Origin of the sequence: Citrobacter sp. Awk 2 (genome assembly GCF_028069815.1) — a bacterium.
GTDB lineage: Bacteria > Pseudomonadota > Gammaproteobacteria > Enterobacterales > Enterobacteriaceae > Citrobacter.
Map to the genome: position 1 here is coordinate 1 of NZ_JANEWL010000028.1, position 47,551 is coordinate 47,551.

Consider the following 47,551-nt stretch of genomic DNA (forward strand, 5'->3'; position numbering starts at 1 on the left):
ATAAAAAATTTATAAATCAACCACTTGAACAAAACACAACCATAGCACTGAATGATAAAAAAAAATCTTCACTCGCAACTAAAATAGACTCGCTATCATCATTAACTTTATTTATTACCGTCATTCATTCATGAATGTCTGTTTACCCCTATTTCAACCGAATGCTCTGCGTTCGGTTTTTTTTTACCCTTCTTTACACAAACATCACTGTTCTGTGCTACCGATGAAAAACTATAACGACTATTAACTATCTCACCTGCTCACCATCGTTTATAAATCAGGCAAATAATTTCTTGTTATTTAATGCTAAATCTGTAGGTTTCATACCTCTATTTGTACTGGTAGTGACCGGCTGTACACGTTTGCATTGCCTGCCTGGCAACGATACACAACAATAAAAAATGCAGCTCACCGGATGTTGCGTAAGTATGGCAATTCATACATTACCCTTTATACTGCCCCTTCATCTTTAGCGTCGTTTTAACAGGTCATAAACACGAATGAGTCAGTCTGACACAACGGCTTCTACCCGATTCTCCCTGCTTCCGGGAAGTATTACCCGTTTCTTCTTATTACTGATCGTGGTGCTGTTGGTGATGATGGGCGTGATGGTCCAGAGCGCGGTCAACACCTGGCTAAAAGATAAGAGCTATCAGATTGTCGATATCACCCACGCAATTCATAAAAGGGTGGATACCTGGCGATACGTGACCTGGCAAATCTATGACAATATTGCAGCGACAGCCAACTCATCGACTGCTGACGGGTTACAGGAAACCCGACTCAAGCAAGATGTCTACTATCTTGAAAAACCCCGTAGAAAGACTGAAGCACTGATTTTCGGCTCGCATGACAGTTCTACGCTGGAAATGACCCAACGTATCTCAACCTATCTGGATACACTGTGGGGCGCAGAGAATGTCCCATGGTCAATGTATTATCTGAATGGTCAGGACAATAGCCTGATTCTTATCTCAACGCTGCCGCTGAAAGATCTCACTTCCGGCTTTAAAGAATCGACAATTGGCAACATTGTCGATTCGCGCCGCGCTGAAATGTTACAACAGGCCAATGCGCTCGATGAGCGTGAAAGCTTCTCGTCCCTCCGCCGGTTGGCCTGGCAAAACGGCCATTACTTCACGTTACGCACAACCTTTAATCAACCAGGACATCTGGCAACCGTGGTCGCGTTTGACCTGCCGATTAATGATTTGATCCCCCCGGGCATGCAGTTGGACAGCTTTCACCTGGAGCCTGATGCCACGTCTACGGCTGAACATCTCAGTGAAAAAGAGTCGCCTGACAGCGTCAGCATCAACTTTAACAATAGCAAGATTGAGATCTCCTCAGCGCTAAATTCAACGGATATGCGACTGGTCTGGCAGGTTCCCTTTGGTTCATTACTGCTTGATACGCTGCAAAGTATTCTGCTGCCGCTGTTACTGAATATCGCTCTGCTGGCGCTGGCGCTGTTTGGCTATACCACTTTCCGCCACCTTCCTGCCCGTTCAAACGAAGTGGCGCCAAACCTTGTCGCAAATAATGAACTCCGGGTACTTCGCGCAATCAATGAAGAAATTGTTTCGCTGCTGCCGCTGGGATTATTGGTACACGACCAGGAATCCAACCGCACGGTTATCAGCAATAAAATTGCCGACCATCTGCTGCCACATTTAAATCTGCAAAATATCACCAGTATGGCGGAGCAGCATCAGGGGGTCATCCAGGCCACAATCAATAATGAATTATATGAGATCAGGCTGTTCCGCAGCCAGATCTCAGCCCGCACGCAGATCTTTATCATTCGCGACCAGGATCGCGAAGTACTGGTCAATAAAAAGCTGAAACAAGCGCAGCGACTGTATGAGAAAAACCAACAGGCTCGCGCCGCCTTTATGCAAAACATTGGTAGCGCACTGAAAGATCCTGCCAAAACGCTGGCCATAAATGCTGCTGCACTCAATACGCCCGACAGCGAGAAACTGGCAAACCAGGCAGACGTGCTGGTACGTATGGTCGATGAGATTCAGTTGGCCAATCTTCTGGAAAGCGATGACTGGAAAAGTGAATCAACGCTGTTTTCCGTGCAGGCGTTAATTGACGACGTCGTGCCTGAAGTACTGCCAGCCATCAAGCGTAAAGGGTTACAGCTGCTGATTAAAAATCACCTGAGCGCCAATGATGAGCGCCGCGGCGACCGCGATGCCCTGCGTCGTATTTTGCTGCTGCTCATCCAATATGCCGTGACCACGACGCAGATTGGCAAAATTACGCTGGATGTCGACCAGGATGAATCGGAGGCAGAGCGTCTGACCTTCCGTATTCTGGATACGGGGGAAGGCGTCGCGCTGAATGAAATTGATAATCTGCACTTCCCGTTCATCAATGACACGCAGAGCGATCGATATGGCAAAGCGAATCCACTCACGTTCTGGTTGTGCGATCAGCTCGCACGCAAATTGGGTGGACATCTGAATATTAAAGCGCGGGAAGAACTTGGAACGCGTTATATCGTCCATGTTAAGATGCCGCTACATGACCAACATGCTGATAATGAAGAACGGTTGTTGGATGATGTCTGCGTGATGGTTGACGTCACCTCGAATGACGTACGCAGCATTGTATTGCGTCAGCTGGAAAACTGGGGAGCAACCTGCATCACCCCCGATGAGCGACTGAATAGTCAAGAATATGATCTCTTTATCACTGATAATCCGTCTAATCTTACTGCCTCAGGCTTGCTTTTAAGCGATGATGAGTCTGGCGTGCGAAAAATTGCCCCCGGTCAGCTGCGCGTCAACTTTAATATGAGCAATGCTATGCAGGAAGCTGTCCTGGAGCTAATAGAAGAACAACTGGCGCAAGAAGAGATCCAGGAACTCCCCCTCGGCGGTGATGAAAACGCCGAACTTCATGCCAGTGGTTACTATGCACTCTTTGTAGACACAGTACCGGATGATGTTAAGAGGTTGTATACTGAGGCAGCAACCAGCGATTTCGCTGCGTTAGCCCAAACGGCCCATCGCCTGAAAGGCGTGTTTGCCATGCTTAATCTGGTACCCGGCAAGCAGTTATGTGAAGCGCTGGAACATCTTATTCAAGAGAAAGATGCTCCAGGTATAGAAAAGTACATCAGCGACATTGACGTTTACGTCAAGAGCTTGCTGTAGCAAGGTAGCCCAATACATGAACACTATGAACGTAATTATTGCCGATGACCATCCGATTGTACTGTTCGGTATTCGTAAATCACTTGAACAAATCGAGTGGGTGAACGTTGTCGGCGAATTTGAAGACTCCACTGCACTGATCAACAATTTGCCTAAATTAGATGCTCATGTGTTGATTACCGATCTCTCAATGCCGGGAGATAAATATGGTGATGGGATCACGTTAATTAAATATATCAAACGCCATTTCCCGAGCCTGTCGATCATCGTTTTGACCATGAACAACAACCCGGCCATCCTGAGCGCGGTGCTGGATCTCGACATTGAAGGGATCGTGCTGAAACAAGGTGCGCCAACTGACCTGCCTAAGGCGCTGGCGGCGCTGCAAAAAGGTAAGAAATTCACCCCGGAAAGTGTCTCTCGCCTGCTGGAAAAAATCAGCGCCAGCGGCTATGGCGACAAACGCCTGTCACCGAAAGAAAGTGAAGTTCTGCGCCTGTTTGCCGAAGGTTTCCTGGTGACTGAAATCGCTAAGAAGCTCAATCGCAGTATTAAAACCATCAGTAGCCAGAAAAAGTCTGCAATGATGAAGCTCGGCGTGGAAAACGATATCGCCCTGCTGAATTACCTGTCATCCGTGACGTTAAGCCCGTCAGACAAAGAGTAATTCATTTTCATATCATCTGCCTGAAGGCACCGCGTTTATCTGGCCTACGAACAATACAGCGTTGTGTATGTTCTGTAGGCCGGATAAGGCAAACACCACTACCCAGCCTCTTTTATCCCCGCGTTTTTCTCACGCGTTCCGCATAGACAGTCAACGTCTGCTTCAGCACGTCTAACGTCACTGGCTTGGACAAACAGCTGTCCATTCCCGACTCCAGACAGCGCTGCTTCTCTTCCGCCAGAGCATTGGCCGTCACACCAATCACCGGCAGCGTTAGCCCCAGTTGGCGAATACGCTGCGTCAAACGATAGCCATCCATATTCGGCATGTTGACGTCGCTCAGCACAATATCAATATGGTTTTTACTCAATACATTGAGCGCGTCCACACCGTCGTTGGCGGTTTTACACTGATACCCCAACGATCCTAGCTGATCGGCCAGTAAACGGCGGTTAATCGGATGATCGTCAACCACCAGAATCATCATGTCATCGTTTGTGGCTCCCACTTTGTCCGGAGCTGGCAGCGCGGTGGAAAGCGCTTCACTACCCAGTTCAACGCTGTAAATATGCGCCAGCAGCGCGGGCAACTCGTGCGGCGATGCCACGCTGTGCACCCACTCTCCAGGCGTTCTTTCCAGTGGAATACCAATGTGGCGACGACAGAAAATCACCGTGGCTCGTCCCTTCCACGTCTGATCCAGCACATCATCAGCAATCAATACATCATTTGCATCAGGTTGCTGCCCCTCATAACGCAGCACCGTCATCCCGGTACGCGTGAGGCTGGATTCGATAAAGTGATAGAGTGACGCGTTTCGCACGGCCAGCCAGCAGCGAGTGCTGGTAAGACCATCCACACTCTTATTCTGTGGGTACTGGGCACCATACAGCGGTATCCGCAGCGTAAACTGGCTCCCCATCCCCGGTTCAGAATCGACGGAAATATCCCCGTCCATCATGCTGATCAGTTTCTCACAGATAGCCAGACCCAACCCGGTCCCCTGGAAATTACGCTGCACGCCCGTCCCCACCTGGAAGAAGGGATCGAACAGACGAACGACTTCTTTGGCCGGGATCCCCACGCCAGTATCACGCACACGAATGCTGAGGTAGTCGCCGCTGCACTGAACATGCAGCACAATACAGCCGGTATCAGTAAATTTAATCGCATTACTCAGCAGGTTAGAAATAACCTGCTGTAAGCGCATCGGATCGCCATTTAATGCCACGGGCACATCCGGTTCGATGAAACAGTACAATCCCAGTTGCTTGCGTACCACCAGCGGCAGGTAGTTGGCCGTAATATGGCTCATCACTTCACGCGGTGAAAATTCGCGCGGTTCAATCTTCAACTGTTCGGATTCAATTTTCGAGAAATCAAGAATATCGCTGATAATCTTCAACAACAGGCTGGAGGAATTATTCATCGCCGTCACCAGGCGATCCACTCCGCTGGGCAGTTCTTTCGTTTGCAGCAGGTCAAGGTTACCGATAATGCCATACAGCGGCGTGCGTAGCTCATGACTCACCGTCGCAAGGAACATTGATTTTGACTGGCTGGCCTGTTCCGCCGCCTGCGCCATCTCCTGCAACGACTCTTCCATTTTCACGCGAGCACTCACATCGACCAGGACGCATATCGCTACGTTCTCATTGCGATAACGTGAATGCACAAAGCTGATTTGCAGATTAGTATTATTGCTGGTCAACACATCGACGAAATTAACCTGCTGGCCGCAGATAATTTGCGTCAACCGTTGCCTGTCTTCATGCGTCAGCATGTTGAGATAGGTATGCGCCAGCTCGTTGCTCAGAATGTTAATGCCATCAATTGTGCGCAGAATACAAATACCGACCGGCGCAGAAGCCACGATTTTACGGTTAAACTGCTCATGCTCTTCCAGGCGTTGGGCATCGCTTTCCGCTGGAATAAAAATACGCCGCTCATACATGCGCGTCAGCATAAACAACGCCGCACCTACCAGCACATTCAGCAGAACCGCATTTAGGATCATCATGCGTATCCGCTCCAGCACCAGATCGACCGGCACGGAGTACACAATACTGAGCGAGGATGGCGGCAGGTTTTTCTTTAACACCAGATTGCGAAAACCCGGCGTGTAGCCAAACCACGAGCGCTCCTGCATCCAGCGCGGTTCAGACTTAATAGTGCCTTCAGGACCGGTGAGTGAAATCAGCGCATGACCATTTTCATCAAGGATGGTCACCCCCATCGGCAAACTGCCCGGCGTGAAGAAGTTCTCCATGCGAATCGGCTGTTCCACACCCAGCAACGCCTGCAGACGATTGGCAAGATAGACCGGCGTCAGCGCATAAAAATACCCCACCCCTGGACGTGGCCCCTGGCTTATCCAGAACAGGTTATTGCCGTTTTCTTCCTGCGGGGCATTGCGATACTTAATGATGCGCTCATGCAGCGCTTTCAGCGCCTCGTCACGTTCGACAGGCATATCCCGCAGACCAAAATTGGCCATACAGAGGTTATCGCTGCCGATCAGGAACACGCGGTTCAAATCATAAGCCGCTGAAAAATTGTCGCGCCAGTAGCGCATAAACCACGCTAATGACTCCAGCGAGCCACGCCAGGCATTACCCATCACCGCACAGTCGGAATCGGCAAACAGCGGTTCAAAATTCGGCACCACGGTTTTATCATCCCGTGCCCGCAATGACATCACGCCGTTTTCTGCCGTTAACCGGTTTTCAGCAATGTATTTCAGCTCTTTTATCACGTCAGAAGTACGCTGAATGTAGCGTTGGGCCTGATCGGAGCTGAGATTAAACTCCTGGCGGATCTCAGACTCTCGCTGGTGCAGCGCATTCACAATGTAGAACACCGAAACAAAAGCAATCAGACACCAGACCAGTAAGGCCAGCGCTCTGAACAGGTAGCGTGAGACTTTTAGAGTTGAATGAACGGAAGCAAGGTATTTCAAAGGGGCGAAGCTCCGCCTCAGGATATCAATAGAGTGTGGTTAAGGTAGCGGTAAATGTCCGGCGTCGCAATGCCCTCTCTTTACGGGAATATGATACACCGCTCTGACACCGTTGTCTTAACCCCTGATAATCGTCGTTTGCCTAAAAAACACTGCACGGATGTGAGAATGCGCAAGCTGAGATGGCTGACGCGTCGTTTATACCCGCGACGTTTACGTAACCAAATGATCATGATGGCCATTCTGATGGTCATTGTGCCGACGATTTCTATTGGTTATATCGTAGAAACCGAAGGTCGGTCAGCAGTCTTATCTGAAAAAGAGAAAAAACTGTCATCGGTGCTCACTCTGCTTAACGGTGCGCTGGGCGATAGCTTTAGCCACTACGCAGATTTACCGCGTGAAGCGCGCATTCGGGCGCTGAATCTTGAGTTGGGCCCCATCACCGAACGGATCACCCAGGCATTTCCTGGCATCGGCGCGGGGTATTACAACAAGGCACTGGATGCAATCATCACCTACGCCCCCTCTGCGTTGTATCAAAGTAATGTCGGTATCACCATCACTGACGATCACCCCGGACGTGAAGTGATGAGCAGCAACGCACCTGTGGTTTTTTCCGGACGACAGGTTCGTGGCGACATCCTCAACTCCATGATCCCCATCGAACGGCAGGGTGAAGTTATTGGCTATATCTGGGCGAATGAACTGACGGAAGATATCCGCCAGCAAGCCTGGAAAATGGACGTCAGGATCATTGCCGTGCTGGCTGCCGGACTCATCAGTAGCCTGCTGTTGATTGTGCTTTTCTCTCGCCGTCTCAGTGCGAATATCGACATTATCACCGACGGGCTCTCCACGCTGGCGCAAAAAACACCAGCCCGACTGCCTGAACTGCCCGGCGAACTGGGACAAATCAGCCGCAGCGTCAATGCGCTGGCACAAACGCTTCGGGAAACCAAAACCCTTAATGACCTGATTATTGAGAACGCAGCAGACGGCGTCATTGCCATCGACAGACAGGGCGATGTCACCACCATGAACCCGGCGGCAGAGCAAATCACTGGCTATCAGCTTCATGAACTGGTCGGGCAGCCCTATGCAACCCTCTTTGCCGATACTCAGTTCTCCAGCCCGGTACTGGATACACTGGAGCACGGCACCGAACATGTCGCCCAGGAGGTAAGTTTTCCTGGTCGCGACCGCACCATTGAAATAAGCGTCACCACCAGCCGGATCCATAACGCGCATGGCGAGCTAATCGGAGCTCTGGTGATCTTCTCTGATTTAACGGCCCGCAAAGAGACACAGCGCCGGCTGGCACAAACGGAAAGGCTCGCGACGCTCGGCGAGTTGATGGCTGGAGTGGCGCATGAGGTACGTAACCCGCTGACGGCAATCCGTGGCTATGTACAGATCATCCGCCAACAAACGTCTTTACCAGAACATCAGGATTATTTATCCGTTGTGCTGAACGAAATTGACTCAATCAATAAAGTCATCCAGCAACTGTTGGATTTCTCTCGCCCGCGACAAAGCCAGTGGCAGCAGGTACGGCTCAATGCGTTGATTGAAGAAACGCTGATCCTCGTGCAAACCGCAGGCCTACAGGCTCGAATCGCATTTACCACAGAATTAGATGCCAGCCTGCCCGCCATCGTCGCCGATCGCGAACTCCTCAAGCAGGTGATCCTTAATATTTTAATCAATGCGGTGCAGGCGATAGCCGCACGGGGCGAAATTCGAATCCGCACCTGGCAATATTCAGCCTCACAGCAGGCGGTGATGATTGAAGATAATGGCAACGGTATCGATATTGCCATTCAGAAGAAAATATTCGACCCCTTCTTTACGACCAAAGCGTCAGGTACGGGTCTTGGACTGGCGCTAAGCCAGCGCATTATCAACGCGCATCAGGGGGATATCCACGTGACAAGTATGCCGGGCTGCGGCGCAACCTTCACCCTGATTTTACCTCTTAACCCGCAGGGAAATCCGTCAGAATGAAAACGACCTACCGTATTCTCATCGTTGATGACGAAGAAAATGTTCGCCGTATGCTTGCCACTGCGTTTTCCCTGCAAGGGCATGAGACGCACTGCGCCAGCGATGGAAAAGCCGCGCTGACTCTGTTTGCTGATACGCATCCTGACGTGGTACTGATGGACATCCGTATGCCAGAGATGGACGGTATTGATGCACTGAAAGCCATGCGCGCCCAGCAGCCGCGGATCCCCGTGATTCTGATGACGGCCTACGCCGAAGTGGAGACCGCAGTAGAAGCTCTCCGTAGCGGCGCGTTTGACTATGTGATTAAACCCTTTGATTTGGATGAGCTCAATCTGGTCATTCAGCGCGCACTACAGCTTCAGGCAATGAAGCAGGAGATCCGCAATCTGCATCAGGCGCTAAGCACCAGTTGGCAATGGGGGCATATCCTGACTACCAGCCCGGTGATGATGGATATTTGTAAAGACACGGCAAAAATCGCCCTCTCACAGGCGAACGTACTGATTAGCGGCGAAAGTGGCACAGGAAAAGAGCTGATTGCCCGCGCCATCCACTACAACAGTAAACGCGCCAACGGCCCCTTTATCAAAATCAACTGTGCGGCCTTACCGGAATCCTTACTGGAAAGCGAACTGTTTGGCCACGAAAAGGGGGCATTTACCGGTGCACAAACCCTACGCCAGGGGCTGTTCGAACGCGCGCATAAGGGAACGCTTCTGCTCGACGAGATTGGTGAAATGCCGCTGGTTCTGCAGGCCAAACTGCTGCGTATTTTGCAGGAAAGAGAATTCGAGCGCATCGGCGGACACCAAATTATCCGCGTCGATATCCGTATTGTTGCCGCCACCAACCGCTGCCTGCAAACAATGGTGAAGGAAGGAACGTTCCGCGAAGACCTGTTTTATCGGCTTAACGTGATTCATCTGACCCTTCCCCCGTTACGCGAACGCCGCGAAGACATCGCCCTGTTAGCGAATCACTTTTTACAAAAATTTAGCTCAGAAAATCAGCGGGATATCATTGAGATCGATCCCACGGCGATGTCCATGCTTACCGCCTGGCCATGGCCAGGGAACATTCGTGAACTGTCTAACGTCATCGAACGTGCGGTGGTCATGAATACCGGCGCGGTGATTTTTGCCGAAGACCTGCCTGCGCAGTTCCGATCGCCTGTCAGTACCGTAACAGAGGTAAAAGCAGTTCAGACCGGAGAACGCAATCTGAAGGAAGAAATTAAGCGTGAGGAAAAACGCATCATCCTTGAGGTGCTCGACAATCAGGATGGCAACCGCACCCGTACCGCGCTAATGCTGGGGATCAGTCGGCGCGCTCTGATGTACAAATTGCAAGAGTATGGTATTGATCCGTCAGGCTCCTGATACCTAAATTTGCTATGCAGAATTTTGCACACTGCGCAAAAATCTGCATAGCAACTCCACATCCCCCTCGCCAGCTAATAAAAATAAATCATAAAATTCAAATAATTAAAAAATAATTTCGCTATTTGTCATTCTGGCACCCGGCTTGCAATTCCCTGAGCGTACCCAAAATGGAGTATGCAAAAGGGAAACATAATGAAAACAAAACTGATTACTTTACAAGACGCAGCGAGCTTCTTTCGTGACGGCATGACCATCATGGTCGGCGGTTTTATGGGGGTTGGCACGCCACCTCGCCTTGTCGAAGCCTTACTTGAATCTGGCGTCAGGGATTTGACGTTAATTGCCAACGATACCGCATTTGTCGATACCGGTATCGGCCCCTTAATCGTCAATGGTCGCGTGAGCAAAGTGATTGCCTCGCACATTGGCACCAACCCTGAAACCGGTCGCCGCATGATTGCCGGTGAAATGGACGTACAACTGGTGCCGCAAGGCACTCTGATTGAGCAAATTCGCTGCGGTGGCGCAGGCCTTGGCGGTTTTCTCACGCCAACCGGTGTCGGCACCGTAGTGGAAGATGGCAAGCAGACCATGACGCTCGATGGCAGAGTCTGGTTGCTCGAACGTCCATTACGTGCCGATCTGGCGCTAATCCGCGCACACCGCGCTGACACGCTTGGCAACCTGACCTATCAACTTAGCGCCCGTAATTTTAACCCACTGATTGCCCTCGCCGCCGACATCACACTGGTTGAACCGGATGAAATGGTCGGGATCGGTGAACTCCAGCCAGACCATATCGTTACCCCCGGTGCCGTTATCGACCATATCGTCATTCCACAGGAGAGCTAATCATGGATGCTAAACAACGTATTGCGCGCCGTGTGGCGCTTGAGCTTCACGATGGGGATGTCGTCAACCTGGGGATTGGTCTGCCGACGATGGTTGCGAACTACCTGCCCGCTGACATTCATATCACATTGCAGTCAGAAAATGGTTTTCTCGGTCTGGGGCCGGTCACAACCGCGCATCCCGACCTGGTAAACGCCGGTGGGCAACCGTGCGGGATTTTACCAGGCGCGGCCATGTTTGATAGCGCCATGTCGTTTGCGTTAATTCGCGGGGGCCATGTCGATGCCTGTGTGCTCGGTGGGTTACAGGTCGATGAGCAGGCCAACCTCGCCAACTGGGTCGTTCCCGGCAAAATGGTTCCCGGCATGGGAGGGGCGATGGATCTGGTGACCGGCGCGCGCAAAGTGATTATCGCGATGGAGCATTGCGCAAAAGACGGCTCAGCGAAGATCCTCCGACATTGCACCATGCCGCTGACGGCACAACATGCGGTGCATATGCTGGTCACCGAACTCGCTGTTTTCCGTTTCATTGACGGAAAAATGTGGCTTACGGAGATCGCGGAAGGATGCGATATCGCCACGCTGCGTGAAAAAACCGAAGCGCAGTTTGATGTCGCCGCCGAGCTGATTATCCTGCGAGGTGATGCATGATCGGCCGCATTGCTCGTTTTATGACGCGCGTGGTCAGCCGCTGGCTGCCTGACCCACTAATTTTCGCCATGCTGCTAACGCTGTTGACCTTCGGCATCGCGCTGTGGCTAACGCCACAAACACCCGTCAGCATGGTGAAATTCTGGGGTGATGGTTTCTGGAATCTGCTGGCTTTCGGCATGCAGATGGCGCTGATCATCGTCACAGGCCATGCGTTAGCCAGTTCAGGACCGGTGAAAAGTCTGCTGCGTACGGCAGCGTCTGCCGCCAAAACCCCCGCTCAGGGGGTCATGCTGGTGACGTTTTTCGGTTCAGTCGCCTGCGTCATCAACTGGGGTTTTGGTCTGGTAGTGGGGGCGATGTTTGCCCGTGAAGTCGCACGCCGGGTACCCGGCTCCGACTACCCCCTGCTGATTGCTTGTGCCTACATCGGTTTTCTCACCTGGGGGGGTGGCTTCTCCGGTTCAATGCCATTGCTGGCGGCAACACCAGGCAACCCGGTTGAACACGTCGCAGGGTTAATTCCGGTCGCAAACACGCTGTTTACCGGTTTCAACATCTTCATCACCGTGGCACTGATCGTCGTGATGCCGTTCATCACACGCATGATGACGCCAAAACCTTCTGATGTGGTAAGTATCGATCCGAAGCTGTTACTGGAAGAAGCTGATTTCCAGAAAAAACTGCCACCCGACGCCCCACCATCGGAAAAACTGGAAGAGAGCCGCATTCTGGCCCTGATCATTGGGGCATTAGGGATTGCTTATCTGGCTATCTATTTCACTGAGAAAGGCTTCAACATCACCATCAACACCGTCAACCTGATGTTTATGATTGCCGGTCTGCTGCTGCATAAAACGCCTATGGCCTATATGCGTGCCGTTAGCGCAGCCGCGCGTAGCACCGCCGGCATCCTGGTGCAGTTCCCCTTCTACGCCGGTATTCAGTTGATGATGGAGCACTCTGGCCTCGGTGGATTGATTACCGAGTTCTTCATCAACGTCGCCAACAAAGACACCTTCCCGCTGATGACCTTCTTCAGTTCAGCACTGATTAACTTTGCCGTGCCGTCTGGCGGTGGCCATTGGGTTATTCAGGGACCGTTCGTCATGCCAGCCGCTCAGGCCCTTGGTGCCGATCTCGGTAAGTCAGTAATGGCTATCGCCTATGGCGAGCAGTGGATGAATATGGCGCAGCCGTTCTGGGCGCTACCTGCATTGGCTATCGCCGGATTGGGGGTGCGCGACATCATGGGGTACTGCATCACCGCCCTGTTCTTCTCCGGCGTCATTTTTGTCATTGGATTGACCTTGTTCTGACAGCCATTACTTACATAAAGGAACAGAAAAATGAAAAACTGTGTCATTGTCAGCGCGGCACGTACCGCAATCGGTAGCTTTAATGGCGCACTGGCGACCACCAGCGCTATCGAGCTGGGATCAACCGTGATAAAAGCGGCAATTGAGCGCGCTCATCTTGATCCACAGCAGGTTGAAGAAGTGATTATGGGTAACGTGCTGCAGGCCGGTCTGGGACAGAATCCGGCGCGTCAGGCATTGTTAAGAAGCGGTCTTTCCGACACCGTTTGCGGATTCACCGTCAACAAAGTGTGTGGCTCCGGTCTCAAAAGTGTGGCGCTTGCGGCTCAGGCGATCGCCGCCGGACAGGCCCAGGCACTGGTCGCTGGTGGAATGGAAAACATGAGTCAGGCCCCCTACCTGTTAGAGGCTAAAGCCCGCTGGGGATATCGCCTCGGTGACGGGCAATTGTCAGACGTCATTCTGCGTGATGGGCTGATCTGTGCTGAACATGGCTACCATATGGGGATTACCGCCGAGAACGTCGCTAAAGAGTACGGCATCAGCCGCGAAATGCAGGATGAACTGGCACTGTTATCACAGCAGAAAGCCGTTGCCGCAATAGAGTCCGGCGCTTTTCAGGCCGAAATTGTCCCCGTCAGCGTACAATCACGTAAGAAAACCCTCATTTTTGAACGCGATGAGTTTCCCAAGGCTGACTCCACGGCGGAAGGGCTCGCCGCATTGCGTCCGGCCTTCGACAAAGCCGGCACTGTTACCGCTGGCAACGCCTCGGGGATTAACGACGGTGCTGCCGCGCTGGTGGTAATGGAAGAGTCGGCAGCGCTGGCTGCTGGGCTAAAGCCGCTGGCGAGAATCAAAGCCTGGGCCAGCGGCGGCGTCGCCCCAGCGATGATGGGCATGGGACCCGTTCCTGCCACGCAAAAAGCGCTACAACTGAGCGGACTGCAGCTGTCGGATATCGATCTTATCGAAGCTAATGAAGCATTTGCCGCGCAGTTTCTTGCCGTGGGTAAAACATTGGGGTTTGATACACAAAAGGTCAACGTTAACGGTGGCGCGATTGCGCTGGGCCACCCTATCGGTGCCAGCGGTGCGCGTATTCTGGTCACATTGCTGCACGCGTTACAGGCACGGGATAAAACGCTCGGTCTGGCAACGTTGTGTATCGGCGGCGGCCAGGGTATAGCAATGATCGTGGAGCGGATGAACTAAAAAAAAGGGCCGGATTTCTCCGGCCCTTCTCATCACAACTTAATTACTCTTCTGCGTCATCTGCCGCATCGTCGTCGCTTTCCGCTTCAGGAGCGATATCATCATCCCCTTCCGCAGCACTACCGTCGATGGAGTCAAGTTCTTCATCATCAACCGGTTCAGCAACACGTTGCAGACCCACTACGTTTTCATCTTCCGCCGTGCGGATGAGGATCACGCCCTGGGTGTTACGCCCAACCACGCTGATTTCCGACACACGAGTACGGACCAGCGTACCGGCATCGGTGATCATCATGATCTGGTCGGTATCTTCAACCTGCACCGCGCCGACAACAGAGCCGTTGCGCTCGGTAACCTTGATGGAGATAACGCCCTGCGTCGCACGAGACTTCGTCGGGTACTCTTCCGCCGCGGTACGCTTACCGTAGCCGTTCTGCGTCACGGTCAGGATGGCACCTTCACCGCGCGGAACAATCAGAGAAACGACTTTGTCTTCGCCTGCCAGCTTGATACCGCGTACGCCGGTCGCGGTACGACCCATCGCACGAACAGCATCTTCTTTGAAGCGCACCACTTTACCGGCAGCAGAGAACAGCATGACTTCATCACTACCGGACGTCAGGTCAACGCCAATCAGCTCGTCGCCTTCGTTCAGGTTAACCGCAATGATACCGGCAGAACGCGGACGACTGAACTCGGTCAGCGCCGTTTTCTTCACCGTACCGCTGGCGGTCGCCATAAAGACGTTCACACCCTCTTCGTACTCGCGTACTGGCAGGATAGCAGTGATACGTTCGTTGGCCTCAAGCGGCAGCAGGTTGACGATTGGACGTCCACGCGCGCCACGGCTCGCTTCCGGTAGCTGATAAACTTTCATCCAGTACAAACGACCACGGCTGGAGAAGCAGAGGATCGTGTCGTGAGTATTGGCCACCAGCAGGCGGTCGATAAAGTCTTCTTCTTTAATACGTGCTGCTGATTTACCTTTCCCGCCACGACGCTGTGCTTCGTAATCGGTTAACGGTTGATATTTAACGTAGCCCTGGTGAGACAAGGTTACGACAACATCTTCCTGGCTAATCAGATCTTCGATGTTGATGTCAGCGCTGTTCGCGGTGATTTCAGTACGACGTGCGTCGCCAAACTGCTCACGAATCAGCTCCATCTCTTCACGGATAACTTCCATCAGACGATCGGCACTGCCCAGAATGTGCAGCAGTTCAGCAATCTGCTCCAGCAGCTCTTTGTATTCGTCGAGCAGTTTTTCATGCTCAAGGCCGGTCAGTTTCTGCAAGCGCAGATCCAGAATCGCCTGGGCCTGCTGTTCAGTCAGGAAGTACTGACCATCACGCACGCCAAACTCAGGTTCCAGCCATTCAGGACGCGCAGCGTCATCACCGGCACGTTCCAGCATGGCGGACACGTTACCCAGTTCCCAGGAACGCGCAACCAGTGCCGCTTTCGCTTCAGCTGGGGTCGGTGCACGACGGATCAGTTCGATGATCGGATCGATGTTGGCGAGAGCAATCGCCAGCGCTTCGAGGATGTGCGCACGGTCACGGGCTTTACGCAGTTCAAAAATAGTACGGCGGGTAACCACTTCACGACGGTGACGAACAAACGCAGCGATAATATCTTTCAGGTTCATGATCTTCGGCTGACCATGGTGCAGCGCAACCATGTTGATACCGAAAGAAACCTGCAATTGGGTCTGGGAGTAGAGGTTATTCAGCACCACTTCCCCAACCGCGTCGCGTTTCACTTCAATCACGATGCGCATACCGTCTTTGTCAGACTCGTCACGCAGTGCGCTGATACCTTCAACGCGTTTGTCTTTTACCAGCTCGGCGATTTTCTCGATCAGGCGTGCTTTGTTCACCTGATACGGAATTTCATGCACGATGATGGTCTCACGGCCAGTTTTCGCGTCAGCTTCGACTTCTGCACGTGCGCGAATGTATACCTTGCCGCGACCGGTACGGTAAGCTTCTTCGATACCACGACGACCATTGATGATCGCGGCGGTCGGGAAGTCCGGACCCGGAATATGTTCCATCAGCCCTTCAATGCTGATGTCTTCATCGTCAATATATGCCAGACAGCCGTTGATCACTTCCGTCAGGTTGTGCGGCGGAATGTTGGTTGCCATACCTACCGCGATACCGGACGAACCGTTCACCAGCAGGTTAGGAATTTTGGTTGGCATGACGTCTGGAATGCGTTCGGTGCCGTCGTAGTTATCGACGAAATCAACCGTTTCTTTTTCCAGGTCAGCCATCAGCTCGTGGGCGATTTTCGACATACGGATTTCCGTATAACGCATCGCAGCTGCGGAGTCGCCATCGACAGAACCAAAGTTACCCTGACCATCCACCAGCATGTAACGCAAGGAGAATGGCTGCGCCATACGAACAATGGTGTCGTAAACGGCGGTATCACCATGAGGGTGGTATTTACCGATTACGTCACCAACGACACGGGCAGATTTTTTATAGGCTTTATTCCAGTCGTTGCCCAATACGTTCATGGCGTAAAGTACGCGACGGTGTACCGGCTTCAGGCCATCTCGGACGTCCGGCAGCGCACGGCCAACAATGACCGACATCGCATAATCCAGATAGGAGCTCTTCAGCTCTTCCTCAATGTTGACCGGTGTAATTTCTCTCGCAAGGTCGCTCATCTAACCGCTATCCCTCTACTGTATCCCGGATTCAAAGGTCGCAAATTATAACACACCCGTGCAGATTCAGGTAAATGGATTCCCCCAGACAGAGGCTTTATTCATCCCGTCAGGCTGATATACTCGTTTGCATTGCTAATTTAGGAGTAGAAGCCCCAATGAATGCCGAAAAACCGCCGGTAACTCACAACGTTGACCATGAAGAAATTGCCAAATTTGAAGCAGTCGCGTCGCGCTGGTGGGATCTTGAGGGTGAATTTAAGCCTCTGCACCGCATAAACCCGCTGCGTCTGGGGTATATCGCCGAACGGTCAGGTAGTCTGTTTGGTAAAAAGGTACTCGACGTCGGCTGCGGCGGCGGGATTCTGGCAGAGAGCATGGCGCGTGAAGGCGCAACGGTCACCGGCCTGGATATGGGGTTTGAACCCTTACAGGTGGCAAAACTGCATGCGCTGGAAAGCGGCATTCATGTTGATTATGTGCAAGAGACAGTCGAAGAACACGCCGAGAAATATGCGCACCAGTATGACGTCGTCACCTGTATGGAAATGCTGGAACACGTACCGGACCCGCAGTCGGTGGTCAGAGCCTGCGCCAAACTGGTCAAACCCGGCGGCGAAGTATTTTTCTCCACGCTCAACCGTAACGGTAAGTCCTGGTTGATGGCCGTGGTCGGCGCGGAATATATTCTGCGCATGGTGCCTAAAGGTACGCACGATGTGAAAAAATTTATTAAGCCAGCTGAATTATTACAGTGGGTTGACCAGACGGTGTTGAAGGAACGTCACATGACCGGTCTGCATTACAACCCCATCACCAACACCTTCAAACTGGGCCCCGGCGTGGATGTGAACTATATGGTGCATACCACGGCAAAATCCGAGTAGCGAGCATCGCCGGCCGGATAAACCGCTATCCGGCCGACATCCCGTGTGAATTCTGACGATTTGCCTGACGGTTTTCCAACTGCGTCTTTGCTGAGGTTATTTATCCCGTTAATTCACTACCGGGCGTCAATTTATAAATTTTCGCTTCATTATTTTCATCTCTTTTATTTCTGACTTTATTCACTGTGACAATTATTCAGCATCAGCAGTAGTAGAAATGGCTTGATCGTACATGGTTAAGCGTCGCCGCTAAAATCATCTCGCTGCTAAAACACCGCTTAAGCCTCTGAGATAGATTTTACTACAAGATATTTCTGGATATTTCTCGCGTTCTGTCACCCCCCATTCCAAAACACGGGCACGGCCACATATCAATAAAAGCAGTAATTATAGTCAGCGCACAAATAAAAAATACATTCATACGGGATATTTATTTAAATTTACTTACGCCCCCATTAAGATAAACTAACTTTCACCATGATACTCAAAAATATAAATTCTTTAAAGAACATATAGTGCCTTTGAAAACACATTCCCCAAGATAACCACCAGAATCGACACAGACTCTGACGCCCTACTGGATATTGAGCAGCGCTATTACAGGTGATACACAATGAAGAGTAAAACTATCTTGCACGTTGTTTTATTAGCGTGTTTCTCTCAGTTAAGCTATGCAAACATGTCTGTCTACCCTATGTCTGTCGACATGAACGAGCAGGGAGAAGGGAGCGTTCGCGTAATATCAAGAACCAACGAGATACAATACATTAAATCGACTGTACTTAGCGTCTCCGGAAGAAATACTCCACAGGAAAAAGAAACTGAAATTAATATTGGTGATCCGCATGCTATTGTCGTGATGCCGCCAAAATTCGCATTGCCGGCAGGTGCCAACAAAATGGTCCGTCTCGTGTCCATGGAACCGGTGCAAACCGAAACAACCTATCGGGTTAAGTTTGAAGCCGTCCCACAGCCTGACGACGAAGCGCTCAAAGACAATAACGTCAAAACTCAGCTGACGCTCAATCTTATCTGGGGCGTATTAGTCAGTATTCCACCAGCGCATCCACAGCTCAAAATGAGTTTGCAAACGGCGGGTCTGATTAAAAATGATGGTAACCAACGTTTTAAAATATTAAAGACCGGGTTGTGTAAGAAAGGACAGAAGGAGAAAGATTGTGTATGGCAGGAAGTTAACATCAATGTTTACCCTGGTTCCAGCTATACGCCTAAGAATATATTGAATTACGATCGCATCGTTGTTCAATATTGGAACTGGATTGATAAGTCAAAAAATGAAAAAGACTTCGCAATCCATTAATTCTTCAATATATGGAAATAAATAGATGAAAGGTATGCTCTCCAAATCGTTAATTGCACTGGCAATGTTCTCCGTCATGGGCTCCGCAATGGCGGTGCAAAAAGATATTACCGTTACCGCGACCGTTGATGCCGCACTGGATATGACCCAATCTGACGGTTCCGCGCTGCCAAAAAACGTTGATATGCAGTACTTCCCTGGTACAGGTCTGGCTCCGGTCTCTCTGCAAACCAAAATTTGGGCAAACGACGTAACCACCGATGTAAAAATGCGCCTGGCAAATGACTTCAGCCTGGTCAATAATCTCGGCGGAGCCACCGTGCCAATGACCATTAAGTGGGGTGCCGACACAATCACCACCACAGATACCACGCTGACCGCGACTGACCTGTTCCCGAACGGCGACGACGCCATCCAGACCGGTTCTGTCGCCAAACCTCTGCTCATCTCTCAGGCAACCCAGGGCGTGCTGGCCACTGGCACCTATCAGGGCGTGCTGAGCATTTATCTGTATCAGTAATCGATGTAAATCATTAAGCATGATGAACCGAAGGGCCTCCTTCGGTTCATTTTTCAATACCAGGGACGGTGAATGAATAATGAAAAAATCAATTCTTGGGCTATTAATCTTTTCCATATTCAACACCACACAAGCCCGTACGAATAAAATCCCACCGGGTTTTGAAGCTATCGTATTAGGTCAACAGGAATATGTTGATGTTTATTTGGGTGGGCGTAACCTCGGGAAATTTTTCGCCACCGTTAACCTTGATACCGTAAAATTCAAAGAGCCACAAAAGCTCATCGCGGCAATGTCGTTAGGCGACGATCAAAACATCATTAAAACCGTCGACAGCAAACTACAGCACCCTCTGGCGCGTCACGGCGAATTGGCCTGCTCCGCTATTAATAACAGCGCGGGCTGCGGCTATCTGACCACCGATGATGTGGCGCTGATTTATAACGATGAGCAAAATACCGTAAACCTCTTTCTGAACAAGCAGTGGTATCCGGATGGCGGGAAACCCTCGCTTTATCTGACCCCCAGCAATGATGACAATGTGACTAACGCCTTCATTCATCAACAAGATCTTAATATCGCCGTTCAGGACGACTTCAAATCGGCCTACCTGCAAGGAACCGGTGCGCTGGGCGTGAGCGAAAAAAGCTACATTGGCGCTTACTGGAGCCTGAACGGTTACGAAAGCGACGGGGAAACCAATACTGACGCCGACATTAGCGAACTCTACTATCGCTATGATCTTTTAAGCCGCTTTTACGTTCAGGGCGGACGCATGGACAACCGCAGCCTGTTTAACCTCGACGGCGGCAACTTTAACTTCTATTTTCTGCCATTAAATACGCTGGATGGCGTGCGCGCAGGCTCCACGCTGAGCTATCTCAACCGCGATCAGGCTAATCAGGGGACACCAGTGAACGTCCTGCTTTCCCGCAGCTCCCGCGTAGATGCTTATCGCGATAATCAGTTACTTGGTTCGTTTTATCTGAATGGAGGCAACCAGTCCCTGGATACCTCCTCTTTCCCCTCGGGAAGCTATACCCTGCAGTTGAAAATTTATGAAAGCAATCAGCTCGCACGCACCGAGATCGTACCGTTTACCAAAACGGGCAACCTGAGCGACGGTCACATCCAGTGGTTTATTCAGGCAGGCAAGCTGGCGGATAGCACCTCCTCAACGGGAGATGAAAACACGAATGCCACTTCCGCGCAGGCCGGTATGCGTCTCCCGGTCACCGCGCAGAGCGAAATAATGCTCGGCGTTGCTTCAGTCGATAACAATTTCTCCAGTGAGATCAATGGCCGCATCACCCCTGCACTGGGCGCCTTCGGCAATCTGGATCTGCAAAGCGGTTTTTTTTATAACGACCAGGGTGGCCGCGGCAACATGCAGTTACTGAACTGGAATGCCGAAAACTGGCCATCTCTTAGCTTCTACCGTAAGGACACCAGCGGTGGACAGTGCTCCGGCGATCGTGACGCGGAAGATGACGATCTCAACTGCTTTGAAAGCATCAGCGCCGGCATCTCGCAGAACGTATATAGCTGGAACCTTGCGCTAAACTGGAACCGCACCCGCAACCATGCGGATTACCATACCCGGTGGGATAACAACAGCGACTTCGCCAGCAATTATCTTAGCCAGACCGACGCAAACACAACGTCCGATAGCGTTCAGCTTACCGCCACGCGCTCGTTTAACTTCACCAACTGGATCGTCAACACCAGTTTGGGCGTATTCACCCGTGACGATGGCGGCAGCAGCGGCAACGACCATGGCGGATATCTGATGTTCACCTTTAGTGAAATGCCGAGGATGGATGCCAACGCGCGCAGCCGCACCACCACGCTGAGCGCGGATTACCGTACCAGCAAAAATGCGGACGACCAGACTTCATGGAACCTTGCCCGGACCTGGTATGACGACAACGTCAACCACAAAGAAGTGGGCATCAGTCTTGGCGGTATCAACACCGACACGCTGGACAGCGGGATTAACGGACGCATTGACGGACTGTACGGCAACATGACCGCTAACCTGACCGACAGCTACGACCGACAGACCCGCGATCACTCAACGGCCTTTACCGGCAGCTACAGCTCCACGCTGGCTATCAGCCGTCATGGGGTACAAATTGGCCGTTCGGGCAACGGCGATCCCGCTGCCGCCGTGCTGGTGGCGGTGAAAAATGCCGACGAAGAGCCGACGGAACAGCTGTCCGTTGACGCGGCGGCAAACGGCAGCCGCGCCAGCCTGACGGGCAATGAATCGGTTCTGTTCCCCTATACCAGTTATGAGCTGGGCTACGTAGAGGTTAGCGACAGCGCGCGTAAGCACCAAAGCGGCACCACCAATTTGCTTACCGGCTCAGGAAAACAAAAGCTGATGTTATTGCCCGGCAAACTACGCTATCGCGAAGTATCCGCCACCTTTAACTACAACTATATCGGTCGTCTGAACCTACCGGAAGCCGCAAAGCATCTCCCGGTTATCGGCCTGAACAGTTCCATGTTGCTGTTAGCGGAAGATGGCGGTTTCACCCTGGAAATGCAGAGCGCATCGCGCGATCTGTATGTATTTGCCGGGCACGATTTCCTGAAATGCCCGCTGAAGGTGTTGAAAAAGCGCGCCAGCATTCGCTATGCCGGTGAGGTGACCTGCTCCGTCGTTCCTTATAACCAGTTGCCGCCGCAGATTCAGGTGCAGGCGCAACTGAAGCAGTCGCTGCGTAAACAGGCCATGGAAACCGCGCAAAGGGAGAGTGTGCAATGAAATTCACAAAATATTTAGGGCTATGCGCTCTTTTGATCGGCGTTTCTGGTTATTCGCAAGCGGCTGCAGTTTCCGGGCCCTTCTTTGCAGTCTCAACCTCGCAAGAGTATGAACTACCGTCGGGCGCCCCTGCCGATGCCTATCTCTGGAATCGCAATTATCCAGGGGAAGCAAGTTACGACGCGGGTTTTGCTGCATATTATTGCACTGATGACGCTATCCAGCAGACCTGTACACATCAGAGCAATGGTTCAACCATTTCAATGGTGTTGACGGAAAAACGCAGCCGGATGAAACACACGCTTAAAGTTAAGGCATACACTGAAGGCGCCCATTATAATCCGTCAACAGATACACTCACTGAGTGCGGTCCCAAAACAGCAATCAACTACTACAGTAGTTGGATGTGCGGGGGCATGAGGTCAAACACAAGGCTGCTCACTGTTTATATCGAAAAAAGCGAAATGAACTCCCTTCCCATTGGCGGCGTTTGGGAAGGACGGCTTAAGCTCGACTATGATGGGGTGAATGACGCGACCTACACCGCCGACATCACCCTGAAAGGCAAAGCCACCGGCAAACAGGATATCTACTTCCCGGAATTTAACGGCGCGAATCCGTTGGTGCAGTTAGACCTGCATCCCACCGGTTCCGTGACCGGCAATAGCTTTGCTGAAGACGTCACCACGCTGGATATGTGCCTGTACGATGGGTTTAACTCCAACAGCGACAGCATGACCTTGTCGTTCAGCGATGAGGGAAAAGGCGGCGCATCAAGGAAAAGCGGCTATTTCTCCATCTATAACACGGCGTCTGGCGGAACGGCCGAGGCTGAGCGCATCGATTACCGCCTGGAGATGTTCGATCCCCATAGCAAGGGCTGGATGTCAGTCAAAAATAGTGCTGCTTTCACCCTATCTTCAGGCGTAAACGGCACGGACCAGATTCGCCCGGTACGCCTTCCGTCGATTACCTATCCGGTACTCTGCGCCCCAGCGCCGCTGCGGTTGATCGTGGATAAATTCAGAGTGACGGATAAAACGGCCGGGTACTATAAAGGTACGTTGCACGTTGAGTTCAGCCCCAGCCTGAACAGTATTTAGCGACAGCCAACAAGCCGGGCGGCGGTGCCTCCCGGCGATGTATTGGGGCCTCGCCTCTGCGGAGGTTATGCCAGCAAACCCTGTGCCAGATCATAAGAACTTTCTTTGCCTTAGATGAAGAAATCAGCACTCGATCAAATTTTCTATTTTTTTTCTCAATTATTGACATCCCCGCCAGGCCTTATAAGACGCGCACTTAGCGATTCTTACCCTTTTGCAACCTCAATTTAACCTCAAAATCAACTCTTGTACTGAAAAGAATCCCTACTAGAATACTCACCATATAGCGTCTATTTTATCAAACAACCCCTACATATAGTATTTATCCACAGACTTAGTCACAACGTGGCACTGTGGATAATATGGGGGATATTTTTTCTTTCACGGACAGGTAAAAAACCACATGAATCAGAGTCTGCTGGTGACAAAGCGTGATGGTAGTACAGAGCGCATCAATCTCGACAAAATCCATCGAGTTCTGGATTGGGCGGCAGAAGGACTGAGTAACGTATCGATTTCACAGGTCGAGTTGCGCTCCCACATTCAGTTTTATGACGGTATCAAGACTTCCGATATCCATGAAACGATCATCAAAGCTGCTGCGGACCTGATCTCCCGCGACGCGCCGGATTATCAGTACCTGGCTGCTCGCCTGGCAATTTTCCACCTGCGTAAAAAAGCCTACGGTGAGTTTGAGCCGCCAAAACTGTTCGACCATGTCGTGAAAATGGTTGGAATGGGTAAATACGACAATCATCTGCTGGAAGACTACACGGAAGAAGAGTTCAAGCAGATGGACTCGTTCATCGTGCACGACCGTGATATGACCTTCTCTTATGCTGCGGTAAAGCAGTTAGAGGGCAAATATCTGGTACAAAACCGTGTGACCGGTGAGATTTATGAAAGCGCGCAGTTCCTCTACATTCTGGTCGCGGCCTGCCTGTTCTCTAACTATCCGCGTGAAACGCGTCTGCAATATGTAAAACGTTTCTACGATGCTGTTTCAACGTTCAAAATTTCGCTGCCGACACCAATTATGTCCGGCGTGCGCACCCCTACCCGTCAGTTCAGTTCCTGTGTACTGATCGAGTGTGGCGACAGCCTGGATTCGATTAACGCCACTTCCAGCGCGATTGTAAAATACGTTTCTCAACGTGCTGGCATTGGTATCAACGCGGGTCGCATTCGTGCGCTGGGTAGCCCGATTCGCGGCGGTGAAGCGTTCCACACCGGCTGTATCCCGTTCTACAAACACTTCCAGACAGCGGTGAAATCCTGCTCGCAGGGCGGTGTTCGTGGCGGTGCCGCTACGCTGTTCTACCCGATGTGGCATCTGGAAGTGGAAAGCCTGCTGGTGCTGAAAAACAATCGTGGCGTAGAAGGTAACCGCGTCCGTCATATGGACTACGGTGTGCAGATCAACAAGCTGATGTATACGCGCCTGCTGAAAGGCGGTGACATCACCCTGTTCAGCCCGTCCGATGTTCCGGGTCTGTACGACGCATTCTTCGCCGATCAGGACGAGTTTGAACGCCTGTACACAAAATATGAAAACGACGACAGCATCCGCAAACAGCGCGTGAAAGCAGTTGAGCTGTTCTCGCTGATGATGCAGGAACGTGCTTCTACTGGTCGTATCTACATTCAGAACGTTGACCACTGCAACACCCACAGCCCGTTTGATCCGGCTGTCGCACCGGTACGCCAGTCCAACCTGTGCCTGGAAATTGCACTGCCGACCAAACCGTTGACCGATGTGAACGACGAGAACGGTGAAATCGCACTGTGTACGTTATCCGCATTCAACCTTGGTGCTATCGACAGCCTGGATGAGCTGGAAGAACTGGCCGTACTGGCTGTGCGTGCTCTCGATGCGCTTCTGGATTACCAGGATTACCCAATTCCGGCCGCTAAACGTGGCGCCATGGGCCGTCGTACGCTGGGTATTGGCGTAATCAACTACGCCTACTGGCTGGCGAAAAACGGTAAGCGTTACTCTGACGGCAGCGCGAATAACCTGACCCACAAAACCTTTGAAGCCATTCAGTATTACCTGCTGAAAGCCTCTAACGAACTGGCAAAAGAGCAAGGCGCATGCCCGTGGTTCAACGAAACCACCTATGCACAGGGTATTTTGCCGATCGATACCTATAAGAAAGATCTGGATGCCATTGCCAGCGAGCCGTTGCACCTGGATTGGGAGCAACTGCGTGAGTCCATTAAGACCCACGGTCTGCGTAACTCCACGCTTTCTGCGCTGATGCCGTCGGAGACCTCTTCGCAGATCTCCAACGCCACTAACGGCATTGAACCGCCGCGCGGCTACGTGAGCATTAAAGCATCCAAAGATGGCATTCTGCGTCAGGTTGTGCCGGACTACGAACACCTGCACGACGCGTACGAACTGCTGTGGGAGATGCCGAACAATGACGGGTATCTGCAACTGGTAGGGATCATGCAGAAATTTATCGATCAGTCGATTTCTGCCAACACCAACTACGATCCGTCACGCTTCCCATCAGGAAAAGTGCCGATGCAGCAGTTACTGAAAGACCTGCTCACCGCCTACAAATTTGGTGTCAAAACGCTGTATTATCAGAACACCCGCGACGGTGCGGAAGATTCTCAGGACGATCTGGTGCCATCCATTCAGGATGATGGCTGCGAAAGCGGCGCATGTAAGATCTGATGAATGATGCCGGGTGGCGCTACGCTTACCCGGCCTACGATTGCACGGTTTGTAGGCCGGAAAGGTGCTTGCACCGCCTCCGGCGCACATCCCACAAAGGATTCACATCAATGGCATACACCACTTTTTCACAGACGAAAAATGACCAGCTTCTGGAACCGATGTTTTTCGGTCAGCCGGTGAACGTCGCCCGCTACGACCAGCAAAAATATGACATCTTTGAAAAACTGATCGAAAAGCAGCTCTCTTTCTTCTGGCGTCCGGAAGAAGTCGACGTTTCACGTGACCGCATTGACTTCCAGGCACTGCCGGAGCATGAAAAACATATTTTTATCAGCAACCTGAAATATCAGACGCTGCTGGACTCTATTCAGGGGCGTAGCCCGAACGTGGCACTTCTGCCGCTGATTTCTATCCCTGAGTTGGAAACCTGGGTGGAAACGTGGGCATTTTCCGAGACTATCCACTCCCGCTCTTATACCCATATCATCCGTAATATCGTTAACGATCCCGCGGTGGTGTTCGACGATATCGTCACCAACGAACAGATCCAGAAACGCGCGGAAGGTATTTCCAGCTACTACGATGAGTTGATCGAGATGACCAGCTACTGGCATCTGCTGGGCGAAGGCTCGCATACGGTCAATGGTAAAACGGTTGTCGTCAATCTGCGTGAACTGAAGAAAAAACTGTATCTGTGCCTGATGAGCGTTAACGCGCTGGAAGCTATTCGCTTCTACGTCAGCTTTGCCTGCTCTTTCGCTTTTGCGGAACGTGAACTGATGGAAGGCAATGCAAAAATCATTCGTCTGATTGCCCGTGATGAAGCCCTGCATCTGACCGGCACCCAGCATATGCTGAACCTGCTGCGCAGCGGTGTCGACGATCCAGAGATGGCCGAAATTGCCGAAGAGTGTAAACAAGAGTGCTATGACCTGTTTGTACAGGCCGCGCTGCAGGAAAAAGAGTGGGCAGATTATCTGTTCCGTGACGGTTCGATGATCGGTCTGAACAAAGATATCCTGTGCCAGTACGTTGAGTACATCACCAACATTCGTATGCAGGCTGTTGGCCTTGATCTGCCATTCCAGACACGCTCTAACCCGATTCCGTGGATCAACACCTGGCTGGTATCCGATAACGTCCAGGTTGCGCCGCAGGAAGTGGAAGTCAGCTCCTATCTGGTCGGCCAGATCGATTCCGAGGTTGATACCGACGATCTGAGTAACTTCCAGCTCTGATGGGCCGCGTTACTCTGCGCATCTCTGGCACACAGCTGCTGTGCCAGGATGAACATCCTTCCCTGCTCGCCGCGCTCGAATCGCACAACGTTGAAGTCGAGTATCAGTGCCGCGAAGGTTACTGCGGTTCCTGTCGTACCCGCCTGGTGGCGGGACAGGTTGACTGGATCGCAGAACCTCTGGCGTTTATTCAGCCGGGTGAGATATTGCCCTGCTGTTGCCGGGCAAACGGGGATATTGAGATTGAAATGTAGTGCTTAATGGACTTCATGCGCGGAGACCAATACCACACCTCCGCGTCTTTTCATCTGCATGATATACAACGCCCCGGCCAGCACCACCAGCAAAGCCCCGACCAGGTAAATCGCCCGATACCCCACGCCTTCAACCATCATCCCCATGATGAACGCACCAATCGCCATTCCCGCGTCCATTGCATTGAAAAACAGCGAATTGGCAACACCGATTTTGTGCGGCTCCACCGAGCTAATAATTTGTGTCTGAAACACAGGCGTCACTGAGCCATAGCCGATACCAATTAATCCACCGGCCAGAATCATCATCATACTCCCGTTGGTGTAACCCAGCGCCACCAACCCAACGGTGAAGGCCAGTAAGCACGGGTAAACCACGTATTTCGGCCCTTTTTTATCACAGATATTGCCGGTAAAAGTTCGGCAGACCATCAGGCAAATAGCGTAGCAAAGCAGGAAATTACTGGCAGCTGCCATCAAATCCAATTCGCGGGCATACAATGCAAGGAAGGCTGAAACACCCGCATAGGAAAAGGTCATAAAGAATGTCACCATCGCGAAAGGCAGCGCAGCGCGGTCAAACATGGCGGCAAAGCCCAGCTTCGGTTTAGATCCATCAGCGTGACGAATCACTGGCGGTACGGCGACAATCAGTGACAGCACAATCCCCAGCGCCGCCACGGCCGTGCACAGCCAGAATGCGGCGGTGTATGCTTCCCAGCGCGCCATGTTCAGCCCGACCCATGGCCCAACCACCATCGCCAATCCCATGGCTAACGAGAAAAAACTGATGCCCTCCCCACGTCGGGAGGCCGGTATCAACCGCGCGGAAATCGTTCCTTTTACCGTGGTTATAACGCCAAACGTTACACCATGAAGCACCCGAATCAGCAGGAGTGATTCAATTGAATGGCAAACCGGATACAGCGCAGTGACCACCAAAAAGGCCAGAGAAGAGAGCACCAGAATCGTTTTATTCGAATATTTTCCCACCCACTGCCCGGCAAAAGGACGAACAAGAATGGCTGCGCCCAAAAAGAACGTGACTAATAAACCGGCCTTATCAGGAGTCGCATGCAGGCGATCCGAAATATAGATCGGAAGCAGGGTCAGCAGGACATAAAAAACAAAAAAGATAATAAAGCTGATAATTGTTATTGCCCAAAAATCCTTCGTCCACAGTTTTTCTTTCATTTTCGACAACCTGTTCAGACGGCGCACGCAGGCAACGCTCAGCTCAACTGAACCACGGACAGGTGCGTCAAAATGTGATTTATACCCGTCATACTTCACGTTGCTTACGTGTTGGCGACGCCAATTATTTTGGGTACTGAATGTAGAAAGCAAGTATAAACAGGCCTATGCTATTAGAGAAATTAATCATTTTAATTATATTAATTAGAGATAACTAATGACGCTAACACAGATCCACGCCCTGCTTGCCGTGCTTGAGTACGGTGGTTTCACCGAAGCCAGCAAGCGGCTCTATATGACCCAATCGGCAGTGAGTCAGGCTATTTCAGCGCTTGAAGAAGAGCTGGGCATCGATATTTTAATCCGTGAGCGTCGAAAAGATATTCAGCTAACGCCAGCAGGTTCCCGGCTTATCCCACACCTTCGTGAGATTATCGTGCAAACGCACGCGGTCAAAGAGATTGCCGAGCAGGAGAAGCAAAACCCAATTCGTACCCTGCATATTGGCTGTTTTCCCAGTGCCTGCGCCTGCATTTTACCCGGCATCATCCGCTACTTTGAGCATCAGCACCCTACTATCAAAATCATACCCTACGAAGAGAACAGCAACGAGATAGTGGATTCACTCCGCAATGGGAGCATTGATGCAGGCTTTGTACACTTCCCGGTCAGCAATATGTATTGCGTACCTGTCATTCGTGACAGATTCACCGTAGTGGTCCCCGAAAGCCACCCGCTGGCAGCCAACACCACCGTTTCGCTGGAAGAACTGATGGGAGAACCGCTGATTATCAGTAAAGGCCGCTATGAATTAAGCATCATGACATTGTTTAAAGAAAAAGGGATTGAGCCAGTTATTAAATACGAATTTAACCATCCGGATACCGCAATGAGTTTTATTCGCCAAGGGCTGGGGATTGCATTATTACCGGAACTCACGCTGAAGGCAGTTGGCGGGGAAATTCGCTCTGTAGCGCTGGAGCCAACGTTTTATCGACAAATATCGTTATTGGCAAAAGAGCCGCCGGTAGACGGCAGCCCTTTATTTCTACTGCAGGCATATATGGAATCGTTGACTGCTGACGGCCTCATCTAGCAATCTACTCACGCTTCACAAATAAGGCCTGCGAGAATACGTTCATCGCAGGCCTTCTGCCGTTACTCTTTATGCAGGAATTTTACCGCTTTGTCGGGGAAGTCGGTGAACAGCCCATCAACGCCCGCCTTGTTGTACAACACGTCATACAGCTGGTTTACATCCGTTGCATAATCCGGCAGCTGATCGGCACGAACAGTATATGGATGCACCACCATCTTGTTCTGGTGCGCGTCCTGTACCATACCCGTTAATGAGATATTGCCCTTACTGGACTTCTCATCAACCAACATATGGTAGTCCGGCCCAATGCCATCCGCATACTCCGCCACCTGCTTCATGGCACCCGGTTTGAACATCCAGTCGTAGTTGTAATTTACCCAACTGCCGTCTGGTTTTTTCTCCTGAGTTTCATTCCAGTCAGTGTACGCAATCAACTGCACCAGATTGAGATCCATCCCCATCTTCGGTTCCAGTTCATTTTTGATGCGTTTTAACTCCGCAACATCAAAGCACTGCAGATAGACATTGTCTTGTTTACCGGTGTACCCGTACTTTTTCAGCACTTCCAGCGTCTTAGCGGCGATGTCCTTCCCTTCCTGGTGATGGAACCACGGCGCTTTCATTTCCGGGTAAATGCCGATGTTTTTGCCAGTTGAATGATTTAATCCCTGAACAAACTCAATTTCTTCTTCGAAAGTGTGCACACGGAAATCAGATTTACCCATCGGGAAACGCCCTGGATATGTCTGTACCTTTTTGCCATTTTCGATATCGAAACCTTCGGTAAATTTCAGCGATTTGATCTCATCCAGCGTAAAGTCGATGGCATAGTAACGCCCATCTTTACGCGCACGATCCGGGAAGCGCTCAGCAACATCGGTTACGCGGTCAAGATAGTGGTCATGCAGGACAACCAGGTGATCATCCTTGGTCATCACCAAATCCTGCTCCAGAAAATCCGCACCCTGAGCATAAGCCATCGCTTTCGCAGGCAGCGTGTGCTCGGGTAAATATCCGCTGGCACCACGGTGTGCAATGACAATTTTATCTGCGGCAACCGCCGCACTGCTAACAACCATACCTGCCAGCATCAGCGCTACGCTGAGACTTTTCAATGTGGTTTTCATCCATTAGCCCCCGTTACGCTTCAGCATCATTTCTGCATGATGGCGTTTTTCACCAATCATGACGACCACCAGCAGAATCACCGCCAGTACGCTACCGCCAATCATCACCATGAAGCCACCATCCCAGCCGAAGAAGTCAACGGTGTAACCTACAATGGCGCTCGCCGCTACAGAGCCGCCCAGGTAGCCGAACAGTCCAGTAAAGCCTGCCGCCGTCCCCGCCGCTTTTTTCGGTGCCAGTTCCAGCGCATGCAGACCGATCAACATGACCGGGCCGTAGATCAGGAAGCCGATGATAATCATACAAGCCATATCCACGTTCGGATTGCCTGCCGGGTTCATCCAGTAAACGACCGTCGCGATGGTGACCAGCGTCATAAAGAACACACCTGTGGCACCACGGTTACCGCGGAAGACTTTATCCGACATCCAGCCGCACAGCAGCGTACCTGGAATACCGGCATACTCGTACAGGAAGTAAGCCCAGGACGATTTATCCAGCGCAAAATGCTTCACTTCTTTCAGATAGGTCGGTGACCAGTCCAGGATACCGTAACGCAGCAGATAGACGAACACGTTGGCGATAGCGATATACCACAACAGTTTGTTCGGCAGTACGTATTGCATGAAGATCTGCTTCGCAGTCAGCTCTTCTTCCGCTTTTTCATTGTAATCATCCGGATAGTCGTTCTTGTACTCTTCGATAGGCGGCAGGCCACAGGACTGCGGCGTATCACGCATCATCGCAAAGGCGAACAGCGCAACGACTATCGCACCAAAGGCAGGCATGTACAGCGCAGCTTTCCAGTCGTTAAACCAGGCCATACCCAACAGGAACAGCAGCGGAGGCAGACCGCCACCGACGTTATGCGCACAGTTCCACACGGAAACGATGCCGCCACGCTCTTTCTGCGACCACCAGTGCACCATGGTACGGCCACACGGCGGCCACCCCATCCCCTGGAACCAACCGCAGAGGAACAGCAGCACAAACATGACTGCAATGCTGGATGTCGCCCACGGCACGAAGCCCATGAACAGCATCACCGCAGCAGCCAGAATCAGGCCCGCTGGCAGGAAAACGCGCGGATTCGAGCGATCCGAGACGGACCCCATGATGAATTTCGAAAATCCGTATGCAATGGAGATACCGGACAACGCAAAGCCCAGATCGCCACGAGAGAAACCCTGTTCAACCAGATACGGCATGGCCAGAGCAAAGTTCTTACGTACCAGATAGTACGCGGCATAACCGAAAAAAATCCCCAGGAAAATCTGCCAGCGCAATCGACGATAAGTCGGATCGATCTCCGCTGCAGCTAAACGCGCTTTGTGTGGCGCAGGTTTAAAAATACTCAACATATATAGTAGCCTCCGTGGCCGTCTTTCATTCGAAGGAAACACTGCAGATTGCCGTAACAACCCTACCGCTCCCAGTGTGGCCGCGATGTTAAGGAAACATTCAGGGCAATAATGTGAATTACAGCACAGATTGTTACACATTTATGACAAATGTTCATAAAAGCGCACGGAATCACGTTTCATTTTCGAATTATGAGCGATTATGCGCGAAATCAAACAATCCATGTTTTTTATGTGGCTAAATGATAAAAAACGAACTGTGAGGAAAAACAATGAAAACTCGCGACTCGCAAACAAGTGACGTGATAATCATTGGTGGAGGAGCAACAGGTGCAGGGATCGCACGCGACTGTGCCCTGCGCGGATTGCGCGTCATCTTAGTAGAACGCCACGATATCGCGACAGGCGCGACGGGCCGTAACCACGGTCTGCTGCACAGCGGAGCACGTTACGCTGTTACTGATGCTGAATCTGCCCGCGAATGCATTAGCGAAAACCAAATTCTGAAACGTATCGCCCGCCATTGTGTTGAGCCGACGGACGGTCTGTTTATTACGCTGCCAGAAGATGAACTCTCTTTCCAGACAACCTTTATTCGTGCCTGCGAAGACGCGGGCATCCGCGCAGAAGCGATTGATCCACAGCAGGCGCGTATTATCGAACCTTCGGTAAACCCGCAACTGATTGGCGCAGTGAAAGTACCAGACGGTACCGTTGATCCTTTCCGCTTAACCGCCGCCAGCATGCTGGATGCACGAGAGCACGGTGCGATTATCTTAACGGCCCATGAAGTGACGGGGCTGATTCGTGAAGGTGCGACCGTGTGCGGGGTGAACGTACGCAACCATCTGACGGGCGAGATGCAGTCTCTGCATGCACCGGTGGTTGTTAATGCCGCCGGGATCTGGGGTCAGCGCATTGCAGAATATGCGGATCTGAGCATCCGTATGTTCCCGGCGAAAGGTTCTCTGTTGATCATGGACCATCGCATAAACCAGCATGTTATCAACCGCTGCCGTAAGCCATCTGACGCCGATATTCTGGTCCCTGGCGATACCATTTCGCTGATCGGTACAACCTCACAGCACATTGATTACGACGATATCGACAGCAACCGCGTCACCGCAGAAGAGGTGGATATTCTGCTGCGTGAAGGTGAGAAGTTGGCGCCAATTATGGCGAAAACTCGCATCCTGCGTGCTTACTCCGGTGTGCGTCCGCTGGTGGCCAGCGACGACGATCCGACCGGCCGTAACGTCAGCCGCGGTATTGTGTTATTCGATCACGCCACGCGCGACGGACTGGACGGATTTATCACCATTACCGGTGGCAAACTGATGACCTACCGCCTGATGGCGGAATGGGCCACCGACGCAGTGTGCCGAAAACTGGGCAATTCTCGCCCTTGTACGACCGCAGAGACAGCACTGCCAGGCTCGCAGGAATCGACCGAACACACGCTTAAACGCGTTATCTCTTTGCCAGCACCACTGCGCGGCTCAGCGGTCTACCGCCATGGCGACCGCACCCCGGCATGGCTTAGCGAAGGCCGTCAACACCGCAGCCTGGTCTGTGAATGTGAAGCCGTCACCGCAGGCGAAGTGCAATATGCCGTTGAAAATTTAACCGTCAACAGTTTGCTCGACTTACGTCGTCGCACCCGCGTCGGGATGGGGACGTGTCAGGGCGAATTGTGTGCCTGCCGCGCCGCAGGTTTGCTACAACGTTTTAATGTCACTACCGCCGCACAATCTATCACCCAGCTTTCTGAATTCCTCAACGAACGCTGGAAAGGCGTGCAGCCTATCGCGTGGGGAGATGCACTGCGCGAAAGCGAATTCACCCGCTGGGTTTATCAGGGGTTATGCGGTCTGGAAAAGGAGCACCAGGATGAAATTTGATACCGTCATTATCGGCGGCGGTCTCGCCGGGCTGATGTGTGGCCTACAACTGCAAAAAAGCGGGTTGCGCTGCACGATTGTTACCCGCGGCCAAAGCGCTCTGCACTTTTCCTCCGGTTCACTGGATTTGCTCAGCAATCTGCCAGATGGTCAACCGGTAACCGACATTGAAGCGGGGCTGAATGCACTGCGTACTCAAGCTCCGGGTCATCCTTATAGCACCATCGGAACGCAGACCGTACTGGCGCTGGCGCAGCAGGCGCAGAATCTGTTGGAAGAGTGCGGAACACATTTGCACGGTAAGGTTCATCAGGCTCATCAACGTGTAACACCGTTGGGAACCCTGCGTTCAACCTGGCTTAGTTCGGCGGAAGTGCCGGTCTGGCCGTTATCAGCACAACGCATCTGTGTGGTGGGAATTAGCGGCTTACTGGATTTCCAGGCGCACCTGGCCGCGGCCTCACTGCGCCAGCGTAACCTCAGCGTCGACACGGCTGAAATCGATTTGCCAGAACTGGATGTCCTGCGTGATAACCCAACCGAGTTTCGTGCCGTCAACATTGCACGTCTGTTAGATAACGAAGATAAATGGTCGCTGCTCTATGACGCCCTGCTGCCAATCGCAAAAACCTGCGACATGATAATTATGCCAGCCTGTTTCGGTCTGGCTGACGATCGGCTCTGGAAGTGGCTCAACGACCGCCTGCCCTGCTCACTGATGTTATTACCCACTTTACCGCCATCAGTGTTGGGCATGCGCCTGCATAACAAATTGCAGCGCCAATTTGTACGCCAGGGTGGGGTGTGGATGCCTGGCGATGAAGTGAAAAAAATCACCTGTCAGGATGGTGTTGTCAGCGAAATCTGGACCCGCAACCATGCCGATATTCCATTGCGTCCACGCTTCGCCGTGCTCGCCAGCGGTAGCTTCTTTAGCAGCGGGCTGGTTGCCACACGTGAGGCCGTTCATGAGCCGATTCTCGGTCTGGATGTACAACAAACCGCCACACGCGCGCAATGGTATCAGCGTGACGTTTTTGATCCGCAGCCGTGGCAACAGTTTGGCGTAACCACCGATGCTGAACTGCGTCCATCGCTTGCAGGAAAAACAGTAGAGAATATGTTTGCCATCGGATCGGTACTTGGCGGTTTTGACCCTATCGCCCAGGGTTGTGGAGGCGGAGTGTGCGCAGTGAGCGCTTTACACGCCGCTCATCATATTGCGAAACGTGCAGGAGGCCAGCAATGAGCGACACACGTTTTGAAAGTTGTATCAAATGCACAGTGTGCACCACAGCCTGCCCGGTAAGCCGTGTCAACCCTGGTTACCCTGGCCCTAAACAAGCCGGCCCTGACGGTGAACGTCTGCGTTTGAAAGATGGCGCGTTATACGACGATGCGCTGAAATATTGCATCAACTGCAAACGCTGTGAAGTGGCCTGCCCTTCGGATGTCAAAATTGGCGATATCATTCAACGCGCTCGTGCCAAATACGACACGACGCGTCCATCGATACGTAACTTTGTCTTAAGCCATACCGATTTGATGGGCAGTGTTTCTACGCCGTTCGCACCCATCGTGAACACCGCTACATCATTGAAACCGGTGCGCCAGCTTCTTGATTATGCACTAAAAATCGATCATCGCCGTACGCTGCCGAAGTACTCATTCGGTACCTTCCGTCGCTGGTATCGCAGCATAGCCGCGCAACAGGCGCAGTATCAGGATCAGGTCGCGTTTTTCCACGGTTGTTTTGTGAACTACAACCATCCGCAACTCGGTAAAGATCTGATAAAAGTGCTGAATGCGATGGGTACCGGCGTACAACTGCTGAGTAAAGAGAAATGCTGTGGTGTACCACTGATCGCCAACGGTTTCACCGATAAAGCACGTAAGCAGGCGGTAAGTAATGTGGCTTCACTGCGAGAAGCGATTGACGGAAAAGGCATCCCGGTTATTGCCACCTCTTCAACCTGTACCTTTGCGCTACGCGATGAATACCCTGAAGTGCTGGATGTCGACAACTCAGGTCTGCGCGAACATATTGAACTGGCTACACGCTGGCTGTGGCGCAAGCTGGACGAAGGGAAAACGTTGCCGCTGAAAACGTTGCCGCTAAAAGTGGTCTATCACACACCCTGTCATATGGAGAAAATGGGCTGGACACTCTATACGCTGGAACTGCTGCGACAAATTCCCGGACTTGAACTGACTGTGCTGGATTCACAGTGCTGCGGGATCGCCGGAACTTACGGATTCAAAAAAGAAAACTATCCGACGTCACAGTCAATCGGCGCACCGTTATTCCGCCAGATTGAAGAAAGCGGCGCGGATATCGTCGTGACCGACTGCGAAACGTGTAAATGGCAGATTGAGATGTCAACAAGTCTTCGCTGCGAACACCCTATCACCCTGCTTGCCAAAGCGTTGGGTTAAACCTGTTGCCCGGTGTCATTTGCTACCGGGCATTTTTTTGCGTAGCCCGTTCCGCTTAATTGAATACGTTGCAGTCGGGCGTATTTATCTCTGATTCACCCACGCAAAGACCCCATTTTCCGCATGCAGCGCATATTAAAAGTGGATACCGTCACGCCATCTTCTCTTTCCGGTGACGGACTACCATGGCTAAATCCACTACATCTACACCGCATGATGCCGTTTTTAAAAAGATAATGTCTTACCCTGAGATGGCTCAGGATTATCTGGATATACATCTTCCCACCGCATTACGTGAGATATGCGATTTAAAAACGCTGAAGCTGGAGTCCACCAGTTTTATCGAACAAGATCTCCGCGCATACTACTCTGACGTAGTGTGGTCGTTAGAAACCCGCGAAGGCCAGGGCTATATCTATTGTGTTATTGAACATCAGAGTACGGCGGTACAGCACATGGCATTTCGCCTGATGCGTTATGCCACTGCTGCGATGCAGTATCATCTTGATGCCGGGAATAAAACGCTGCCGCTGGTAATCCCCATGTTGTTTTATCACGGTCAACAAAGTCCTTATCCCTGGTCACTCAACTGGCTGGATGAATTTGACAATCCACAGCTGGCACGACAGCTTTATTCAGAAGCCTTTCCGCTGGTCGACATTACCGTGATACCTGACGATGAAATCGCACAGCATCGGCGTGTTGCACTGCTAGAGTTGATGCAAAAACATATCCGCGATCGCGATTTGATGGGATTAGTGGACCGCCTGGTCTCGCTATTAGTTACAAGCACCGCTAATGACAGCCAGCTACAAACGCTATTTAATTACCTGCTACGGTACGGTGACGTTTCTCACGTCAGCGAATTTATCCATGAAGTTGCCGAACGTTCCCCCCGCCACAAGGAGAGGTTGATGACAATCGCAGAGAGGCTAAAACAAGAAGGTCACCACAATGGGCTACAACAAGGGATACAACAAGGGATACAACAAGGATTAGCGCAAGGAGTACAGAAAGGTACGCAAGAAGAAGCCTTACGTATCGCGCGCATGATGCTGGTAAATGGAATTGATCGTGATTTGGTTCGGTTAATTACTGGGCTATTGCCTGACGATGTCACAGAATGAGTCAGATCGGGAAGGTTTTTAGCCTTCCCAATCAATCATTAAATCGTGAGCGATTCAACCACTTCTATCCAGCCGTGTTCCCCGGCAATATCCTGACCATTTAGCCAACGCCGCAGCATATTAAGCGCCATCATTGCGCAAACTTCCTGACGAATAGCCAAACTGTAGCGATTTGCATTGAGTCGCACCCGCAAGGCATGCGTACCGTCAGGTGTTGCCAGTGCGAAGTTAATATGTTCGTTTTCGAAACCCGATACCGCCAGCGCCAGTTCGGCATAATGGTTGCCGCGTCGTTCGGTTATCCAGTGCGCCGTTTGTGCCAACGTTTCTTCCTGAGATGGCACCACCTCGCTCGCTAACAGCGGGGCACTGGCGCGAGACAGCTGCAGAGCAATTAAGCCTCCGGTAAATTGCTCGCTCAGCGTCAGACTGTACTGGCGCTCCTGGAGCTTACGGGTAATTTGCGCAGGTAACCCTTCGGTACCTTCAAAAATCATGTTCTGGCCGGCAACGCGTTTCACCTCTGGCCATAGCGCCAGCATCGCTTCACGTTGGGAATCGGGCCCGGTTAACTTCAGCTCGATAATCGGCATCGACGAGCGATACCCCATTGTCACCCCGGGTGGTAAAACCAGAGAGTCCAGGCTCTGCGCCAGATCGCTTTCAGAACGACCAAAAGTCGTTAAGCGCAGGCATAGCGGGGGCTGAGAAAGAGAAAAACGCTCACGCAGGCGCGGCAGGATCTCATGTTCAACCATAACTTTAAATTCTGACGGCACACCCGGCGTAAAAAACATCAGGCAGCGATTAAGCTTCACGGCGAACCCGCAGGCCGTTCCGACCGGATTATTAATAAACTCCGCGCTGGCCGGAAGTTCAGCCTGTTTGCGATTGCTCGGTGCCATCACACGTCCCCGCTCACGGAAAAAACGCGTCATTTCGGCCAGCCACGCTTCATGCAGAACCAGCCCTTCACCTTTTGCGGTTGCCGCCGCCAGTGCGCTCAAATCATCGCTAGTCGGCCCTAAGCCACCATTGACGATCAGCACATCAGCATGTTCGCTACGCTCACGCAGAATAGCGACCAAATCATTCAGATTGTCGCCTACCGTATTGCGGCGTGTTAACGGTAATCCCTGATTAAAGAAAAAATCGGCCAGCCAGGCGGCATTGGTGTCGACGATTTGTCCGTGCAACACTTCATCCCCGGTGGATAGCATCTCCACGTTTAACATCGTGTTCTCCTGCTTTTATGATGAAAACACTATAACGCAAGGAGGGGGGAAGGCGCGACTGAACGCCGCGCCTGGTAGATTAGAAACTGGCGTTAACCCCGATGTATGGGCCGTCAGCAATCGCGTTATCGCGGTTGCCATCTTTACCCGCCAGATTCAGGTAACGGTAACCTGCTTCAATGCTCAGCGGACGCATAATCGTCAGGCGCGCACCAGCATTTGCTTCTTCGTAGCTGTCGATCCCGCTGGAGAGTGAGTCCGGGGAGTAGTAGTATTCGCCAAACAGACGGAAACTGTCGCCAATCGGCCACTGTAAACCACCACCGACAGCTGCCGCGTAGCCTTCATCACCGTCTTTCGGGTTGGTATAGATACCTTTCCCACCGACTGTTGCCAGCAACGGACCCAGAGGGATATTCAGACCAAGGCCAAGCCCTGCAACATCACCGTCGTCATCGTTATGCATCCAGTTGCCGCTAACAGCCAGTCCGGTGGACTCAGTACCCATACCAAAACCGAGGTTAGTGTAATCTTCGCCAGCCTGACCGCTAATGCTAATCGCATTCGCCGACGCAGAAACAAACAGCATTCCGGCAAAACCCAGTAATAAACTTTTTTTCATTTTCTATCCTTTCCAGCAAGAATCAAAACATAGCCCCAAAACCGCTGGATTGTACTGCCAGATAGCGAGGAATCAATGAGCTAAAAAAGCGATGCAATGACATATTGTAACTAAATACTACCCGCAATGTTTCAGTAAGGTTAAGTTCTTACCTGAAATTGACGATGAAAGGCACCTGATTGCCGTTTTCAACAGACAACCTTCTTTTCCCCGGCAAAGCAGGCTTAAACAGCAATGAAGCGTTTTTTCTGTCGCCTGCAAAAGGTAAGATATGTTAACGATGGACTCCTTCGCCCTCCCCTACAAGGAACAGACTTATGCGTCAAAGAACGATTGTTTGCCCACTCATTCAAAATGAAGGCTGTTATTTACTGTGCAAAATGGCCGACGATCGCGGCGTTTTCCCTGGTCAGTGGGCGTTGTCTGGCGGCGGCGTTGAGCCAGGAGAGCGTATCGAAGAAGCCTTACGTCGGGAAATCAGGGAAGAACTGGGAGAACACCTCGAGTTATCGCAGATTACCCCCTGGACCTTCAGTGACGATATTCGAACCAAAACCTATGCTGATGGTAGCCAGGAAGAGATTTACATGATTTATCTCATCTTCGATTGTGTTTCCGCTAACCGTGAAGTGAAGATTAACGAAGAGTTCCAGGACTTCGCCTGGGTTAAACCGGAAGATCTCGCCCAATACGATTTAAACATCGCCACACGTAAAACGTTAACATTGAAAGGGTTATTGTAAGCTTAAATGGTGATAGCAGTAGGATATTGATCCTTCAGATCATGGCATTGCACTCATCATTCAGCAGCAGGGCTGCAATGCCATAGCCACGACAAAACACGCGTAAAAATCATTTATTTTCAGACAAATAAAATAATCTCCTCCACATCCCCCTTTATATCTCCAACCTTAAACTCTTAAGGATAAATTAACCTTCAGTCTTTAACCTTTGTGGCCTGATGAAATAATTAACGATGCCCCTGTTTATCACTAAAAATAAAACTGCGGTGGCGTTAAATGGCTTGAAGGAATAATGATGTCTGACTTTTTGCCTTTCTCCCGTCCGGCAATGGGTGATGAAGAACTTGCCGCAGTTAAGGCGGTTCTGGATTCAGGGTGGATAACCACGGGTCCTAAAAATCAGCAGTTAGAAGACGCTTTCTGCCAGCTCACAGGAAACCAAAACGCCGTTGCCGTCTGTTCTGCGACGGCAGGTATGCACATTACGCTAATGGCGCTGGGTGTGGGTGAAGGCGATGAAGTGATCACCCCGTCGATGACGTGGGTATCTACACTCAACATGATTGTCCTGCTGGGTGCCACACCGGTTATGATCGATGTCGACCGCGATACGCTGATGGTGACCCCCGAACACATTGAAGCCGCTATCACACCACGAACCAAAGCTATTATTCCCGTGCATTATGCCGGGGCCCCGGCCGATCTTGATGCCATTTACGCCATCGGTGAACGCTACGGAATCCCTGTTATTGAAGATGCAGCGCACGCCGTCGGAACGTTATACAAGGGGCGTCATGTTGGTGCTCGTGGTACCGCAATCTTTTCCTTTCACGCGATCAAGAATGTGACCTGTGCAGAGGGTGGGTTAATTGTTACTGACGACAGCCAGCTCGCTCAACGGCTTCGCAGCCTGAAATTCCACGGCCTGGGTGTAGATGCTTATGACCGTCAAACCTATGGTCGCGCGCCGCAGGCTGAAGTTCTCGCGCCGGGATACAAGTACAACCTGACTGACATCAACGCCGCCATCGCCCTGGTGCAGTTGAACAAGCTGGATCGTCTGAACGCGCGCCGGGCGCAAATTGCGCAGCAGTATCAACAAGCGCTGGCCGATACGCCGTTTCAACCGCTCACCCTGCCTCAGTGGTCGCATCTGCACGCCTGGCATTTGTTCATCATTCGCGTGGATGAAGCCCGCTGTGGGCTGAGCAGAGATGCTCTGATGGAAGCACTAAAGGCCAGAAATATTGGCACAGGCCTGCATTTTCGCGCGGCCCACACGCAGAAATATTATCGCGAACGTTTCACCGATCTTTCTCTGCCTAATACCGAATGGAATAGCGCTCGCATTTGTTCACTGCCGCTATTTCCCGACATGACCGACGATGACATACAACGCGTCATTACGGCACTTCGCCAGATTGCAGGACAATAAGCATGTTTGAAGCCTCACCGATTAGTAAAGTCTCGGTGGTCATTCCCGTTTTTAACGAACAGGAAAGCCTGCCAGAATTAATCAGGCGCACCAGCGCCGCCTGCGAAAAACTGGATACTGAATATGAAATCCTGCTCATTGATGACGGTAGCAGTGACAATTCAGCTCAACTGATGATGGACGCCTCCCAGGCACCGAACAGCCATATTGTCTCTATTCTGTTGAATCGAAACTATGGGCAACACTCGGCGATTATGGCCGGTTTCAGCCACGTCACTGGCGACTTGATCATCACGTTGGATGCTGATTTACAAAACCCGCCCGAGGAGATCCCACGGCTGGTTGCCACGGCAAAAGAAGGCTTCGATGTCGTCGGAACGGTGCGTCAGAACCGCCAGGACAGCCGCTTTCGTAAGACCGCCTCACGGATGATCAATCATCTGATTCAGCGCACGACCGGTAAAGCCATGGGCGATTACGGCTGCATGCTGCGCGCCTATCGCCGTCACATCGTCGATGCCATGTTGCATTGCCAGGAGCGCAGCACCTTTATTCCGATCCTGGCTAACATCTTTGCCCGCCGCGCCACGGAAATCCCGGTACACCATGCCGAGCGTGAATTTGGCGACTCAAAGTACAGTTTCATGCGTCTGATAAACCTGATGTATGACCTGGTAACCTGCCTGACCACCACGCCATTGCGTATGTTGAGCCTGCTGGGCAGCATCATTGCCGCCACAGGTTTTACCCTGTCGGTCCTGCTTGTTGTTCTTCGCCTGACGTTCGGCCCGCAGTGGGCGGCAGAAGGTGTGTTTATGCTGTTTGCCGTGCTGTTTACCTTTATCGGCGCGCAATTCATTGGCATGGGATTACTCGGCGAATATATCGGTCGCATCTATAACGATGTCCGCGCACGCCCTCGCTATTTTGTTCAACACGTTATCCGTCCACAAACCACGCAGTCAACTGAGGAAAACCGCGCATGAAAGCCGTCGTATTTGCCTATCACGATATGGGATGTCAGGGGGTTCAGGCCCTGTTGGATGCGGGTTATGACATCGCTGCTATTTTTACGCATGCCGATAACCCAGGTGAAAAAGCGTTTTTTGGCTCAGTTTCCCGCCTCGCTGCCAGCGCAGGAATTCCGGTGTACGCTCCTGACGAGGTCAATCATCCGCTGTGGATCGAGCGGATCGGCCAACTCGCCCCCGATGTGATCTTCTCATTCTACTATCGCCATTTACTCAGCGATGAGATCCTGCGTCTTGCGCCTGCGGGAGCCTTTAATCTGCACGGCTCATTGCTGCCCAAATATCGTGGCCGTGCACCGCTGAACTGGGTATTAGTCAATGGCGAAACCGAAACAGGTGTGACGCTTCACCGCATGGTCAAGCGCGCAGATGCCGGTGCCATCGTCGCCCAGCAACGCATTACCATTTCCCCCGATGACGTGGCGTTAACCCTGCACCATAAATTATGCCAGTCTGCCCGCGAGGTACTGGCGCAGGCGCTGCCAGCCATCAAAGCCGGTGATTTTCAGGAATACCCACAGCAGGAAGCCGACGCCACCTGTTTTGGTCGCCGCACGCCGGAAGACAGTTTCCTCGACTGGAACAAACCCTGCGCACAACTGCATAACATGGTTCGCGCAGTGTCCGATCCATGGCCTGGTGCATTTAGCTATGCCGGTACACAAAAATTCACCATCTGGTCATCACGCCAGAGTGCAAATACATCTGCGGCGCTGCCGGGAACGGTTATCTCCGTATCACCATTGCTGATTGCCTGTGCCGATGGCGCACTCGAAATCATTACCGGGCAAGCGGGTGATGGCATTACCATGCAGGGCTCACAGCTGGCACAAGTTTTGGGTCTGGTTGCCGGTTCTCGCCTCAACAGCCAGCCCGTTTCCGCCAGCAAACGTCGCACCCGCGTGTTGATCCTTGGCGTTAACGGTTTCATTGGCAACCACCTGACCGAACGTCTGCTGCGCGAAGATAACTACGAAATCTACGGGCTTGATATTGGCAGCGATGCGATTGAGCGTTTTCTGCAACACCCACGATTCCATTTTGTGGAAGGTGATATCAGCATTCACTCCGAATGGATTGAATATCATGTGAAAAAATGCGACGTCGTGCTGCCACTGGTCGCCATTGCCACGCCGATTGAATATACCCGCAACCCGCTGCGCGTCTTCGAACTCGATTTTGAAGAAAACCTGAAAATTATTCGTTACTGTGTCAAGTACCGCAAACGCATCATTTTCCCGTCAACGTCTGAAGTCTACGGTATGTGTACCGATAAAGACTTCGATGAAGACAGCTCCAACCTGATCGTCGGCCCGGTTAATAAACCGCGCTGGATCTACTCGGTCTCTAAACAACTGCTGGATCGCGTCATTTGGGCATACGGTGAAAAAGAAGGATTACGTTTCACCTTATTCCGTCCGTTTAACTGGATGGGACCGCGTCTGGACAGCCTGAACGCCGCACGTATCGGCAGTTCACGCGCCATTACCCAACTGATCCTGAATCTGGTGGAAGGCTCTCCCATCAAGCTGATTGAAGGCGGCAAGCAGAAGCGCTGCTTTACCGACATTCGTGACGGTATCGAAGCCCTGTTCCGCATCATTGAAAACGATGGCGGACGCTGTGACGGCGAGATCATCAATATCGGTAATCCGGATAATGAAGCAAGTATTCAGGAACTGGCTGAAATGCTCCTTTCCTGCTTCGAAAAACATCCATTGCGCCAACACTTCCCGCCGTTTGCTGGTTTCCGTGACGTCGAGAGTAGCAGCTACTATGGCAAAGGCTACCAGGACGTTGAGCACCGCAAACCCAGTATTCGTAACGCAAAACGTTGCCTGAACTGGGAACCAACAATCGAGATGCAAGAAACGGTTGAAGAGACGCTGGACTTCTTCTTACGCAGTGTGGATATCACGGAACACACATCATGACCAAAGTGGGCTTGCGCATAGATGTCGATACATTCAGGGGGACACGCGAAGGCGTGCCCCGCCTGCTGGAGACATTGAACCGGCATAACGTTCGGGCAAGTTTCTTTTTTAGCGTCGGGCCCGACAACATGGGACGCCATCTCTGGCGTCTGGTGAAGCCGCAATTTTTGTGGAAGATGCTGCGCTCAAACGCAGCCTCGCTCTACGGGTGGGATATTTTACTGGCCGGCACCGCGTGGCCTGGAAAAGAAATTGGCCTGGCCAATGCGGCCATCATTTCGCAAGCTGCCCGGTATCACGAAACAGGCTTACACGCCTGGGATCATCATGCCTGGCAATCACGAAGTGGCAACTGGAACGATAAACAGCTGATTGATGATATTTCGCGGGGCATTAATGCGCTCGAAACGATCATCGGCCAACCCGTCACCTGTTCTGCCGTCGCTGGCTGGCGTGCCGACTCGCGCGTCGTCGAAGCGAAAGAAACATTCCATCTGCGCTATAACAGCGATTGCAGGGGAACATCGTTATTCCGTCCTGTACTTGAAACAGGAGAAATGGGTACGCCACAAATTCCGGTCACGCTACCGACATGGGATGAGGTGGTTGGTCAGGAGGTACAGGCAGCGGACTTCAACGACTATATTCTCTCCCGTATTCAGCGGGACAAAGGCACCCCGGTCTACACGATTCACGCAGAGGTGGAAGGCATTGCTTTTCAGCAGAAATTTGACGATCTGCTCATTCGTGCCGCCGACGCAGGAATTACGTTTTGTCCGCTGGGCGAACTGTTACCAGACGATATCAGTACACTGCCAACGGGCCAGATCGTTCGTGGCAAAATACCCGGCAGAGAGGGATGGCTCGGCTGCCAGCAACCCGCGAGTGTGACACCATGAAATCCGCACGTTACGCCCTGGCATTTGTCGCATTTATTGCACTGTATTTTATTTTACCCATCAATAGCCGCCTGCTCTGGCAGCCCGACGAAACGCGCTATGCTGAAATCAGTCGGGAAATGCTGACGTCTGGCGACTGGATCGTCCCACATTTTTTAGGGCTACGCTATTTTGAAAAACCCATCGCGGGATACTGGTTAAACAGCATCGGGCAATGGTTGTTTGGTGCAAACAACTTTGGCGTCAGGGCGGGGGCTATTTTTGCAACCCTACTGACTGCACTTCTGGTCGCCTGGCTGGCAATGCGGCTATGGCGTGACAAACGCACGGCCATACTCTCTGCCGTCATCTTTCTAACGTTTTTCTCTGTTTACAGTATCGGAACCTATGCGGTACTTGATCCCATTATCGCGCTGTGGCTAATGGCGGGCATGTGCTGTTTTTGGGAGGGAATGCAGGCCACCACCAGAACAGGTAAAATTGTCGCCTTTTTGCTGTTAGGACTCACCTGCGGCATGGGCGTGATGACCAAAGGCTTTCTCGCGCTCGCTGTCCCCGTCCTCAGCGTGCTGCCATGGGTTTTCGTGCAAAGGCGCTGGAAAGAGATCTTTATTTACGGTCTGTTGTCGATTATCAGCTGTATTGCCATTGTCCTGCCGTGGGGGCTGGCGATTGCACAACGCGAACCAGACTTCTGGCACTACTTTTTCTGGATTGAGCATATTCAGCGTTTTGCGCAGGATGATGCCCAACATAAAGCACCATTCTGGTACTACATACCGATTTTCGTGGCGGGTGCCTTACCCTGGCTCGGGCTACTACCGGGCGCATTGCGTACAGGCTGGCGTGAACGGGATGTACCACGTAGCGCCTTATACCTGCTGAGCTGGATTATTATGCCGATCCTGTTTTTCAGTATCGCCAAAGGGAAGTTGCCAACCTATATTCTTTCCTGCTTCGCGCCGCTGGCAATCCTTACCGCGCGGTTTGGCTTGCAGGCTGCTGAAAAAGGTTCTGCAGCCCTGCGCGTCAACAGTTGGATCAATATTCTGTTCGGTGTTATTGGTATTGTCGCCACATTTATCGTGTCCACGCTCGGACCGTTGAAGACACCGGTCTGGTCGCATATCGAAACGTATAAAGTGTTTTGCTCATGGGGTATCTTTATCACCTGGACGCTATTTGGCTGGTATACGCTTAACAACAGTGAAAAAAACTGGAAATTAGCAGCGCTCTGCCCGCTGGGGCTGGCGTTGTTGTTCGGTTTCTCAGTACCTGACCGGGTAATGGAATCCAAACAACCACAGTTTTTTGTCGAGATGACCAAAGAGTCACTGGAGTCGAGCCGTTATATTTTCACCGATAGTGTTGGCGTTGCTGCTGGTCTGGCCTGGAGCCTGAAACGCGATGACATCAACATGTACGGGCAAACAGGTGAGTTAAAATATGGCCTTAATTATCCGGATGCCCAGGGCCGCTTCGTCAGTCGGGATGATTTTGCCGGCTGGTTGGCGCAACATCGTCAGGAAGGGATCATTACGCTCGTGCTGTCAATTTCGAAGGATGAGGATATTAATCAGCTTGCCATTCCTCCCGCTGACTATATCGACAATCAGGGGCGCCTGGTCTTGATTCAGTACAGGCCTAAATGATCTGGCTAACCTTAGTCCTTGCCAGCCTGCTCAGCGTCTGTGGACAATTGTGCCAGAAG

At 51.8% G+C, this 47,551-nt stretch carries 34 protein-coding genes and 1 pseudogene; 28 read left to right on the forward strand and 7 right to left on the reverse strand.

What is annotated here, in order from left to right; all coding sequences use genetic code 11:
* Window positions 1–500 precede the first annotated feature (500 nt).
* Both rcsD and rcsB read left to right on the forward strand, forming a co-directional pair.
* On the forward strand, window positions 501–3,170 hold the full coding sequence (rcsD, locus tag NNO02_RS09610) for a phosphotransferase RcsD (RefSeq protein ID WP_271454659.1): 2,670 nt from the start codon (window positions 501–503) through the stop codon (window positions 3,168–3,170).
* A 16-nt stretch (window positions 3,171–3,186) separates the two neighbouring features.
* Window positions 3,187–3,837 (forward strand): response regulator transcription factor RcsB, encoded by a 651-nt coding sequence (gene rcsB / locus NNO02_RS09615; protein ID WP_003027592.1) that lies wholly within the window; start codon window positions 3,187–3,189, stop codon window positions 3,835–3,837.
* Window positions 3,838–3,949: 112 nt separating this feature from the next.
* Here the strand turns inward: rcsB and rcsC are convergent, their stop codons facing one another.
* Window positions 3,950–6,796, reverse strand: a complete 2,847-nt coding sequence (rcsC, locus tag NNO02_RS09620; RefSeq protein ID WP_271454660.1) for a two-component system sensor histidine kinase RcsC — start codon at window positions 6,794–6,796, stop codon at window positions 3,950–3,952.
* A 168-nt stretch (window positions 6,797–6,964) separates the two neighbouring features.
* Here rcsC and atoS point away from each other — a divergent pair, with 168 nt between their 5' ends.
* From atoS to NNO02_RS09650, 6 genes are all read left to right on the forward strand, one after another.
* The gene (gene atoS, locus NNO02_RS09625; protein WP_271454661.1) at window positions 6,965–8,803 is read left to right on the forward strand and encodes a two-component system sensor histidine kinase AtoS; all 1,839 of its coding nucleotides are present in this window, start codon (window positions 6,965–6,967) and stop codon (window positions 8,801–8,803) included.
* Entirely contained in the window at window positions 8,800–10,185 is a 1,386-nt protein-coding gene (gene atoC / locus NNO02_RS09630) for an acetoacetate metabolism transcriptional regulator AtoC (RefSeq protein WP_271454662.1), read from the forward strand. The genes atoS and atoC overlap by 4 nt, the downstream gene beginning before the upstream one ends.
* Before the next feature lie 195 nt (window positions 10,186–10,380).
* Window positions 10,381–11,040, forward strand: coding sequence for an acetate CoA-transferase subunit alpha (atoD, locus tag NNO02_RS09635; RefSeq protein ID WP_271454663.1), 660 nt, complete (start codon window positions 10,381–10,383; stop codon window positions 11,038–11,040).
* 2 nt (window positions 11,041–11,042) lie between these two features.
* On the forward strand, window positions 11,043–11,693 hold the full coding sequence (locus NNO02_RS09640; protein WP_048211108.1) for a 3-oxoacid CoA-transferase subunit B: 651 nt from the start codon (window positions 11,043–11,045) through the stop codon (window positions 11,691–11,693).
* Entirely contained in the window at window positions 11,690–13,012 is a 1,323-nt protein-coding gene (locus NNO02_RS09645) for a TIGR00366 family protein (RefSeq protein ID WP_271454664.1), read from the forward strand. The genes NNO02_RS09640 and NNO02_RS09645 overlap by 4 nt, the downstream gene beginning before the upstream one ends.
* A 30-nt stretch (window positions 13,013–13,042) precedes the next feature.
* The gene (locus NNO02_RS09650) at window positions 13,043–14,227 is read left to right on the forward strand and encodes an acetyl-CoA C-acetyltransferase (RefSeq protein ID WP_271454665.1); all 1,185 of its coding nucleotides are present in this window, start codon (window positions 13,043–13,045) and stop codon (window positions 14,225–14,227) included.
* A 43-nt stretch (window positions 14,228–14,270) separates the two neighbouring features.
* Here the strand turns inward: NNO02_RS09650 and gyrA are convergent, their stop codons facing one another.
* The gene (gene gyrA, locus NNO02_RS09655) at window positions 14,271–16,907 is read right to left on the reverse strand and encodes a DNA topoisomerase (ATP-hydrolyzing) subunit A (RefSeq protein ID WP_271454666.1); all 2,637 of its coding nucleotides are present in this window, start codon (window positions 16,905–16,907) and stop codon (window positions 14,271–14,273) included.
* A 158-nt stretch (window positions 16,908–17,065) separates the two neighbouring features.
* Here gyrA and ubiG point away from each other — a divergent pair, with 158 nt between their 5' ends.
* The 8 genes from ubiG to yfaE all read left to right on the forward strand — a co-directional run bounded on the left by ubiG (window position 17,066) and on the right by yfaE (window position 27,695).
* On the forward strand, window positions 17,066–17,794 hold the full coding sequence (gene ubiG, locus NNO02_RS09660) for a bifunctional 2-polyprenyl-6-hydroxyphenol methylase/3-demethylubiquinol 3-O-methyltransferase UbiG (RefSeq protein ID WP_271454667.1): 729 nt from the start codon (window positions 17,066–17,068) through the stop codon (window positions 17,792–17,794).
* A gap of 613 nt (window positions 17,795–18,407) precedes the next feature.
* The gene (locus tag NNO02_RS09665; protein WP_271454668.1) at window positions 18,408–19,115 is read left to right on the forward strand and encodes a fimbria/pilus periplasmic chaperone; all 708 of its coding nucleotides are present in this window, start codon (window positions 18,408–18,410) and stop codon (window positions 19,113–19,115) included.
* Window positions 19,116–19,140: 25 nt separating this feature from the next.
* On the forward strand, window positions 19,141–19,635 hold the full coding sequence (locus tag NNO02_RS09670; protein ID WP_271440118.1) for a CS1 type fimbrial major subunit: 495 nt from the start codon (window positions 19,141–19,143) through the stop codon (window positions 19,633–19,635).
* A 79-nt stretch (window positions 19,636–19,714) separates the two neighbouring features.
* Window positions 19,715–22,408 (forward strand): TcfC E-set like domain-containing protein, encoded by a 2,694-nt coding sequence (locus NNO02_RS09675; RefSeq protein ID WP_271454669.1) that lies wholly within the window; start codon window positions 19,715–19,717, stop codon window positions 22,406–22,408.
* Window positions 22,405–23,511 carry a CfaE/CblD family pilus tip adhesin gene (locus NNO02_RS09680; protein WP_271454670.1) on the forward strand — a complete coding sequence of 369 codons (1,107 nt, stop codon included), beginning with the start codon at window positions 22,405–22,407 and terminating at the stop codon, window positions 23,509–23,511. The genes NNO02_RS09675 and NNO02_RS09680 overlap by 4 nt, the downstream gene beginning before the upstream one ends.
* 403 nt (window positions 23,512–23,914) lie before the next feature.
* Window positions 23,915–26,200: a class 1a ribonucleoside-diphosphate reductase subunit alpha gene (gene nrdA, locus NNO02_RS09685; RefSeq protein WP_271454671.1), complete on the forward strand. Its 2,286-nt coding sequence runs from the start codon at window positions 23,915–23,917 to the stop codon at window positions 26,198–26,200.
* Window positions 26,201–26,310: 110 nt separating this feature from the next.
* Window positions 26,311–27,441 carry a class Ia ribonucleoside-diphosphate reductase subunit beta gene (nrdB, locus tag NNO02_RS09690; protein WP_271454672.1) on the forward strand — a complete coding sequence of 377 codons (1,131 nt, stop codon included), beginning with the start codon at window positions 26,311–26,313 and terminating at the stop codon, window positions 27,439–27,441.
* The gene (gene yfaE / locus NNO02_RS09695; RefSeq protein WP_115643144.1) at window positions 27,441–27,695 is read left to right on the forward strand and encodes a ferredoxin-like diferric-tyrosyl radical cofactor maintenance protein YfaE; all 255 of its coding nucleotides are present in this window, start codon (window positions 27,441–27,443) and stop codon (window positions 27,693–27,695) included. The genes nrdB and yfaE overlap by 1 nt, the downstream gene beginning before the upstream one ends.
* A gap of 3 nt (window positions 27,696–27,698) precedes the next feature.
* On the opposite strand, the gene NNO02_RS09700 is transcribed toward yfaE, so the two are convergent.
* On the reverse strand, window positions 27,699–28,889 hold the full coding sequence (locus NNO02_RS09700; protein ID WP_333908928.1) for an MFS transporter: 1,191 nt from the start codon (window positions 28,887–28,889) through the stop codon (window positions 27,699–27,701).
* Window positions 28,890–29,106: 217 nt separating this feature from the next.
* Between NNO02_RS09700 and NNO02_RS09705 the strand changes: the two genes are divergently transcribed.
* On the forward strand, window positions 29,107–29,985 hold the full coding sequence (locus tag NNO02_RS09705; protein WP_271448516.1) for a LysR family transcriptional regulator: 879 nt from the start codon (window positions 29,107–29,109) through the stop codon (window positions 29,983–29,985).
* A 62-nt stretch (window positions 29,986–30,047) separates the two neighbouring features.
* Here NNO02_RS09705 and glpQ read toward each other — a convergent pair whose 3' ends face one another.
* Together glpQ and glpT are read right to left on the reverse strand one after the other, a co-directional pair.
* Window positions 30,048–31,115, reverse strand: a complete 1,068-nt coding sequence (gene glpQ, locus NNO02_RS09710; RefSeq protein WP_137384133.1) for a glycerophosphodiester phosphodiesterase — start codon at window positions 31,113–31,115, stop codon at window positions 30,048–30,050.
* Window positions 31,116–31,118: 3 nt separating this feature from the next.
* On the reverse strand, window positions 31,119–32,477 hold the full coding sequence (glpT, locus tag NNO02_RS09715; protein ID WP_137384134.1) for a glycerol-3-phosphate transporter: 1,359 nt from the start codon (window positions 32,475–32,477) through the stop codon (window positions 31,119–31,121).
* Between the two features lie 272 nt (window positions 32,478–32,749).
* Here glpT and glpA point away from each other — a divergent pair, with 272 nt between their 5' ends.
* The 4 genes from glpA (at window position 32,750) to NNO02_RS09735 (ending at window position 37,941) form a co-directional block, all read left to right on the forward strand.
* Window positions 32,750–34,378 (forward strand): anaerobic glycerol-3-phosphate dehydrogenase subunit A, encoded by a 1,629-nt coding sequence (gene glpA, locus NNO02_RS09720; RefSeq protein ID WP_271454674.1) that lies wholly within the window; start codon window positions 32,750–32,752, stop codon window positions 34,376–34,378.
* Window positions 34,368–35,627, forward strand: a complete 1,260-nt coding sequence (gene glpB, locus NNO02_RS09725) for a glycerol-3-phosphate dehydrogenase subunit GlpB (RefSeq protein ID WP_271454675.1) — start codon at window positions 34,368–34,370, stop codon at window positions 35,625–35,627. Before glpA ends, glpB begins: the two co-directional genes overlap by 11 nt.
* Complete coding sequence (glpC, locus tag NNO02_RS09730; protein ID WP_271440127.1) at window positions 35,624–36,814, forward strand: anaerobic glycerol-3-phosphate dehydrogenase subunit GlpC; 1,191 nt, start codon at window positions 35,624–35,626, stop codon at window positions 36,812–36,814. The genes glpB and glpC overlap by 4 nt, the downstream gene beginning before the upstream one ends.
* A gap of 185 nt (window positions 36,815–36,999) precedes the next feature.
* Window positions 37,000–37,941, forward strand: coding sequence for an Rpn family recombination-promoting nuclease/putative transposase (locus NNO02_RS09735; RefSeq protein ID WP_271454676.1), 942 nt, complete (start codon window positions 37,000–37,002; stop codon window positions 37,939–37,941).
* Window positions 37,942–37,979: 38 nt separating this feature from the next.
* Here NNO02_RS09735 and NNO02_RS09740 read toward each other — a convergent pair whose 3' ends face one another.
* Together NNO02_RS09740 and NNO02_RS09745 are read right to left on the reverse strand one after the other, a co-directional pair.
* On the reverse strand, window positions 37,980–39,176 hold the full coding sequence (locus NNO02_RS09740; RefSeq protein ID WP_271440128.1) for a nicotinamide mononucleotide deamidase-related protein YfaY: 1,197 nt from the start codon (window positions 39,174–39,176) through the stop codon (window positions 37,980–37,982).
* Window positions 39,177–39,255: 79 nt separating this feature from the next.
* Window positions 39,256–39,798, reverse strand: coding sequence for a YfaZ family protein (locus NNO02_RS09745; protein WP_048211092.1), 543 nt, complete (start codon window positions 39,796–39,798; stop codon window positions 39,256–39,258).
* Between the two features lie 317 nt (window positions 39,799–40,115).
* On the opposite strand from NNO02_RS09745, the gene nudI reads away from it, so the two are divergent.
* From nudI to NNO02_RS23750, 7 genes and pseudogenes are all read left to right on the forward strand, one after another.
* On the forward strand, window positions 40,116–40,541 hold the full coding sequence (nudI, locus tag NNO02_RS09750) for a nucleoside triphosphatase NudI (protein WP_271440129.1): 426 nt from the start codon (window positions 40,116–40,118) through the stop codon (window positions 40,539–40,541).
* Between the two features lie 295 nt (window positions 40,542–40,836).
* Window positions 40,837–41,976: a UDP-4-amino-4-deoxy-L-arabinose aminotransferase gene (gene arnB / locus NNO02_RS09755; protein WP_271454677.1), complete on the forward strand. Its 1,140-nt coding sequence runs from the start codon at window positions 40,837–40,839 to the stop codon at window positions 41,974–41,976.
* A 2-nt stretch (window positions 41,977–41,978) separates the two neighbouring features.
* Window positions 41,979–42,962 carry an undecaprenyl-phosphate 4-deoxy-4-formamido-L-arabinose transferase gene (arnC, locus tag NNO02_RS09760; RefSeq protein WP_271454678.1) on the forward strand — a complete coding sequence of 328 codons (984 nt, stop codon included), beginning with the start codon at window positions 41,979–41,981 and terminating at the stop codon, window positions 42,960–42,962.
* Window positions 42,959–44,941, forward strand: a complete 1,983-nt coding sequence (gene arnA / locus NNO02_RS09765) for a bifunctional UDP-4-amino-4-deoxy-L-arabinose formyltransferase/UDP-glucuronic acid oxidase ArnA (RefSeq protein WP_271454679.1) — start codon at window positions 42,959–42,961, stop codon at window positions 44,939–44,941. Before arnC ends, arnA begins: the two co-directional genes overlap by 4 nt.
* A complete protein-coding gene (gene arnD / locus NNO02_RS09770) occupies window positions 44,938–45,840 on the forward strand; it encodes a 4-deoxy-4-formamido-L-arabinose-phosphoundecaprenol deformylase (protein ID WP_271448524.1) in 903 nt (300 codons plus the stop codon). Before arnA ends, arnD begins: the two co-directional genes overlap by 4 nt.
* A complete protein-coding gene (gene arnT / locus NNO02_RS09775) occupies window positions 45,837–47,492 on the forward strand; it encodes a lipid IV(A) 4-amino-4-deoxy-L-arabinosyltransferase (RefSeq protein WP_271454680.1) in 1,656 nt (551 codons plus the stop codon). The genes arnD and arnT overlap by 4 nt, the downstream gene beginning before the upstream one ends.
* Window positions 47,489–47,551: pseudogene (locus tag NNO02_RS23750) on the forward strand (4-amino-4-deoxy-L-arabinose-phospho-UDP flippase); the annotation flags it as partial. The gene arnT and the pseudogene NNO02_RS23750, both read left to right, overlap by 4 nt.

Coding starts and splice junctions, on each gene's coding strand:
- rcsD (WP_271454659.1), top strand. CDS start 501: ATGAGTCAGTCTGACACAACGGCTTCTACCCGATTCTCCCTGCTTCCG.
- rcsB (WP_003027592.1), top strand. CDS start 3,187: ATGAACACTATGAACGTAATTATTGCCGATGACCATCCGATTGTACTG.
- atoS (WP_271454661.1), top strand. CDS start 6,965: ATGCGCAAGCTGAGATGGCTGACGCGTCGTTTATACCCGCGACGTTTA.
- atoC (WP_271454662.1), top strand. CDS start 8,800: ATGAAAACGACCTACCGTATTCTCATCGTTGATGACGAAGAAAATGTT.
- atoD (WP_271454663.1), top strand. CDS start 10,381: ATGAAAACAAAACTGATTACTTTACAAGACGCAGCGAGCTTCTTTCGT.
- NNO02_RS09640 (WP_048211108.1), top strand. CDS start 11,043: ATGGATGCTAAACAACGTATTGCGCGCCGTGTGGCGCTTGAGCTTCAC.
- NNO02_RS09645 (WP_271454664.1), top strand. CDS start 11,690: ATGATCGGCCGCATTGCTCGTTTTATGACGCGCGTGGTCAGCCGCTGG.
- NNO02_RS09650 (WP_271454665.1), top strand. CDS start 13,043: ATGAAAAACTGTGTCATTGTCAGCGCGGCACGTACCGCAATCGGTAGC.
- gyrA (WP_271454666.1), bottom strand. CDS start 16,907: ATGAGCGACCTTGCGAGAGAAATTACACCGGTCAACATTGAGGAAGAG.
- ubiG (WP_271454667.1), top strand. CDS start 17,066: ATGAATGCCGAAAAACCGCCGGTAACTCACAACGTTGACCATGAAGAA.
- NNO02_RS09665 (WP_271454668.1), top strand. CDS start 18,408: ATGAAGAGTAAAACTATCTTGCACGTTGTTTTATTAGCGTGTTTCTCT.
- NNO02_RS09670 (WP_271440118.1), top strand. CDS start 19,141: ATGAAAGGTATGCTCTCCAAATCGTTAATTGCACTGGCAATGTTCTCC.
- NNO02_RS09675 (WP_271454669.1), top strand. CDS start 19,715: ATGAAAAAATCAATTCTTGGGCTATTAATCTTTTCCATATTCAACACC.
- NNO02_RS09680 (WP_271454670.1), top strand. CDS start 22,405: ATGAAATTCACAAAATATTTAGGGCTATGCGCTCTTTTGATCGGCGTT.
- nrdA (WP_271454671.1), top strand. CDS start 23,915: ATGAATCAGAGTCTGCTGGTGACAAAGCGTGATGGTAGTACAGAGCGC.
- nrdB (WP_271454672.1), top strand. CDS start 26,311: ATGGCATACACCACTTTTTCACAGACGAAAAATGACCAGCTTCTGGAA.
- yfaE (WP_115643144.1), top strand. CDS start 27,441: ATGGGCCGCGTTACTCTGCGCATCTCTGGCACACAGCTGCTGTGCCAG.
- NNO02_RS09700 (WP_333908928.1), bottom strand. CDS start 28,889: ATGAAAGAAAAACTGTGGACGAAGGATTTTTGGGCAATAACAATTATC.
- NNO02_RS09705 (WP_271448516.1), top strand. CDS start 29,107: ATGACGCTAACACAGATCCACGCCCTGCTTGCCGTGCTTGAGTACGGT.
- glpQ (WP_137384133.1), bottom strand. CDS start 31,115: ATGAAAACCACATTGAAAAGTCTCAGCGTAGCGCTGATGCTGGCAGGT.
- glpT (WP_137384134.1), bottom strand. CDS start 32,477: ATGTTGAGTATTTTTAAACCTGCGCCACACAAAGCGCGTTTAGCTGCA.
- glpA (WP_271454674.1), top strand. CDS start 32,750: ATGAAAACTCGCGACTCGCAAACAAGTGACGTGATAATCATTGGTGGA.
- glpB (WP_271454675.1), top strand. CDS start 34,368: ATGAAATTTGATACCGTCATTATCGGCGGCGGTCTCGCCGGGCTGATG.
- glpC (WP_271440127.1), top strand. CDS start 35,624: ATGAGCGACACACGTTTTGAAAGTTGTATCAAATGCACAGTGTGCACC.
- NNO02_RS09735 (WP_271454676.1), top strand. CDS start 37,000: ATGGCTAAATCCACTACATCTACACCGCATGATGCCGTTTTTAAAAAG.
- NNO02_RS09740 (WP_271440128.1), bottom strand. CDS start 39,176: ATGTTAAACGTGGAGATGCTATCCACCGGGGATGAAGTGTTGCACGGA.
- NNO02_RS09745 (WP_048211092.1), bottom strand. CDS start 39,798: ATGAAAAAAAGTTTATTACTGGGTTTTGCCGGAATGCTGTTTGTTTCT.
- nudI (WP_271440129.1), top strand. CDS start 40,116: ATGCGTCAAAGAACGATTGTTTGCCCACTCATTCAAAATGAAGGCTGT.
- arnB (WP_271454677.1), top strand. CDS start 40,837: ATGTCTGACTTTTTGCCTTTCTCCCGTCCGGCAATGGGTGATGAAGAA.
- arnC (WP_271454678.1), top strand. CDS start 41,979: ATGTTTGAAGCCTCACCGATTAGTAAAGTCTCGGTGGTCATTCCCGTT.
- arnA (WP_271454679.1), top strand. CDS start 42,959: ATGAAAGCCGTCGTATTTGCCTATCACGATATGGGATGTCAGGGGGTT.
- arnD (WP_271448524.1), top strand. CDS start 44,938: ATGACCAAAGTGGGCTTGCGCATAGATGTCGATACATTCAGGGGGACA.
- arnT (WP_271454680.1), top strand. CDS start 45,837: ATGAAATCCGCACGTTACGCCCTGGCATTTGTCGCATTTATTGCACTG.